Origin of the sequence: Thalassovita litoralis (assembly GCF_900182725.1) — a bacterium.
In the GTDB taxonomy this organism is placed as follows: Bacteria; Pseudomonadota; Alphaproteobacteria; order Rhodobacterales; family Rhodobacteraceae; genus Thalassobius; species Thalassobius litoralis.
The window spans coordinates 1-53,380 of sequence record NZ_FXTO01000016.1 but is presented as its reverse complement, the minus strand read 5'-3'; the positions used below and the strand labels follow the sequence as shown (position 1 = coordinate 53,380).

Genomic DNA, 53,380 nt, shown 5'->3' with positions numbered 1-53,380 from the left:
CCCGGTAATAGGCCATCAGCTTGCGGGCGTTCATCTTGATCATATCCAACAGGAATGGATTGCCCGCTGCTTCGGCCACGACACGGTGGAAATCCATGTTCAGTTGGTAATATCGGTCGGGTTCCGCATCGCCCAGTTCCGCCGCGTGCCGTTCACAGGCCTGAACTGCGGCTTCCAGTGTGGTGCGATGGGCCGGGGACAATCGTCGTGCGGCCAACCCGGCGGCCTGACCTTCCAGTTTGGCGTGAACCTCCAGAATCGCCAGAAACTCCTCTAGCGTGGGTTTGAATACCACGGCCCCCTTACGGGGAAGGCGCCGGATCAACCCGGCGGTTTCCAACTGGATCAGCGCCTCCCGCACCGGGGTGCGGGAAACATTGTGTGCGGTGCTTAGCCCGGTTTCTTCGATCATGTCGCCGGGGTTCAGATCGCCGGTTTCAATGGCGCCCAGAACGGCCTGAATGATGATGTCAGTCTGGCCCGCCATGCCTGTGTCAGCCCTTCCAATGCGCCATTTTGGCCCGTGCGGCCTGTGCCAGCATCACGACGTCAATGCCCACGGCCAGAAACTGTGCGCCCCAGTCCCGGTATTCAGCCGATACCGCGTCATTGCCCGACAGTATGCCTGCTGCCTTGTCCGAGGCTGCAATCCGGCCCAGACAATCGCGGATCACGGCCCGCACGTCCTCGTGGTTGCTGTTGCCGGGGTGGCCCAGATCGGCGGCCAGATCGGCGGGGCCGATGAACACGCCATCCACGCCGTCCAGCGTCAGGATTTCGTCCAGCGCCTCCACCCCTTTGCGGGTTTCCACCTGTACCAGCAGGCAGATTTGGTCATTCGCGGTTTGCACGTAATCCCCGATTTCAGAAAACCGCGATGCCCGCGCCAGCGCCGCGCCCGCGCCGCGAATGCCTGCAGGTGGGTAACGGCAGGCGCGTACCAGTTCACGGGCCTGATCTGCGGTTTCGACCATCGGAATCAGCAGGGTTTGCGCCCCGATGTCCAACGCCTGTTTGATCAGCCAGTCATTGCCCACGGGCAGGCGCACCACCGGATGCGAGTGTTTCCCATCCAGCACCTGCAATTGCTGCATGATGCTGCGGATGTCGTTTGGGGCGTGTTCGCCGTCGATCACCAACCAGTCAAACCCGGCGGTCGACAGGATTTCAGTGGCATAGGCATCGCCGAACCCCGCCCAGCAGCCATATTGCATATCGCCACGGGTCAGCGCTGCTTTGAATGTGTTTACGGGAGCGGGCATGTCAGGCGTCCTTCAGTTTAGCGGCGGTTTCAGTGATTACATCAAAGGCGGTGTTTATGTCATCCTCGGTACAGTCAAACTGCCCCGCCTGAAAGCGGATGACCAGTTTGCCCTGTGTCCGGGTCTGGGTCAGGTAAATCCGCCCATCGTCATTGATTGCGGTCAGCAGGTCCAGCGTGGCCTGATCGGCATCGCGCCCCGTTGGCACCCAGCGGAAGGTAAACAGCGACAGCACCGGGTCTGTCACGATTTCCATATCCGGCACGGTGCGCAGCTTTTCAGCCAGCGCTTGCGCCCATGTTACATGGTTGCGGATCATCTGGCGCAGCCCGTCCAGCCCATAAGCGCGGATCAGGAACCACAGTTTCAGCGCCCGGAACCGGCGGCCCAGCGGCACCGACCATTCGGAATAGTTGATGATTCCGTCCGCGCCGTGGGTTTTGAGGTATTCGGGCTGAATAGCCAAGGTTTGCGTCAATGCTTCGGGCGATTTCACGAAATGGGCGGACAGATCGAACTGCGTTCCCAGCCATTTATGCGGGTTGAACACGATTGAATCCGCCTGATCCACACCAGCCCACAGGCTGCGGTATTCCGGGCAGATCATGGCCGAACCGGCCCATGCAGCATCGACATGGGTATACAGGCCATATTTCCGTGCCACAGTGCATGTCGCGGCGATGTCATCACAGGCGCCGGTCCCGGTGCCGCCCACACAGGCCACGATCCCCGCAGGCAAATACCCCGCGTCCAGATCGGCCTGAATTTGTGTCTCCAGCGCGGCCACGTTCATGGACCGAAGCGGGCCTTGGGTGGGGATGCGTACCAGATTGGCCTGACCGATCCCCGCTACCCAGATCGCCCGATCCACCGATGTATGCACCTCGTCCGAGCAATAGACCCGCAGGGGTTTTTGCCCCGGCAGGCCGTGGGCATTACCATCCCAGTTCAGCGCCCGCTCGCGCATAACCAGCACCGCCGCCAGCGTCGCGGACGAAGCGGAATCCTGAATCACCCCGGCAAACCCGTCCGGCAGGCCCAAACCTTGCCGCAGCCAGTCCATCATCCGGGTTTCCATTTCCGTCGCGGCGGGCGAGGTCTGCCACAGCATACATTGCGGTGCCATCGCCGTAACCAGATTGTCCGCCAGCACCGCAGCGGGCGAGGCATTGGACGGGAAATAGGCAAAGAACCTAGGGTGCTGCCAATGGGTAATCCCCGGCACCACGATCCGCTCAAAATCGGCGATCACGTCCTCGATTGGTTGGGGCGCGTCGGGTGGGCTGGCGGGCAGGGCGGCCAGCACCTCGCCGGGTTTGGTCTGGGCGCGCACCGGACGATCCCGCAGGCCCGCATGATATTGAGCCGCCCAGTCGGCTGCCCATTTGCCCCATTTCGGAAAATCGCTCCAGCGCATGATGCTCCCCCTGTATAATTCAGTTAACATGTTAAATAACAAAAGGGGCAGCACCCCGGCAAGGATAAACCATCACCGGGGTACAAAAAGGTCAAGTCGGGGAATGACTGGCATCCCCCGGCTTTTCCGATCCACACAGAAGATGTGGCTTATCGCTTATACGGATCGTCCAGCGCGGCCAGTACCGTGCCAGCACAATCACCGAAGCCGATGGTGTAGCCATCGCCCTTGGCCGCACCATGCAGGGTCAGGGTGTCTCCGTCCTCAAGGAAGCTGCGGGTTTCGCCGGTGTCCAGTTCCAACGGTTCCTGACCGCCCCAGCTCAGTTCAAGCAACGAACCACGTTCGGATTTTTCCGCGCCCGAAATCGTCCCGGACCCCAACAAATCGCCCGCATTCATCGGGCAGCCGCTGGTGGTGTGATGCGCCAGTTGTTGCGCTGCGGAATAGTACATTTCCTTGTAATTGGTCTGTGCGATGGTTGTGGCCATCTTGCCCGCCGGGGCCAGTGTGACCGACAGATCAATATCATACAGCATCGGACCGCAATCGCGCAGATGCGGCAGCAGTTCCTTTTCCCGCGCCGGGGTATCGGTGCGGAAAGGTTCCAGCGCCGCCTTGGTCACGATCCAGGGGCTGATGGTGGTGGCGGTCGCCTTGGCCTGAAACGGCCCTAGCGGTTGATATTCCCACGCCTGAATGTCGCGTGCGGACCAGTCATTCAGCAGCACATAGCCAAAGATATTGTCGTCAGCTTCCTGCACGGTGATCGGCCCGTAAGACCCGGTCCCGACAATCGCACCCATTTCCAGTTCCAGATCGAAACGCTGACAGGGGGCAAAGCGCGGGGCGTCATCATTCGGGCCTTTCAACTGGCCCCACGGACGGCGCACGTCGGTGCCGCTGACCACCACGGAAGACGCCCGCCCGTTATAGCCGATGGGGATATGCAACCAGTTCGGCGGCAGTGCGTTTTCCGGGCCACGGAACATGGTGCCAACGTTAAAGGCGTGGTTCTTCCCGGCATAGAAGTCAGTATATTCCGCGATCAGGAACGGCATGTGCAGTTCGGCATCGGCCTGCGGCACCAACAGCGCCGTGGCGGCTGCCTGATCGGCGCTGCCTTCGGCCAGAATTTCGATCAGACGGGCGCGCAGGGCGGCCCACAGATCGGGGCCTTCTTCCATGACTTCGTTCCAGAACGGCACGTCAAACAGCGGCAGATCAGCCAGCGCGATCAGGCCGGTTTCTTCGGCGGCGCGACAGTCCAGAATCATATCGCCAATGGCCACCCCACAGCGCGGGTCCAGTTCGGCGGTTTCAAACACGCCATAGGGCAGGTTGTTCAGCGGAAACGGGCAGTCGGCGCTATTGGCCGAGGCCACCCAGCTTTTCATCAATGACATTGTCAGTCCTTTGGTTCGGTGCAGGTTTCCTGTCATCCTGCACCATTTTGTTCATCTTGCCAGAAATACTCCGGGGTGAAGTCAAAAGGGGCAGCACCCCTTACTTCTTGCCGGGGGTTCCGTCGAATTTCTTCTCCAGATCGGTCCAGCAGTCGATATAGTCATCCTGCAACGGGGCTTCATCGGCAGCAAAGCCGGTCAGGTGTTGCGGGAACCGTGTTTCGAACATGAAGGACATGGTATTGTCCAGCTTATCCGGCCCAAGATTGGCGTTCGACGCCCCCTCGAAGGCGTTTTTGTCCGGCCCGTGTGGTAGCATCATGTTGTGCAGCGACATCCCGCCGGGGATGAAACCCTGCGGTTTGGCGTCGTACTGGCCGTAAATATTGCCCATCAGTTCCGACATGATGTTCTTGTGATACCACGGCGGACGGAAGGTGTTTTCGGCCACCATCCAGCGTTCACGGAACAGCACGAAGTCAATATTCGCGGTCCCCGGCACGCCCGAGGGCGCGGTCAGCACGGTAAAGATGCTGGGGTCCGGGTGGTCGAACAGGATCGCGCCGACCGGGCAGTATGTGCGCAGGTCGTATTTATAGGGCGCGTAATTGCCGTGCCATGCCACCACGTCCAGCGGCGACTGGCCGATCTGGGTTTCATGGAACTGACCGCACCATTTCACGGTGACTTTCGATGGTGTTTCCTTGTCCTCGAACGCCGCGACAGGGGCTTTGAAATCGCGCGGATTGGCCATGCAGTTCGCACCAATCGGGCCACGGCCCGGCAGTTCAAACTTTTGCCCGTAGTTTTCACAAACAAAGCCACGGCACGGACCTTCCAGCACTTCGACCTTATAGACCAGACCGCGGGGGATAATCGCGATTTCCTTGGGTTCCAGATCAATGATGCCCAGTTCGGTAAAGAACCGCAGGTGGCCTTCTTGCGGCACCACCAGCAATTCGCTGTCCGCCGAGAAGAAATATTCATCCACCATGGACGCGGTCACAAGATAGACATGGCTGGCCATGCCGACCTGGGTATTCACATCGCCCGCTGTGGTCATGGTGCGCATCCCGGTCAGCCATGTCAGCTTGTCCTCGGTATGCGGCACCGGGTCCCAGCGATATTGGCCCAGACTGGTCACATCCGGGTCCACATTGGGGGCGGATTTCCAATACGGCAGGTCAATCTTGGTGTAGCGGTGCGAATGTTTCACGCTCGGGCGGATACGATAGCACCACGTCCGTTCCGGCGGGTTTGCGGTGAACGCCGTTCCCGAAAGCTGTTCACCATACAGGCCATATTCGCATTTCTGCGGGCTGTTCATGCCTTGGGGCAAGGCGCCCGGCAGCGCCTCGGTTTCAAAATCATTGCCAAAACCGGGCATATATCCCGGTGTGGTGCCGCCGGTGTTGGGCGCTTGTACAACGCCATCGGCAAGAATCTGATCTTTCATCGCGCGTCCTCCGTTAAATTAGTTGCGGGGTTAATGGTTGTTTTTGTAACCAACAAGGTAAGGAGACCCCGAAATGGAAAAAAATGATGACTTTCCCCTGCAACAATTCCTGCCGTACCTGCTGAATCAAGCTGCCGAAGAAAGCGGGCTGGAATTTCAGCGTGTTTACAAGAATCGCTATGGGATGCTGCGCACAGAATGGCGGGTTTTGTTTCACTTGGGCATGTACGGCCAAATGACCGCCAAGGAAATCGGCCAGCGGTCCAAGATGCACAAGACCAAGATCAGCCGCGCGGTGCAACGGCTGGCCGATCGCCGCTTCCTGACCCGCGATACAGATGACAAGGATCGCCGGGTTGAACATCTGGCCCTGACCACAGCAGGCGAGGCGGCCTATCGCGATTTGCGGCAGGTGGCAGAAAAATATGATGCAAAACTATCCGCCACCCTGAGCGACGAAGAAAACCGCATCTTGCGGCAAGCGTTGTGGAAACTGGCCCGAATGGGCTGAGGCATGGGCCGAGGCCGGGGTCAGAAATTAACCTCGATCCCCGGCAGGTTCAGCGATTTCATCAGGTCACGTAATTCCTGACGCGCGGCGACATTGGAAATGTTCAACTGTTTCACGCCGATGTCACGCAGGTCCAGCAGGGTCAGACCACGCGGGAACAATTCGCGGAAAATGACACGCTCATGGAAGCCGGGGACCACGCGGAATCCGATCCGTTTGGCCAGCGCCTCCAGCGCCTTTTCCATCTTTTCCTTGTTCACCATCTGCTGCGCCCCCAGACGGTTACGCAGGACAACCCAGTCAATCGGCTTCAGCCCGGCCTGCGCCCGTAACTGGCGGGCATTCCACACCATTTCCGAATAAACCGACGGTCCCATGATCTTGTTGCCGTCCGTATCCACATGGGCCAGCAGGTCGAAATCCACGAAACTGTCATTCAATGGCGTGATTAGCGTATCCGCCAGCGAATGCGCCACCTGACTAAGCCGCGTATGTGATCCGGGGCAATCAATCAGGATGAAATCGTTTTCCGGCTCGATCTCTGCAATGGCCTTGGACAGGCGGTGGTCATAGGGGTTTTCGCCCGGTTTCAGTTGCTCCTGATCAATCTGGGGCAGGTCGTGATAGCTGGGGCTGGGCAGGTCCAGTTCCGAGTTTTGCAGGAATTGCGCACGGTTATGCACATACCGGGCAAAGGTTTTCTGACGCAGATCCAAGTCCAGTACGGCCACGCGTTTCCCCATGCGGGCCAGCGCCGTGGCCACATGCATCGACACGGTGGATTTTCCCGCCCCGCCCTTTTCATTCCCGACGACGATAATATGCGCCATTGCACCCCTATCCCGCTATAACTTGCCTTGTTTCGGCTGCGCGGCCACAGGATATGGTGGCTGGTCCGATATTTCAAAGCATTGTTGCCTGTTTTGTCGCTTCATTGGCATCTGTTGCAGAAATATGGAAGGGCCAAGATACGCCGCGCGGGCAGCAAAATTCTTTCAAAGAATTTTGTCGGAAAACTTTGAAAGTTTTCGGCACCCGATCCATTGCGGACCAAAAAGAAAACCCCGCCAAAGGCGGGGCTTTCGGTAACATAAAACGCGGTTGGGATCAGAAGCCCAGACCGGCGTATTTGTTTTTGAACTTCGACACACGGCCGCCAGCGTCCAGCAGACGCGAGGTGCCGCCGGTCCATGCCGGGTGTACGGTGGGGTCGATGTCCAGTGACATGGTGTCGCCCTCGGCGCCCCAGGTGGAGCGCATGGTGATCATGGTGCCATCGGTCATTTTCACTTCGATGAAGTGATAGTCGGGGTGGATACCTTCTTTCATCGGTGAATTCCTTATGCCTCAGCTTTGGGCTTGTAGTTGGTGACTTCTGCGATACGGGCGGATTTACCGCGACGGGTCCGCAGGTAGTACAGTTTGGCGCGACGCACGCGGCCACGACGAACAACGGTGATGCTGTCGATGTTGGTCGAATACAGCGGGAACACACGTTCCACACCTTCGCCGAACGAAATCTTGCGAACGGTGAAAGACCCGGCAATGCCCGAACCGTTTTTACGGCTGATGCAAACGCCTTCGTAGTCCTGCACACGGCTACGCGACCCTTCGGTCACTTTGTAGCCAACGCGGATGGTGTCACCCGCTTTGAAATCGGGGATGGTTTTCCCCAAGGCGGCAATTTGCTCCGCCTCCAGTTGTGCGATCAGATCCATCGCTTTGCTCCTATCTGCTTGCGGTTTGGTCCGCAAAGGTTTGTCACGTCCTCATAGCTCTGTGCCTTCGACCGGGTCCGCCGCAGCGCCCGCCAGAGTTCAGGTCGTCTTTCCTTGGGGGCTTTGGCATCGGCGCGGATTTCGGGGCAGGGACGGGCAGAAGGAAGCCCGGTATCCCGAAGGCAAATAACCAAAGCGTCCGAGTCGGTTTCCCGCTCGGAACTTGGGGGTGTGTAAGAGAGATCGGCCAGCAAAGCAAGGCACAAAGGCGCGTTACTTGCCCTTTGTTTTCTCGTATTCCGCCCACATATCGGGGCGGCGGGCGCGGGTGATTTCCTCGGCCATGTGTTGCCGCCATTCGGCGACTTTGCCGTGGTGGCCGGACATCAGGACATCCGGGATCGCGCGACCCTGCCATTCAGCGGGGCGGGTGTATTGCGGATGTTCCAGCAACCCGTTGGAATGGCTTTCTTCTTCGATGCTTTCGGCATTGCCCAGAACCGAGGGCAGCAGCCGCACCGTGGCGTCAATCATCGCCTGCGCGGCGATTTCCCCGCCGGTCAGGACAAAATCGCCCAAGGACACTTCCTGAATGTCGTAATGATCCAGTACCCGCTGATCCACCCCCTCAAACCGGCCGCACAGCATGGTCACGCCGTCGCAGTCCGCCCAGGATCGCGCCAGCCGTTGATCGAACCGTCGCCCGCGCGGCGACAGATAAACCAGCGGGCAGTTCCCCCGCGTGTTGCGCTGCACATGGTCAATCGCATTCCCCAGCACATCGGGCCGCAGCACCATCCCCGCGCCGCCCCCGGCGGGGGTGTCGTCAACGTTCCGGTGCTTGCCCACGCCAAAGCGCCGTAAATCAGTGGTTTCCAACTGCCACTTACCCTCTTTCAGGGCTTTGCCAGTCAGGCTTTCGCCCAGCACCCCCGGAAAGGCCTGCGGGAATAGCGTGATGATCCGCGCGGTCCAGACGCCCGCAATCGGTGCATCTTCGGCCATCAGGTCCTGCGGTTGCAGGGTCAGGCGGATGGATTTGCGGCCATAAGACCGGGCCGGGGGCTGCGTAGGGGTATCGTTCATGGCGCGGGTCTTACCCGGTTCCCCCCGTCTCCGCCAAGCGTTGTTTTGCGATATGCGCTCGCAGAGCCGCAGTCAGCCCGTCAAATTCCATCGGAAAGCTGGCCTCGGCAGCTTCCAGATCGTGCAGCAGGGGGAAGCAGTCCGACTCGCAGTCTTCGGTTATCATCTGGTCCATCAGGGCGCGGACCTCTTGGCGCACGGCGGGGTGGGGGCTGACCAAGGCTCGTTCGGTCATGATCCCGGTCCCGCCCAGTTCGGATTGGACATGTCGCAACCGGGGAATGGCCAGCAGTCGCAGAAGCAGCATGTCCTGCCGCCCGGACACGCGCAATGGGTCATCTGGCGTCAGGTCCAGATCGTACAGCCAGTCAAAGGCATCGCTGTCCAGCGCATCGTATAATCCGGCTGCCAGCGTATCCAGATCGGGGCAGGGCTGGTTCCGCAGCAGGGCCAGCGTCTTCAGGATTTGTGGCGGGGGGTGTGGTGTGTCAATTTCTGGCAGCGAGGCCATATCCGTAATGGTGGCGGTCATCTGGTCCAGTAGGGCGTCCATTTCCGCCTGTTCCGGTGTCCAGCGATAGCGCCAGATCGCGAACCCCGCCGCCCCGGCGCAGATCAGCACCGGCCCCCAGATCGGCATTGGCAGTGACCCGGTTAACACGGCCAACCCCCGGCCCAGCCCCATCAGCATCCCCACCAGCGCGGCATTGATGATCAGTACGGCCAAAGCGGATGCAATCGCGGCCCCGGTTCGGCCCGGCATACGTCGGGTCAGCGTGGTTTGTGCGCCGAGCAGCGTCGCAAAGACCGGCAATACTGCCCACGGGGCCACGGCCCAGCCCGCCAGAACCGGGGCGCTGAACAGCGGAGCCGCGAAACTCAAAATGCCAGAGATTGAGTATCTTTCAAAAGCCATGCCCGCAGTCTACCGCGCCCCCCGAAAGCGGCGAAGTGACAAAGCCGGTCATGTGCTGCTGTCATCCGCCAGCATTGCATCCTTGATCCGGCGCAGTTCGGCCATCAGAGCCTGTGGTTGCAGGGGCGGGCGGATGGATTTTGTGCCGTGGGATCTGGGTGCTTTGGTCGTGAATGGGGTTTAGCGGGGTGTCGCCGCGTCCGCCAATATCATTTTGCCGCTTTGCGCCGGGTTTCCGCAGGGCGTTCGGCCATCGCCAGGTCATGTTTCGCCTGTTTCAGGGCATTGCCGCGCAGATGGCCCCGGTTCATGTCCAGAAAACAGGCGCTAAGCGTGTCTGACTGGCCCGGATTGTGGCGTGCGACAGGTTTTAGCCGTTGGCGCACATCGTCGGGCAAATCCAGCAGTTCGGCGATGGCTTGGCCGGGGCCAAGGGGATGATTGGCATAATCCTCTAACGCGGCGGTATGGATCGGCACAGGGGCGATGGCGGTGGCGATCTGCATGGCATCTGCGTGTAAATCCGGGGGTGGGGTGAATGCTGCGCGGAACGTTGCAAAATCCTGCGTCAGGCGGCTGGTACGCAGAACATGACGCCAGATGCTGCTCAAAAACGGCTGCGTCTGTCGTGTGGTGTACAGAAATTCAATCCGCACATCTGGCCCGAACCGGCGGCGGCATTCGCGGATGATTTCCCGCGCCAGCGGGATTGCCATAGGCGCGTATTGCCGGGGTGGGCGCAAGTGTGAGCCGCGAAACCCCAGCATCATTCCAGAAAAACTTTCGCGCGAAATCACGATTACCGGCGTATCCGGAACCGTTTGCAAAAATTCCCGGAACCCCCGCCGGAACAGCCAGCGGCGCCAGAATACCGATCGTTGCCCATACCAGCGCCCCAAATAGCGCGCTCGGCCAAGATCGGTTTTCAAATAAATGGCCGTATAGGGTTTTAGCAGCTTCGCGTTGCGTTCCAGAAAAGCCTGAATGCTGGTCGTGCCGGTTTTATGAAACCCGGCATGAACGATCACCCGCGTCATGCGTCAAACAGCCCCTCGGGTGGGTCGGCGATGATACGGCCCGCGGTCAGGTCCACCGTGGGGACGGCGGCTTTGGTGAAGGGCAACAGGACCGAGTCCCGCAATCCCGCCCCGTGGATTTCCAGCAAGTCACCTGCGCCGTGGTCATGCACCGCCTTTACCTGCCCCAGCAGGGTGCCGCCGGTGTCATAGACCGCCACCCCGATCAGATCGGCATAGTAAAATTCATCATCCGGCAGCGATGGCAGGCGGGACCGTGGCGCATACAGGTTGACGCCCTTTAGCGCGTCCGCGTCTTCCTTGGTGGTGACGCTGGACAGCCGTACTGACAGCCCGTTCTTGATCGGGCCAATGATCCCCACCTCGAAGCTGAGGCTGCCATCTTCGGTGACAAGCGGGTTATAGTCCTCGATCGCTTCGGGATCGGCGGTAAAGCTTTTCAGCCGCACCTCGCCCCGTACTCCGAAGGCTCCGGCGATGGTGCCTACACAGATCAGTTCGTCGGGATTGTCCATGTCGTCCTGCCTGATTGTCCGTTTCAGCCCGTGATAGCGCGTCCCTGCGGGGCGGGCAATTCATCCCGTGCGACAAAAGAAAAGGGGCGCTTCAAAGAGCGCCCCAATTCCGGCAGATGTGGCCCAAAGGCCGGACATCTTATTCTTCGGCAGCTGCTTCTGCGGCTTCGGCTGCTTTTGCAGCTTTGGCTTCGGCGCGGTCCACGGCTGCTTTGCCGGGGGTGCCTTTTTTCGGGTTGTTGCGCTCTTTCTTGGCGACAACACCGGCAGCTTCCAGGAAGCGGGCCACACGGTCGGTCGGCTGTGCGCCTTGGCCCAGCCAGTACTGCACGCGCTCCATGTCCAGTTTTACGCGCTCTTCGCTGTCTTTCGGCAGCAGCGGGTTGTAGGTGCCCAGCTTCTCGATGAAGCGGCCATCGCGTGCCATGCGGCTGTCAGCAGCCACAACGCGGTAGAACGGGCGTTTTTTCGAGCCGCCACGGGCCAGACGGATTTTCATTGCCATTGTTAAGGTCTCCTTTGATGGCGTTGACCGGGGCATTCCCGGTTATTTCTGGTATTCACGGAACCGGCAGATCAGGCCTGATGCTTCCGGTGGTGTTGGATCACTTCCTGAATGATGAATTGCAGAAAGCTTTTAGCGAATTCGGGGTCCAGATCGGCCTGTTGGGCCAGCTCTTCCAGACGGGCGATTTGTTTGGCTTCGCGGTCCGGGTCCGAGGGCGGCAGGTCATGGGTGGCCTTCAGCTTGCCCACGGCCTGCGTGTGCTTGAACCGTTCCCCCAGCGTATAGACAAGGATGGCGTCCAGACGGTCGATGCTTTCGCGGTGTTCTTTCAGCACCTCGGCGGCGCGGGTTACAGCGTCAGTCAATGGGCATCCCTTTCGGTTTGAACAGCGGATCGGCGTAGTTGGCGATTTCCATCTGAATCCCGTGGGCCAGCTGGGTGTTGCGCAACTGGTCGCGGGTGGGGTGGCGATAGACGAAATCGTTGCCATCCACGGTGGCGGCAGCGTCGTCGCGTTTCGCGCCCAGACGTTCGGCCAGACGGATCGAATCCAGATTTTTCGGGTCCACATAGGACACCGCAGTTTCCCAGCCCAGCGTGTCATACAGGTATTGGCGCGCGGCGTTGGTGGCCTCCAGCGCGTATCCCTTGCCTGCGGTTTCCGGCCAGATGATCCATGCCAGTTCTGGTTCCGGCCATTTCGCCGGTTTCCAGCCCCCGGCCATGCCCAGCGGTTTGTCCGTTTGCTTGTCGTGGATCATCCACATGCCATAGCCCCGGATCTGCCAATGGCCGATTTCAGCGGCATAGAGCATCCATGTTTCATAATCGTTCAGCGGCCCGCCCATGAAACGGGCGCGATAGCTGGTGAAGGTCGATTTGAAATTCGGGTAATCCTCCGGCTCGGGGCCGCGCAGGATCAGGCGCTGAGTTTCAAGAGTGGGGATGGCTGTCGCAGGCATCAGGCATATGCCTCCACCGAACCGTCAGATTCCAGATCCGTCGGGCTGGGGTGCCGGTACAGCAGATCCTCGCCCATATGGACGTTCTGATATTTGCGTTCAAACCATGCGCCCAGCCGTTCCGCCAGCGCAATCGAACGATCATTCCCCGGCACGATATTCGAGGTTAGCGTGCTGAACCCCAGCCCATCAGCCGCATAGGCCCATTCGCGGGCGCGCAAGGCGGCCTCATAGGCGATGCCCTTGCCCTCGAACCCGTCGAACACCACCCAGCCCAGTTCCGGTTCGGGCCAGCCATGTGGGTTCCAGATGCCCGCGATCCCGGCGGCGGCGTTGCTGGCCTTGTCCACGATGGTGAAATAGCCATAGCCGTGAAAATGCCAGTGACCCACGTTCAGCGCGAACCACCGCCATGCGTCGCTGCGATTGTCATAGGCGCCAAAGCCCTCGGCCCGGTCGCGGTCGCACAGGAAATCCATCAGCGGCGCGGCATCGTCATGCAGCGGGCCGCGCAGGATCAGGCGATCGGTTTCCAGAATAGGGGCGTTGGTCAGGGTCATGGATTACTTCTTCTTGCCGAAACCGCTCAGGCCGCCGGGCAGGCCCATGCCGCCGCCCAGACCACCCAGCCCGCCCAAACCGCCGGGCAGTTTGCCGCCCATCGCCTTGGCCGCTGCTTCCAGCGCCTTGGGGTCCATCTGCGACGGGTCCATTCCGGCCATTTCGGCAGGCGCTCCGCCCTTGCCCATCAGGCCCTTCATCGCCTGTTTCAGCATTCCGCCTTTGCCCATCTTGCCCATTTTCTTCATCATGTCGGCCATCTGGCGCTGCATTTTCAGCAGTTTGTTCAGTTCGCTGACTTCCATGCCCGCACCGGCGGCGATCCGCTTTTTGCGGCTGGCCTGCAAAAGCTGCGGGTTGGCGCGTTCCATTTTGGTCATCGACTGGATCAGCGCGATCTGGCGTTTCAGGATTTTGTCGTCGAACCCGGCTTCTTTGACCTGCGCGGCCATTTTGCCCATGCCGGGCATCATGCCCATGATGGATTCCATGCCGCCCATTTTCAGCATCTGTTCAAGCTGCATCTTCAGGTCGTTCATGTTGAACTGACCTTTTTTGAAGCGCTTCATCATCCGCTCGGCCTGTTCGGCCTCGATGGTTTCCTGTGCCCTTTCGACCAGCGCGACAATGTCGCCCATGCCCAGAATACGGCCCGCGACGCGCTCTGGCTCAAAGGTTTCCAGCGCGTCCATCTTTTCGCCAAGACCGACATATTTGATCGGCTTGCCAGTCACGGCCCGCATCGACAGCGCCGCACCGCCGCGCCCATCACCGTCCATCCGGGTCAGGACAACGCCGCTGATCCCGATCTTGGCATCGAATTCCTCGGCCACCTCGACGGCGACCTGACCTGTCAGACCATCAACCACCAGCAGGGTTTCGCGCGGGTTCACCGCATCGCGCACGTCCTGCACTTCTTTCATCAGGGTTTCGTCGATCTGCAACCGGCCAGCGGTGTCCAGCATATAGACGTCATAGCCGCCAAGAGAGGCTTGCGTTTTGGCCCGCTTGGCGATCTGCACCGCGCTTTCGCCGGCCACGATGGGCAGGGTATCCACACCGATTTGCTGACCCAGAACCTGCAACTGCTGCATGGCGGCCGGGCGGTAAATATCCAAAGACGCCAGCAGAACCCGCTTGCCATCGCGTTCTTTCAGGCGTTTGGCCAGCTTACCCGTGGTCGTGGTTTTACCGGACCCCTGCAAGCCGACCATCAGGATCGGCGCGGGGGGGCTGTCCACTTTCAGCGCACCGGGTTCGCCTTCGCCGCGCAGCACGTCCACCAGCGCATCGTGAACGATCTTCACGACCTGCTGGCCGGGAGTGATGGATTTGGTGACGGCCTGGCCGGTGGCCTGTTCCTGTACCTTTTTTACGAAATCGCGGGCCACGGGCAGCGAAACGTCCGCTTCCAGCAGCGCCACGCGCACTTCGCGCAGGGCGGTTTTCACGTCCTCGTCAGACAGTGCGCCCTGTTTCGTCAGGCGGTCAAAGACGCTGCCAAGGCGTTCGGATAGATTTTCAAACATTCCCGCGGCTCCTTTAACCCCGTTTCGATATGGCCTTACAGGTAAGCAAGACCGGCCCAAATGCCAATGTCCCCCGTGGGCGCAACGCGCTGACGGGGGGCGATCCCAGCCTAAGGCATGGGACCGGAAGACATGACGACTCCCGGATTGGTAGGGCGCGTTTAGTCCTGCCCGCGCCCCGAGTCAAGCTAAACCACCATAAAACAAAGGGGCGGCCCGGCTGGACCGCCCCCCGTTGCTGGCGCTGTTGGAAAACCGGAAAACTGTTTACGCGGCCAGCGAAGCAATGCCGTCATTCGCGGATTTCAGCGAAGAGTCGGCGTCAATTGCATAATGATCCGATGCCACCACCTGCATGTCGGTGATCCCGAAGAACCCCAGCATGTGCCGCAGGTAGCCCGAGGCAAAGTCAATGTCCGAACCCAAGCGGGTGCCGTTCGACGAATAGGCCACGATGGCACGGGTGTTTTTCACCAGCCCTTCGGGGCCAGCTTCGGTATAGCGGAAGGTTTCACCGGCGCGGGCCATCTGGTCCAGCCAGCTTTTCAATTGCGAGGGCAGCGAAAAGTTATAGATCGGCAGCCCGATCACCACCACATCGGCGGCTTTCAGTTCTGCAATCAAGGCATCGGACAGCGCGGCGATATCTGCCTGTTCCGGGGTGCGTTGATCTGCGGGGGTATTCACCGCCACCAGCCAATTGGCATCGGTCACAGGCAGCGGGTTCGCACCCAGATCGCGGGTGGTTACTTCGGCATCGGGATGGGCCGCCACCACGCGGGCCATGATGTCATCGGTCAGTTGGCGGGAAATCGAACCTTCGGTTTTGATGCTGGAATCGATACGCAGAATTTTGGTCATTGTTTGGGTCCACTTCGGGGTGTTGCTGTTTTCTGTCATCACAGATATCTCTTGCGTGGGCGAACGCAATCCGCCCAATTTCACAGTGAATGTTTGTCAGTGCACATATGTGGGGAATGGAATGGATAACTGGGACGAGATTCGCACGGCCTATCAGGTTGCGCGTATGGGAACCGTCAGCGGGGCCGCCGATGTGCTGGGCGTGCATCATGCCACGGTTATCCGCCACATCGACGCGCTGGAATCGCGGCTGGGGGTAAAACTGTTTCAGCGCCATGCGCGCGGCTATACCCCGACCGAAGCCGGGCAGGATTTGCTGCGGGTTGCGCAGGGGGCGGACGATCAGTTCAGCCAACTGGCCGGGCGGATCAAGGGCCGTGGGCAGGATGTTTCGGGCGAATTGGTGATTACATCGCTACCGGCGCTGGCGCCGCTGATGCTGCCGGTCTTGGCGGATTTTCGGCGCGACTATCCTGATGTGGTTGTCCGCTATCTGACTGGCGAACGCGTGTTCCGGCTGGAATACGGCGAGGCACATGTTGCCATCCGCGCGGGCAGCGCCCCGCAAGACCCCGATAACGTGGTGCAGCCGATGCTGCGTCAGCGCATCGGGCTGTATGCCGCCGCCAGCTATGTCGAACGCAAGGGCGTGCCGCAAGGCCCCGAGGAATACCCGCAGCACGAGTTTATCGGATCAGACAACCGTGATACTCGTGTTCCGTTTCATCGCTGGCTATGGGACGCGGTGCCGCCCGAAAACATTATTTTCCGCAGCACAGATTTGCGGGCCAATTCCCTTGCCGTGCTGGAAGGTATCGGCATCGGATTCCTGAATCGGTGGGAGGCTGAACAACATGACGGGTTGGTGGAAATATGCCCCCCGCATGACGATTGGGGGTCGCCGCTTTGGCTGGTGACACATATGGCGTTGCACCGCACCACCAAGGTTCAGGCGTTTCTGAATTTCCTCAAAGATCGCGCTAAGGGCTGGAACTGATATGAATCCGGCAATGCGGGGCCATGCGGCCATGTTGCTCTTTTCGGCGCTGGTGGCCGGATCGTTTTCGCTGGGCGTTCTGGCCGCGCCGCATATCGCACCCACGGCGTTGAATTCAGTGCGCTTTGCCATTGCCGGGGTGTTGGTCGGGGTTGCGGCCCTTGCAACCACCGGCATCCCGCGCAGCGCATTGCACGCCCCCTGGCGCTATTTTGCACTGGGCGGCATCTTTGCCATCTATTTCGTGCTGATGTTTGAAGGTCTGAAAACAGCGCAACCCGTTTCGGCGGCGGCGGTGTTTACCCTGACCCCGATCATGACCGCCATCGCGGGCTATGTGATGCTGCGCCAGATCACGACCCGCTGGATGGCGGCGGCGCTGGCCATTGGCGGGGCTGGGGCGGTCTGGGTGATTTTCCGCGCCGATCTGGGGGCGCTGCTGAATTTCCACATGGGCACGGGCGAGGTGATTTATTTCTGGGGATGCGTCGCCCATGCGATTTATACGCCGATGGTGCGCAAGCTGAACCGGGGTGAACCCGCCGTGGTCTTTACCTTTGGGATGCTGGTCGCGTGTTGGATTGTGATTACCCTGTGGGGGTGGAATGACATTCGCGCGACGGATTGGGCCAACCTGCCCGGTATTGTCTGGGTGACGATCCTGTATGTCGCTATCTTTGCCAGCGCCGTGACCTTCGTGTTGCTGCAATACGCATCGCTGCGCCTGCCTTCGGCCAAGGTGATGGCTTATACCTATCTGACGCCCAGTTGGGTGCTGGTCTGGGAATTTCTGATGGGCCACGGCACCCCGCCCGCGCTGGTGCTGATTGGCGTGGCGCTAAGCGTTGTGGCGCTGACGATGTTGCTGAAAGGTGACCGCTAAGGCGCGGTCAACCGCGTTCAGTCCTGTGTCGGGGCAATGTCCAGCTCGGATTGCAGAAACCGTTCAAAGGCGTCCAGATTCACCGCCTCGAACTGGCCGAAGCTTTGCATCCATATACTTGCCTCGCGCAGCGCGTCGGGTTCCAGCTTGCACCATTTGACCCGCCCGCGTTTGTCCTGACTGATCAGCCCGGCGTTCGCCAGAATGGTCAGGTGCTTTGAAATCGCCGCCAGCGACATCTCGAACGGTTCGGCCACATCCGTTACGGCCATGTCATCCTCCAGCAGCATGGACAGGATCGCCCGCCGGGTCGGGTCGGCCAGCGCGGCAAAAATCGTGTCCAGATCGACAGCAGGGGTCATGGGTCGGGATGCCTTTCCTTGTTCCGGCTTTCATAAAGATAAACCGACAGGTTGAATATGCAAAATCGCCATCGGTTGCGCTAACAACCCAAATGGCGTGCGCTCCACTTGATTTCATCTTGCAAAAAATACTCAAAATTCCAACGGCTTAGCGTGTGGTTTCCTTTTGGGAATGGGCGCTTGACTCAGGTCGCGCTGCACCGTAGCAAGTGCCCATTCGTCCCAAGGGGGTTTTGCGCGTGACCGATCCCGACCAGCAACGCGATATGGAGCGTCTGGAAGCCCGGATCGCAGCGGCAAAAGCTGCCCAGTCCCCGAAGCCCCGCGCGGACGAACACTATTCGATGGCCAATCAGGCATGGCGGATGGTGATTGAACTGGTTGCCGGTCTGGGGATCGGCTTTGGCATAGGATACGGGCTGGATGGCCTGTTCGGGACGATCCCGATCTTCCTTGTCATTTTCACATTGCTGGGCCTTGCGGCGGGGATACAGACGATGATCCGAACCGCGAAAGAGGTCCAAGAGACAAATCTGGCCGCAGAGGCCAAGAAGAACGAGAGGGTATGAACGTGGCGACTGAAGCGCATGGTGCCGAAAGCGGCGGTCTGGTTTTCCACCCGATGGACCAGTTCATTGTGAAGCCGCTGTTCGGCGGTGACACGATTGCATGGTACACCATCACCAACGTGACCCTGTGGATGGCGCTGGCCGTCGTCGCGATCATCGCCATGATGGTTCTGGGTACGTCGCGCCGCGCGATTGTTCCTTCGCGCAGCCAGTCGGTTGGCGAACTGGCCTATGGTTTCATCTATAAAATGGTCGAAGATGTCGCTGGCAAAGATGCCGTGAAATTCTTCCCCTATATCATGACCCTGTTCATGTTCATCGTCTTCGCCAACTTCCTTGGCCTGCTGCCGATGAGCTTCACCACCACATCGCATTTCGCTGTGACCGTGGTTCTGGCGCTGCTAGTGTTCCTGACGGTGACCATCACGGGCTTTGTGAAAAACGGCGCGGGTTTCCTTGGCCTGTTCTGGGTGTCGTCGGCTCCGCTGGCGCTGCGCCCGATCTTGGCCATCATCGAACTGATCTCGTACTTCGTCCGTCCCGTCAGCCACAGCATTCGTCTTGCTGGCAACGTGATGGCAGGCCACGCCGTGATCAAGGTTTTCGCGGGCTTCGCAGCCATTGCTGCCGTCAGCCCGGTTTCGGTGGTCGCGATCACCGCAATGTACGGTCTGGAGGTTCTGGTGGCCTTCATTCAGGCCTACGTGTTCACCATTCTGACCTGCGTGTACCTGAAGGATGCGCTGCATCCGTCGCACTAAGGTCCGACACTCAACCCTACTTATACTAACTTCCAATCGTAAGGAGATACATCATGGAAGGCGATCTGGCACACATCGGCGCAGGCCTGGCAGCAATCGGTTCGGGCGCAGCCGCTATCGGTGTGGGTAACGTTGCAGGTAACTACCTGGCAGGCGCACTGCGCAACCCGTCGGCAGCTGCTTCGCAGACTGCAACCCTGTTCATCGGCATCGCATTCGCAGAAGCTCTGGGGATCTTCTCGTTCCTCGTCGCTCTGCTGCTGATGTTCGCCGTCTAATCCTTACGGAACACATCCTTACGGCCGGGTGGGCGCAGTCGCGTCTGCCCGGTGTAACCGGAAGTTCCCAAGGAGGACGACATGGCGACTGAAACGCACGAAGCCGCAGGTCACGCCGCTGAGGCCGCTGCACCCGGCATGCCGCAGTTGGACTTTACGAACTGGGGCAACCAGATTTTCTGGCTTCTGGTCACGCTGGTCGTGATCTATTTCGTCCTGTCGCGCATCGCGCTGCCCCGCATTGCTGCGGTTCTGGCCGAGCGTCAGGGGACAATCACGAACGACATCGCCGCAGCCGAAGAGCTGAAGGCGAAGGCGGTCGAAGCTGAAGGCGCTTATAACAAGGCGCTGGCCGATGCCCGTGCAGAAGCGCAGCGCATCGTCGCCGAAACCAAGGCCGAAATTCAGGCCGATCTGGACGCCGCGACCGCTAAGGCCGACGCCGAGATCGCCGCGAAAGTGGCCGAAGGTGAAAAGGCCATTGCCGCAATCCGTGCGAATGCACTGGAAAGCGTCAAAGTCGTGGCCAAGGACACCACCGCTGAAATCGTCGCTGCCTTGGGTGGCGAAGCTGATGCGAACACTGTGGACGCGGCTGTTGCTGCCCGGATCAAGGGATAAGGGATATGCGTAAACTTGCTACTCTTCTGGCCCTGACCGCCGCAAGCCCGGCTTTTGCTGCCTCGGGTCCGTTCTTTTCGCTGCACAACACGAACTTCATCGTGACGCTGGCCTTCATCCTGTTCATTCTGGTGCTGATGTACTTCAAAGTACCCGGCATGTTGGGCAAGATGCTGGACAAGCGGGCCGAGGACATCAAGTCTGAACTGGACGAAGCCCGCACCCTGCGCGAAGAAGCACAGGCGTTGCTGGCCTCTTACGAGCGTAAGCACAAAGAGGTTCAGGATCAGGCCGACCGTATCGTAGCCCACGCCAAGGAAGAGGCCGCACTGGCCGCTGAGCAGGCAAAGGCCGATCTGCAAAAAAGCATCGCGCGCCGCGTGAAAGCTGCCGAGGAGCAGATCGCTTCGGCAGAGGCTTCCGCAGTCCGCGATGTTCGTGATCAGGCTATTGCTATCGCCATTGGCGCAGCAAATGACGTGATCGCGCAGCAGATGACTGCGGCGGAAGGCAACAAACTGATTGATGCTGCCATCGCCGAAGTGAACGCGAAGCTGCACTGATCTTTGGGATATTCCCGAACAAAAAACCCGCGCTTTGGCGCGGGTTTTTTCGTTTGACGGAACGGTTTATCGCGCCTTTTCGTGTTGGAATCGTTGCAGGGCTATTTTTTCGTTTTGTTCCGCCTTCTGCTGATCGGTCAGCGATGCTTTTACATAATCCAGATGCGCCTCGACCGCCGCGCGGGCGCCTGCGGGGTCGCGGGCTTGCAAGGCCACGTTGATCGCCCGGTGTTGATTCAGCAGGGTGTCCCGCGTGGTGCGTTGTTTGAACATGACCTGACGATTGTAAAACACGCCTTCGCGCAGCAGTTGGTACATGGAGCGCATCATATGCAGCATGATCACGTTATGGCTGGCTTCGATAATTGCCAGATGGAAATCCGCATCCAGTCGCGCCTCGTCCCCCGGATCGCGTTTTGAATGGGCGGTTTCCATCTTGTCGAAAATGGTTTGGATCACTTTCAGATCCGTGTCCGAGGCCAGCCGGGTCGCCCGTTCTGCGGCCAATCCTTCCATGTCGCGCCGGAACGAAATGTAATCGAACACCGCTTCGTCATGGGCGGCGAACAGTTTGACCAGCGCATCGGAAAAGGCCGATCCCAACACATCCGCCACATATATCCCGGCCCCGGCCTTGGATGTCAGCAAACCCTTGTTTTGTAGTTCCGCAATCGCCTCGCGCAGGGACGGGCGCGACACGCCCAGCCGGTCAGACAATTCCCGTTCAGACGGCAGCCGTTCACCGGGGCGCAGGATGCCACGCAGGATCAGCAATTCGATCTGCCGGGTGACGGCGGCAGACAGCTTTTCGGGTTGGACTTTCTGAAAGGGCATATTTCACGCTCGTTTTGGTCAAATCATATGACCACAGCCGCAAACTGACAAGCGCAGAGCTGCGCATAAAACCGAACGGAAAAGCGAAGGCACGCTTCTCCATGACCAGCGAAATAACGACAGGGGCTTGCGCGGCACCGGATGCTGGGGCATGTGCGGCAGGAGTTGGCAGAAAGGTGCGACAGATGGATTACAGCAAAATGGGCGGGGCGCGTCCGGGATCGAATAAGCCGCGCCATAAGGAACACAACGAACCGGGGACGACAAAAACGCCCTATGGCAAGAAGCCGGTGAAGGCCGATCTGCTGGAACGGATGAAGCAAGCCGCTGAAAAGAAGGCCAAGTAACCCGTCCGCGTCTACAGGGTTTTGGCCATGAACAGGCTGGCGGGGTGTAAACCATACGCCCCAAAGGGACCGCATTCGCGATAGCCCAGCTTGTGATACAGCTTGACGGCGGCAACCAGCTTGTCCCCGGTTTCCAGCTTTACCGATGGCAAACCCAAGGCGGTTGCGTGTGTTTCCAGTGCCGACATCAAGGCGTGGGCTGCGCCGGTTCCCCGTGCGTTTGGTGTGACGAACAGGCGCTTCACCTCGCCATATGTGCCGCAATCCACCAGTGCGACACAGCCCAGCGGGGTTGTCCCGCTTCGTGCCACCCAAAAGGTGATGTTCGGCGCATCCAGTTCCCGTGCGGTGAAGGTGAAACATTCGTCCGCGCTGTAAACCGCCCGCAGCGCCTGCTCTGATCCGGCTATCAGGTCATGGGCATCCTGTGTTTGCGGGCTTTCTGCGGTAATGGTCAGCGGCATTGGTACGGGTCCGGTTGGTGGCTTTTGTCTTTGTGGGCTGTGCCCGTGCCGGGGTCAAGCCGCGCTGATCGGCGGATTTTTGCAATATCTTGTGGATAAGTTATTGCTTTCTGCCATATCCGGGGGCTTCGCGTTGACACGGGGGGCCAAGGCGTCACAGGATCAGGGCCAGCTTGGAATCACGGGATCAGACCGCCTTTGTATTTCACGAAACTCAGACTGTCCGGCTTCAAAAGCTTCGTGGACCCGACGGACCTTTTGATCAAAGAAGGGCTGACCGGGGTCGTGGGGCCGAATGGCTGTGGCAAGTCGAACCTGCTGGAGGCGCTGCGCTGGGTGATGGGTGAAAACCGTCCCACCGCTATGCGCGGTGGCGGGATGGAGGACGTGATTTTTGCCGGTGCTGCAACCCGTTCGGCCCGCAATTATGCCGAGGTGTCGCTGGTCATCGACAATTCCGACCGCCTGGCCCCGGCTGGGTTCAACGATGACGATCAGCTTGAAATCGTGCGGCGGATCACTCGTGACGTTGGCAGTGCCTATAAGGTCAACGCCAAGGACGTGCGGGCGCGTGACGTGCAGATGTTGTTCGCCGATGCCTCGACCGGGGCGCATTCCCCGGCGCTGGTGCGGCAGGGGCAGATTTCCGAACTGATCAACGCCAAGCCGAAAAACCGCCGCCGCATTCTGGAAGAAGCCGCCGGGATTTCCGGCCTGTACCAACGGCGGCACGAGGCCGAACTGAAGCTGAAAGGTGCCGAGCAAAATCTGGCGCGGGTCGATGATGTGGTCGAACAATTGGCCGGACAGTTGGCGCAGTTGGAGCGGCAGGCCCGGCAGGCCGCGCGGTATCGGGCGATTGGCGAAGAACTGCGCCGCGCCGAAGGGATGTTGCTGTACCGCCGCTGGCGCGAGGCTGACGAGGCGCGATTGGTGGCTGAGGCGGAACTGCGTGAACGGGTTACGGCTGCGGCGACTGCGGAAACCACCGCCCGCAAGGCCGAGGCGCTGCGGGTCGAACTGGACGATGCCCTGCCGCCGCTGCGCGAGGAAGAAGCGATTGCCGCTGCCGTATTGCAGCGGCTTCAGGTGCAGCGCGATGCCCTGACGGATCAGGAAGCCCGCGCCGTGCAGGCGATTGAAACGCTGCGCAACCGGATCGTGCAACTGGCCCGCGATATTGAACGCGAGGCGGGGCTGAACCGTGACGCGGGCGAAATGATCGAGCGGCTGGAATGGGAAGCGCGAGAGCTGCTCAAGGCGGGCGAAGGCCATGCCGAGAAGCTGGAAGCCGCAGCAGATGCTTCGCACGAGGCGGCAGCGGTGTTGCAGGACCGCGAGGCGGATTTGTCCGAACGCACCGAAGATGTGGCGCGTTTGGCGGCCCGTCACCAATCTGCCCACCGGATGCTGGAAGACAGCCGCAAAACCCTGTCCCGCGCCGAAGGGGAAGCGGTGAAAGCCCGCGATGCCGTGGCCGCCGCGCAAGAGGCGCTGGACGCTGCGGCGATTGAATTTGAAGCCGCGCAAGAGCAAGAGGCGATTGCGGTGGAAACCGCCGCCCATGCCGAAGAAACCCTGATCGAGGCCGAGGCAGCGCGGGCCGACACCCAAGCCCGCGAAGCCGATGTCCGGGCCGAGCGGTCCGAGGCCGAGGGCGAATTGAACGCCCTGCGGGCCGAGGTGACGGCGCTGGCCAAGCTGTTGCAGCGCGACACCGCCGAAGGCGGACAGATCATGGACCGCTTGCAGGTGGAGCAGGGCTTTGAAAAAGCCCTTGGCGCGGCGCTGGCCGATGATTTGCGCGCCCCCGAGGTGGACGAAGACGGGCCTTCAGGCTGGGCGGTTCTGCCGGATTATGACGAAACCCAGCCGCTGCCGGGCGGTGTAACGGCACTGTCGGCGCATGTGTCGGTGCCGGACGTGCTGGCGCGGCGGATGGCACAGATCGGTCTGGTCGAGGCCGAAGATGCCTTGCGGTTGCAACCGCTGCTGAAACCCGGTCAGCGGTTGGTCAGTCTGGAAGGCGACCTGTGGCGTTGGGATGGCTATCGGGCGTGGGCCGAAGATGCGCCATCGGCAGCCGCGCTGCGGTTGCAGCAGTTGAACCGCTTGGAAGAACTGAAGCAGCAGATGGAACAGGCCACTGCCCGCGCCGATGCTGCGCGGCAGGCGCATGATGCGCTGGCGGATCGGCTGACTCATCTGACCCATGCAGATCAGGCCGCGCGGCAGGCGCGGCGCGATGCGGATCGTCTGGTGAACGAAGCCAATCGCAAGCTAAGCCGGGCCGAGGCGGATCGGAACCTGTCGCAATCAAAGCTAGAGGCGTTGGGCCTGTCGGTGTCGCGCCACGAAGAAGACGCGATGGAAGCGCGGGCGCGGGTGTCCGAGGCGCAGCGGGGCGTGGACGATCTGGACGATCTGGACGCTGCACGCGCGTCGGTCGAAGATGTGAAAATGACGGTCGAGGCCGCGCGGATCATGATGATGTCGCGCCGATCTGCCCATGATGAATTGCGCCGCGAGGGCGAAGCCCGCCTGCGCCGGTCGCAGGAAGTGACTAAGGAACTAAGCGGTTGGCGGCACCGGCTGGAAACGGCCTCGACCCGCAGCACCGAACTGGAAGAGCGTAAGGCCGCATCTGAAGACGAGTTGATGGAGGCCAGCGCCGTCCCCGAAGAAATCGCGATTCAGCGCGAAGAATTGGGCGAGGCGATTGAAAAAGCCGAAGAGCGCCGCCGGGTCGCTGCGGATAAGCTGGCCGAGGCGGAAACCGCAGGGCGTGCCGCGGAACAGGCGGAACGCGATGCCGAACGGCAGGCCAGCGAAGCCCGCGAAGCACGGGCGCGATCCGAAGCGCGGGCCGATGCTGCGCGGGAAACCGTGGCAGTGGCGGTCGAGCGGATTTCAGAAGAACAAGAGGTCAGCCCGGCGCAACTGCTGGAAACGCTGGGTGCGGACCCCGAGTCGATGCCTGCCTCGGACGCGATTGAGGCGGATGTGAACCGGCTGAAACGCCAGCGCGACGCATTGGGCGCAGTGAACCTGCGGGCCGAAGAGGACGCGCAAGAGGTGCGGGCCGAACATGGCACGCTGCTGACTGAAAAGGCGGATCTGGAGGAGGCGATCAAGGCGCTGCGTCAGGGTATCGCCAGCCTGAACCGGGAAGGGCGCGAAAGGCTGCTGACCGCGTTTGAACAGGTGAACGGCAATTTCAGCACCTTGTTCCGGCACCTGTTCGGCGGGGGCGAGGCCAATCTGGTTTTGGTGGAATCCGATGACCCGCTGGAGGCCGGTCTGGAAATCATGTGCCAGCCGCCGGGCAAGAAACTGTCCACCCTGTCGCTGCTGTCGGGTGGAGAACAGACCTTGACCGCGATGGCGCTGATCTTTGCGGTGTTCCTTGCCAATCCCGCCCCGATCTGTGTGCTGGACGAGGTAGATGCGCCGCTGGACGATGCCAACGTGACGCGGTTCTGCGATTTGCTGGATGAAATGTGCCGCCGCACCGATACGCGGTTCCTGATCATCACGCACCATGCCGTGACAATGGCCCGTATGGATCGCCTGTTCGGCGTGACCATGCAGGAACAAGGCGTCAGTCAGTTGGTATCTGTCGATCTGAAAAAGGCAGAACAGTTGGTGGCGTGACGGCAGGGCCGCTTGTCACCGCTACGCGGCAACATCGCCCCGCCCGCCGTCCCGCAATCAGAGTTTCACCAAATGATCCGTTTGGCGCAAAACGCCATCCTGCACGATCTTGCACAGCAATCCGCGCAGCCGTAGGTGAACGTTTTCGCGTTCGGTGATCCAGTCCTTTGCGGCATTGCCATAGCGGGCTTTCCATTTCACGCAGGCGTCATTGAAGACGTCTGATACCTCTAGCACGGCGGTGCCTGCTTGCAGGCGGCTGCCGATGGGCAGATTGCCGTAGGAACAATCCAGATCAGCCACGATGGGATCGCCGGGGTGGGGTTGGGCGTCACGGTCCAGCCAGACCGCATCCAGAACACGGGTCGGCAGGATGGAAACCTGAATGCGCGGATCGGGCGACCCATCCGGCAATTTCATCCACGGGGCGCTCAGCCAGCGGTCGCCGGGGATGCCCTGATCAACGGTCAGGGGCAGTTCCGTCAGAAATTCGCGTTGGCCAAAGCCGGGGCGGCGACAGAGCGATGCAATCGGTGCATTATCTGTGGGGGCGGCACGAACGTGATCCAGTGCGGTGCGCAGTTGGGCGGTGGTGGCTTGCATCAGAGTTTCCCCAGTAGTTCAGTGGTGGGCCATGCGTCGGCGGGCAGGCCCAGATGTTTCTGTTCGATCTGGACGGCCTTGCGGGTGTTGGCCCCCAATATCCCGTCCACCTTGCCGACATGATGGCCGCGCGCTTCCAGTTTGCGCTGAAGCTGTTTCATTTGCGCCCCGGACAGGCCCGGATCGGGATTGCCCGCATCAAAGACCGGCGCGCCCATCAGGCGCGTGGCGAAATACCCGGCGGTCAACACATAGGTAAAGCTTTGGTTCCATTCAAAATAGACATGGAAATTCGGATAGGCTAGAAAAGCCGGGCCTTTGTGCCCCTGTGGCAGGATCACGGAACCGGGTAGATTGGCGGCCCATTGCCCCGTGCGGGGGTGGATGCCCATTGCTTCCCATTGTGACAGGGGCAGGGTGGTGTCGATGCCGGTTTTAGACCAATCCATGTTGGCGGGAACGGTGATTTCCTGCAACCACGGTTGTCCAGCCTTCCAGCCCAGATGTTTCAGCATCTTTGCGCCCGACAGCAGCGCATCGGGGGCCGAGCTTTTCAGGCGGACATGCCCATCCCCATCGCCATCAACGCCATTGTCCAGAATATCCTGTGGCAGCATTTGCACCATGCCGATTTCCCCGGCCCACGCGCCGGTGGTGGTGGCCGGGTCAAAATCGCCGTGTTTGTACAATTCCAGCGCGGCGAAAACCTGTGGGCGGAACAGGTGGGGGCGGCGGCAGTCATGGGCCAGTGTGACCAGCGCGTTCAGGGTGTTGAAATCCCCCTGAAACGCGCCGTAATCGGTTTCAAAGGCCCAAAAGGCCAGTAGCACGCCCCGCGATACGCCATAGTCACGTTCGACACGGTTAAAAACGGCATCGTATTTTTTGGCGTTGGACAGGCCGCGTTTCATCCGGTCGTTGGAAATCAGGCGGCGGGCAAAGGTGGTGAAATCCAGTTGAAACACACCTTGGGCGCGGTCGGCTTTTAGCACGGCGCCATCTTGGCGGGTGCCGGAAAAGAAGCGTTTGACGGTGGCTGCATCATGCCCCTTGGCGCGGGCTTCGTCGGCCAAACCCTGTACAAACCCCGAAAAACTGCCGCCGCACGTCGGCGCGGCCAACGCTGTCGTGGCTGAAAAAAGCAGGGCGGCAAGAGGCAGGCAAAGTTTCATGAAATCCTCGGGGGTTTTGAAATGGTTTGGGCAAAGCCTAACAGGAAGCAAAGGCGGTGCGAAGATCAGAAACCCATCTTCAGAGCAGACACCCTAAAAGCCCCAGAACCAACCCACCCGCCAGCGCAAGCGCCCATGCCCGCCAGAGTGCAGAAACAGCGGCGTCGATCTGGTGCGGGCCGGGATGATGGTTGCCCAGCGGATGCACCCAAGGATGGTCCTGCATTTGCCCGTTATAGGAACGCGGGCCGGACAGTGCCACGTTCAGGGCGCGGGCCATTGCGGCCTCGGGCCAGCCTGCATTCGGGGAACGGTGCTGGCGTGCCTCGGCCCGGATGGCGGGCCAGTCGCGCAGGACGTGATGGGGCAGGGCGATCAGCAGGGCAGTCAGGCGGGCCGGGATCAGGTTCAGCAGGTCATCCAATCGGGCGGCGGCCCAGCCGAATTCTGCGTGGCGCGGGGTGCGGTGGCCAATCATGCTGTCGGCTGTATTGGTGATTTTATACAGCAGCAGCCCCGGAAGTCCGCCGATCAGAAACCAGAAGGCCGGGGCAATCACCCCGTCTGACAGGTTTTCCGCAGCGGATTCAATAGCGGCGCGGGTTACGGCAGGGCCATCCATTTCTGCGGTATCGCGCCCGACGATCATCGCAACGGCGCGGCGGCCATCACCAACGGACAGGCGCAGCGCATCGCCGACGGCCTGCACATGCTGAACCAAGGAGCGTTGGGCCAAAAGGATTGCAGCGATCAGGATTTCAATGACAGGACCAAGGAAGGACAAAGCCTCTCCCAGAAGGAGTGCGCCAGCCGCCAGAGCTGTCATCACCCCGACACCACGCAGCAGGCGAAAGGGGCCAGTGTTAAACCGATCATCGCACCACGCAATTGCGCGTCCCATCAAGATGGCTGGATGCGGTAGACGATCCCACAGCCATTTGGGTTCCCCCAAAGCGGCGTCCAGTAACATGGCAAAGAAAAGGGTCATAGCGCGGCCTCCAGTCTGGGCCAGTGCTGTGGGGCGGGCAGGCCCAGCCGCAGCAGGTGGTGGGAATAGGGAAATATGCGGGTCCAGATATGGTGGCGGGCCAGTCGGTCCTGCCATTGGGCGGCATTGTCGACATGGTACAGCCGAAACAGCGGTGTGCCGCCATGCAGCGCGGCCCCCGCGTCGGTCATCAGGCGGTCCAGCCTGTCTGCGTCGGTCGTCAGGCGCAGGCGGGTGGTGTTTGCCCATTCGGTATCTTGCAGGGCTTGGGTGCCAATGTGCAGGGCCGGGCCGGATACTGGCCACGGCCCCATCATTTGCGCCAGCCTGTTGATGTCATCGGGGTGGCCAATGGCAAATCCCAGCCGCAACCCGGCCAGCCCCCAGAATTTTCCGAAACTTTTCAGAATGATCAGACCGGGGCGGGGCGTTTGGGCAATCATCGACCGATCCGGCGCGATGTCGCAAAAGCTTTCGTCCACTACGGTCAGCGGGGTGGTTAGCATATTGGGGCTGTGCCAGTCGCCTGTGGGATTGTTGGGATGCACCAAAACGCGGGCGTCCGGGGTATCGGTTGCCTGTTGCCACCCGGCTGCCCGAAAGGCGGCCCAATGTTCGTTATATGTGGGCTGGGGGATATCTACCTTGCCCGCAGGGCGCAGCGCGGGAATGCGTGCAATCAGGCCTGATGCGCCGGGGGCCGCCAATACCGTAGCATCGTCCGGGATGTGCCAGAACCGGCGGGCGGCCTGGATCAGCGCGTCTTGTGCCGTTGCATCAGGCAGGGCGGTCCAGCAGTCCGGGGGCAGGGGGCTGATAGGATAGGGAACCGGATTGATGCCGGTTGACAGGTCAATCCAATCCGCCCGGTCGCCCCCGTATTGCGCAGCGGCTGCATCAAGCCCACCACCGTGATCCCGTTTGTCGTTTTGCACCGTTTCGGTTCCCAGTTTGCCGCTTTTGCGGGATTGTTGAACGGATTTCCGCTCAAAGTACAAGCCCCCGCTGAGGCGTTAACCTTTTGTTAGGGAATATGGCTAATTTCTGAATAAGTGCGGTGGGGGGCATCCGGCGCATGAATCGGAGAATAATATGGATGTGTTGATCGTCGAACCCGACCCCGATCTGGGTGGGGTCTGGGCCAATTGCCTGCAACGGCAGGGGGCCAAGGTGACGCTGACCCATACTCAGGATCAGGCGTTGGCTTTTCTGCACGCTCATCCGGTTCAGGTGATCGTGTTAAATCTGGTGCTGGGACAGGGCAGTGCCTTTGCCATTGCGGATTATGCCAACTATCGCCATCCGAATGCGCGCGTGATGTTCGTGACGAATACCAGCTTTTTCTCTGACGGGTCGATTTTCCAGCTTGTTTCTAACACCTGCGCATTCCTGCCCACGAACGTCCCGCCCGAGGATCTGGCGGCAATGGTGGAACATTACGGATCGCGCGCCTAAGTAGGGTCAGCCGCGCCCGTGCGGGGCAGTATAGTCGATTTGCGGATTGATCGGGATAATCCGGTGCGGGTTAATCGTGCTGTGGCTAAAATGATAGTGGCGCACGATATGGTCCAGATGTACCGTTTCCGATACGCCGGGCCATTGATACAATTCCCGCGTATAGGCCCAAAGATTGGGGTAATCCACGATCCGGCGGCGGTTGCATTTGAAATGCAGATGATAGACCGGATCGAAGCGGATCAAGGTTGGGAACAGTCGCCAATCGGCCTCGGTGATCGTATCGCCCAACAGATAGCGGTTTCTGGTCAGATGGGATTCCAGCCAGTCCAGCGTATCAAACAGGGGATGCACAGCCGCATCATAGGCGGCTTGGGTGGTGGCAAAGCCGGATTTGTAAACGCCATTGTTCACGGTGTCGTATATGCGGGCATTCAACCTGTCGATCTGTGGGCGCAGTTCGGCGGGGTAGAAATCCTGCATATCCCCCGTCAGCCCGTTAAAGGCGCTGTTAAACATGCGGATGATTTCGGCGCTTTCGTTAGATACGATGGTGTTGCGTCGCGTGTCCCACAAAACCGGCACCGTGACCCGGCCTGAAATATCCGGTTGGGCGCGAGTGTACAGATCGCGTAGAAACGGCAAGCGGTGCAGTGTGTCCCCGGTTGCGCCCGGAAAATCTGTATCGAAGGTCCAGCCATCCTCAAGCATGTCGGGATGGACGACGGAAACCGCTATGTGATCCCGAAGCCCCTTCAGCGCCCGGAAAATCAGGGTGCGATGCGCCCAAGGGCAGGCGTATGAGACATAGAGGTGATACCGACCGCTTTCAGCGACAAAGCCGTCTTTGCCAGTGGGGCCGGGGCGTCCGTCTGGGGTGACCCAGTTTCGGAAACTGGTATTCGAGCGAACAAATGCGCCGCCGGTTTTCGTGGTGTCATATCCACCAACCTGCCATTTTCCGTGTTCCAGATAACCCATGATCGTCCTCCTGCTGCGCTTGTGTAGCGAAGCGGGCGGCGTGGGGAAACCGCTGCCGCCGCGCAGGGCCAGTGCATCGCTGCACATGCAGCCGATTCTGTGTCTTTAGAAGGGGTTGGCCGATGCGAGGCCGGGGGCGATGCGATCACAAGCCTTGTGGATAAGGCGCTGCCACATGCTGCGTTGCGTCATAAAAGCATAACTTGACGTGAGGCATTCCCGCGTCATGCTAAAAGCAGGAAACGCGAACCGGAGAAGGGAGCCGGGACCATGACAACCTATGTGTCAAAGGAATTGCAGGCCGGATTGGATGCTGTGCGGACGGTGAATTTGAAACGGTCCAGCCGGATGATGGTCGAGGCAAACGGCAAAGCATTTCGGGTGCTACGTTTCTGGGATACGGGATTCGCGCTGGATATGGCGGACGCCCCCAATTTGCGCGGCTTTGTCGATCTGTATGAGCGGGGCTTTCATCTGTATCAATGTCTTATCGTCGCCTCGGCCGAGGAGGGTGGACAGATGATTTACGAATTCAAGCGATTGACCGCAGTCCATACAAAAGCGCCGCTGGATTTTGTCATGGATCACCCGGATGTTTCTGGGCTGCTGGAAGAGCGTTTCCTGTAAGCTGTTCCAGATATAGAGACGATAAAAGCGCCCCGATCAGGGCGCTATTGTTTTTTCTGCATCATGTGGCGTTTATTGCAAATCGGCAAAGGCCGCCTGCATCCGATCCACTGCCTGTTCCACCACCGTGCGCGGGGTCGCCAGATTGAAGCGCAGGAAATTGTCGCCACCCGATCCAAAGGTCGGCCCGTGGTTCACGGCGATTTTTGCGCCTTTTTCAACGCGGTCAGTGAATTCTTCGCGGCTCATGCCAGTTCCGGCGAAATCGACCCATGCCAGATAAGTTGCCTCTAGCGGCATGGATTTCAGTCCGGGGATAGCATTGATCCCGGCGTCGAAAATCTGGCGGTTCCCATCCAGATAGGTGACAAGGTCATCCACCCAAGCCGCGCCTTCGGGGGAATAGGCCGCTTCGGCCATATGCAGCCCGAACGAATTGGGCGACAGGCCCAGCCCCATCATCCGCGCCCCGAATTTCTGGCGCAGTTCAGGGTTGGGTATGATCACATTGCCGGAATGGCTGCCTGCAATGTTAAAGGTCTTTGTGGTTGCCGTCATCATGATCAGCCGATCCTCGATCCCGTTGATCAGCGCCATCGGGGTATGCTGTGCGCCGGGGAATACCAGATCGTGATGAATTTCATCCGAGACAAGGATCAGGTCGTGGCGTTTGGCAAAGGCGGCCACGCCGTCCAGTTCTGCACGCGTCCAGACACGCCCGCCGGGGTTATGCGGCGAACACAGAATCATCATTTTTTCGGACCCGTCCAGTTGCGCATCCCACGCGTCGAAATCCATTTCGTAGCGACCGTCGTTATTGATCAGATCGCACTCCACCACGCGGCGGTTGTTGGCGCGGATCACCTTGGCAAAGGCATGGTAGACCGGCGTCATCAAAACCACCCCGTTGCCGGGTTGGGTGAAGGTGTCGACACACATCGCGGTGCCATTCACCAGCCCATGAGTGGTAAAGATTGCCTCGGGGTCGAGGGTCCAGCCATGCCGGTTCTGCATCCACCAGCAAATCGCGGCGCGATAGCTGCTATCGTCACCGTAATAGCCGTAAATGCCATGTTCGTGCATTTTCCCAATCGCATCCTGAACGCATTGCGGCGCACGGAAATCCATATCGGCAACCCACATCGCGATGCCTTCGCTTGCAGGGACGCCATACAGATTTTCCATCATGTCCCATTTCACGGAATGGCTGCCAGTGCGGTTGATGATTTCGTCAAACTTCATTGGGATCTCCTTAGGGTCGGCTTGTGGGCAGCCTATGCGGATTGTTGTGGGGTGGACAAGCAAGACTTGTGATGGGAGTATTTTTCACATATTTTATCAATACGGAAGATAATTCCGTATATTAATTATAATATGGGAAATTTATCTGATTTATGTCGATAAATCGGGATAATGTGACTTTTAGCGTATTGCCCTTGTGGAGAGTGCAAAATTTTGGCCCATTGCGCGGGCTGTGACCATATCCTAAATCCTCGAATATGATACGTCCGATCCTGATCCATCCCGATCCCCGCCTGAAAAAGGTCTGTGCTGCTGTGCCAGACCTGTCTGATGATTTGCGTACATTGGCTGACGACATGTTGGAAACCATGTATGACGCGCCGGGCGTTGGTTTGGCGGCGCCGCAAATCGGTGTGCTGGATCGCCTGATCGTGCTGGATTGCGTGAAAGAACAGGGCGAAACCCCGCGACCGTTGATCATGTTCAACCCCGAGGTGGTCGCTGCGTCGGATCAGACCAGCGTTTATGAAGAAGGCTGCCTGTCCATCCCCGAGCAATACGCCGAAGTGACCCGCCCAGCCGAAGTGACCGTGAAATGGATCGACCGGAACGGTAAAGAGCAGCAAGAAGATTTTGCAGGTCTGTGGGCGACATGTGTTCAGCACGAAATCGACCATTTGAACGGCAAGCTGTTCATTGATTATCTGAAACCGCTGAAGCGCCAGATGATCACCCGCAAAATGCAGAAATTGAAACGCGAACGGGCGCGGACATGAGCATTCTGCCAATCCTGAAATGGCCCGATCCCCGTTTGTCGCAGGTCTGTGCCCCAGTCGGGGACGAGGATGTTTCGGATTTGGCGGCGGCGATGTTGGAAACCATGTATGATGCGCCGGGGCGCGGGCTGGCAGCCCCGCAGGTTGGCGTCATGAAGCGCATGTTTGTGATGGACTGCGGCTGGAAAGAGGGCAACCCAACGCCCGAGGTTTGTATAAACCCGGAAATCATATCCCTGTCCGCGGAAACTGCGACAGGAGAAGAAGGCTGCCTGTCGATCCCGAATGCGCCGGTTGAGGTTGAGCGCCCGGTATCTGTGCTGCTGCGTTGGCGGGGTTTGGATGGCGCAATGATCCGGCGCGAATTGACCGGGTTCGAGGCGCGTTGCGCCTTGCATGAATATGACCATCTGGACGGGTGTGTGATCTTTGACCGGATCGGGGATAGCGATCGCGCCCGTATCGAAGGCGCTTATCTGGAGGCGCAGAAATGACCGTTCGGAAATGTATCCCCTGGCCGGACAAGCGGCTGCGTACCGTGGCCGATCCGGTTGAGATGATTACCGATGAAACAAGGGCAATCTGGGCCGATATGATCGACACGATGGAAGCCATGCCCGGTGTCGGGCTGGCTGCGGTGCAGATCGGCGTCATGCAGCGCCTGGCCGTTGTGGATGCGTCCGAAGCGCGCGGGCAGGCGGTGCGCATGGCGAATCCCGAAGTGCTGCATTCCAGCGTTCAGTTCCGTCCCCATGACGAGGCCAGCCCGAACCTGCCCGGCGTCCACGCCCGGATCGAACGGCCCCGCGCGGTGACGGTCCGATTTCTGAACGAGGCAGGAGAGGTTGAAGAGCGGGATTTTGTTGGGCTGTGGGCGACCAGCGTTCAGCATCAGATCGACCATCTGAATGGCAAGATGTATTTTGATCATCTGTCGAAGATGAAGCGCGACATGCTGATCCGTAAGGCGCGGAAATTCCGGTAAGGCGGGGATTGCAAAATTCGTACAAAGAATTTTGACCGGAAAATTTGAAATTTTCCGGGCCTCCGGCGGGAGTATTGGCAATCAGAAAGAAGCCGGTGGGGATCATTTGTGACTGCGTTGCCAAGGGGGACTGCCTTGGGCCTGTAAGGGGTCGCGCGTTAGCTATTACCGTCGCGGAAATCCAGACCCATTTCGGAATAACGTTCAGCTTCTTCCTGCCAGTTTTCGCGGACTTTTACCTGAAGGAACAAGTGGATACGGCGGCCAAGGAAGTCTTCCAGTTCTTGCCGCGCGGCTTGGCTGACTGCTTTGATCGTTTCGCCACGCTTGCCCAGAACGATGCCTTTGTGGCCATCCCGGCTGACATAGACGACCTGATCAATCCGGGCCGACCCATCCTTGCGCTCTTCCCATTTCTCGGTTTCGACGGTCAACTGATAGGGCAATTCCTGATGCAGGCGCAGGGTCAGCTTTTCGCGGGTGATTTCGGCGGCGATCATGCGCAGGGGCAAATCGGCGATCTGGTCTTCGGGATAGAGCCACGGACCTTCGGGCATTTCGCCTGCCAGCCATTCGCGCAGATCATCCACGCCATAGCCGCGTTCCGCCGAAATCATAAAGGTTTTGGCAAAGGTGAACCGTTCGTTCAGGGATTGTGACAGCGCCAGCAGAACCTCGGCCTTGACCCGGTCGATTTTGTTGATGGCCAGCGCGATGGTGCGGCCCTGACCCAGATCGCCCAACCCGTCCAGAATGCGTTCTACCCCTTCGGTGATCCCGCGATGGGCTTCGACCAGCAGGACGATCACATCGGCATCTGCGGCCCCGCCCCATGCGGCGGCAACCATTGCCCGGTCCAGACGGCGGCGCGGGGTGAACAGGCCGGGAGTGTCCACGAACACCAATTGCGCGTCGCCTTCCAGCGCGACGCCGCGAATGCGGGCGCGGGTGGTTTGCACCTTATGCGTTACGATCGAAACCTTCGCCCCGACCATGCGATTGGTCAATGTGGATTTACCGGCATTCGGTTCGCCAATCAGGGCAACAAAGCCCGCGCGCGTGGTCATAGGTGTCTCTCCATGCATCAAGCTCTGGCTCTTAGCGGAAAACGGAACGGACCGCTAGCCCGCCTTGCGTTGTTGGCGCAACAACGAATATAGGCCGCTTCCGACGATCACAGCGCCGCCGATCAGCGTCAACTGGTCCGGGCGTTCCGCGAAGATCACAACTGCAAGGATAAGGGCGAAAACCAGTCTTGTGTAGCGGAATGGTGCCACGAACCCGATTTCACCGCAGCGCATCGCCTGCGTCAGGGCGCCGTAAGCGACAACGCCCACAATCGCGGCCCCCGCCAGCCGCAGCACCACCGGCACGGGCGGTATTTGCAACGTATCCCCTGACACCAGCGCCAGAACGATCCCCGCGCTTGTCACCACGCCAAATCCCAGCGTGCCAAGCTGCGCCATCGACATCGTGGCGGGGCTGGCGCGGGTTGCCAGATCACGCCCGGCGAATCCGATCATCCCCAGCACGGCAAAGATCGACGCGGGTTCAAAACTGCCCGGTGCCGGGCGCAGGATCAGCAAGACACCCCCAAACCCGACCGCCATCGCCAGCCAGCGCCGCCAGCCCACGGTTTCACCAAAGACGAACACCGCCCCAAGCGCCACAACCAGCGGCGTTGCCTGTAAAATGGCCGAGGTGCTGGCCAGCGGCGTCAGCGCCAGGGCCAGCGCGTAAAACAAACGCCCGCCCAATTCAAAACCTGTGCGGATCAGCAGCGGTTTGCTGAGCATCGCCGGATGCAATATCCGTTCGCGGCGCGACAGGGACAATCCCGCGAACAGCACCGTTCCGATGCCCCCGAACAGGATCAGCGACAGGCCAGCCGGGAATATCTGACTGGCGGATTTATACAGCACATCTTCGATAGCAAAGGCCGCCATCGCCAGCACCATAAAGGCGGCTCCACGTCCATTTCCGGTCGCGTGCAACGCGGTCAACCGTTGTCAGCCGACAGGCGGTCCAGCAACGTCTTGGCGGCGGCCTGTTCTGCCTGTCGTTTGGATCCGGCCTGTGCCTGCGCCGTTTCACCCGTTTGCAAGGTGACAGCGATGGTGAAAACCGGGGCGTGATCGGGGCCACTGCGGGCCTGTTCGGTATAGGTTGGCGGTTGTTGTCCCCGTGCCTGCGCCCATTCTTGCAGGCTGGTTTTTGCATCGCGGGCATCGGTATCCACCTTGTCGATCCGTTTGCCCCAATGGGTCAGGATCAGTCTCCGCGCCGCATCAAGGCCACCGTCCAGATAGACTGCGGCAATCACGGCCTCCATCGCGTCACCCAAAAGCGCCTCTTTGCGCCGCCCGCCAGACAGCATTTCAGACCGCCCCAGTTTCAGCACCTCGCCCAAGCCGATTTGCCGCGCGACATCGGCGCAGGTTTCCTTGCGCACCAGCGCGTTAAACCGCGGGGCCAGTTGTCCTTCGGATGCGCCTTTGTCTTTTGACAGCAGCGCCTCGGCCATCACCAGCCCCAGAACACGGTCGCCCATAAACTCAAGCCGCTGGTTATCCTGCCGCGATGGCGAGGACACCGAAGAATGCGTCACCGCGCGCAGCAGCAGTTCGGGCCGGGTGAACTGATGCCCAATCCGGCCCTCGAAGGCCTTCAGATCCGCTGAAATTTTCACTCGATCCCCTTGAAGAAACGATCAGACCGCCACGTCCAGAAAGCAAACAGCGACCGCCCCGCCGAGGAGAACATGATCCGGTCTGCCCGACCGATCAGGTTTTCAAACGGCACATAGCCCACGCCGCCCACGGTTTGCGGTACGCGGCTGTCGGTCGAATTGTCGCGGTTATCCCCCATGAAGAAATAATGCCCAGCCGGAACGGTATAGACCGGCGTATGATCCGATTGCTGATTGCCGATATTCAGCACATCATGGCTGACGCCATTGGGCAGCGTTTCTGTCTGGCGCGATTTTTTGCAAATGCCACCCGTGCCGACGGGGCCATTTTCACAGCGCGGGCGCAGCCCTTGCGGCCCCTGTGGTTCGGCCAATTCCTCGAACACGCCTGCATCTGCCACCTGAACGGGTTTGTTGTTGATATACAGCAGCCCTTGTTTCACCTGCACCGTATCGCCGGGCAGCCCGATCAGGCGTTTGACGTAATCCATGCCAGACACCGGATGGCGGAAGACGATCACATCACCGCGTTCGGGGTCGGACGCCATGATCCGGGTATTATCACCGTCGATAAACCCGCAAATATCCTTGGCGTCGATCACGAAACCGCCCAGACGCACCGTGGGACAAGAGGCATAGGAATACCCATAGGCCATCTTGTTCACAAACAGGAAGTCCCCGATCAGAAGCGTGTCTTTCATCGACCCGGACGGAATCCAGAACGGTTGGAAAAACAGGGTGCGGAACACGCCTGCAATCAGCAGGGCATAGACCACGGTCTTGATGGTTTCGACCAGACCGCTGTCTTTTTTGTCCTTCTTGGCCATCGGCAATTCTCCTGCAATCCGTTGTCCGCTACATGCGGGGCCGCGTCGTGGGTGTCAAGGCAATGGGCGGGCTTCGATCACCACGAAGGCCTGCGCCCAAGGGTGATCGTCAGTCAAAGTAACGTGAATGATCGCTTCGTGTCCCGGCGGCGTCATCTGATCCAGCCGTTCCCGCGCCCAGCCAGTAACCTCCATCACGGGCTGGCCGGTGCGCAGATTGCTGACGGCCATGTCCTTCCACGAAATCCCCATCCGCAGCCCGGTTCCCAAGGCTTTGGAACATGCCTCTTTTGCGGCCCAGCGCTTGGCATAGGTTCCGGCCACGTCCTTGCGGCGTTCTGCTTTACGCTGTTCCGTTTCGGTAAAGACGCGGTTGCGAAACCGATCCCCGAACCGATCCAGCGTTCCGGCGATACGGTCGATATTCGCCAGATCGGTGCCAATACCCAGGATCATTCGGCCCCCCGCACTGGCGGCAGATACAGGCAATCCCGCTCTACCGCAGTGGTCAGCCAAACACCGTTTTCCAGAACCCAGAACGGTTGCCCTTCGTCATAGGCGGCCCGTGCGTACACTGTGAAAACCACCTGTTTGCCGTTCCCGTCGCTTGCCTTGCGGGCCGACGCGGGATTGGTAAACAAACGGACATGCGATTGCGCCCCCGGCAACAACCCTTCGATCAGGGCTGTGGTCGTCAGGGTGGCGCTGGTCCCATAATACAGCGTATCGGGCGGCGGGGCCGCCTTTAGGCTTGGGTCAACGACTGTCACGCCCGCGCCTCGTCCATCAGGCGGCGCATTTCATGGATGGTCGGGGTCAGGCCGCGGAAAATCGCCTCGCCAATGATAAAATGGCCGATGTTCAGTTCCATCACTTCGGGGAAGGCGGCGATGGGTTGCACCGTGTCATAGGTCAGCCCGTGACCAGCATGGACTTCCAGCCCCAGCGAATTGGCATAGGCCGACATGTCCCGCAATGACACCAGTTCAGCATCGCGTGCTTCAAACCGACCTTCGGCGTGGGCGTCGCAATAGGCGCCGGTGTGCAGTTCGATCACCTGCGCACCAATCCGCGCGGCGGCGTCGATTTGTTTCTGGTCCGCCGCGATAAAGATCGACACCCGGCACCCTGCTTCGCGCAAGGGGGCAATGAAATGCGCCAGCTTGTTTTCTTCGCGGGCGACTTCTAGTCCACCTTCGGTTGTGCGCTCTTCGCGTTTTTCGGGAACGATACACACCGCATGGGGTTTATGCCGCAGCGCGATTTGCTGCATTTCCTGCGTGGCCGCCATTTCAAAATTCAATGGGATCGACAGCACGTCCATCAGACCATCAATATCCGCGTCCGAAATATGGCGGCGGTCTTCGCGCAGATGCGCGGTAATGCCATCGGCCCCGGCCTCTTGTGCCAGTTTGGCCGCACGCAACGGATCGGGATAAGCCCCGCCCCGCGCATTCCGAACCGTCGCCACATGGTCGATATTCACACCAAGGCGCAGTTTGTTCAAAGGCTTCATCGCCTTCTCCTTCGATTTGAATCCGTGACCCCGTAATGCGGACCCTAGTCCGCTTTGGGGGCTTCGTCAGCCTGCCTGTGCTTTTTTTTCTTCAGCGAGGCAATCTTTGCTTTCAGCGCGCCTTTGCGGCGGTGCTGATAGGCCCGGATCAGGGGGACGCTGATGTAATATGCAACCAGTCCCGTCACAATCCCCGGAAGTATCCCGCCGATCATGTAGGGAAAGAACACCTCGTCATAGAACACCTGCAATTCGTGCCATTCCACAGGCTTGCCCGTGAACACAGAAAGCAGGTTATCTTTCAGGTTTTCGCCAGCGTCCAGAAACTTGCCCGCCAGTGATCGGTGAACCTCGTGATCGTCGCCGCCATGCCGACCCAGCAGGAAATACCCGGTTTTCATGCTGATAACGCCGATCGGCACATAGGTCAGCGGATTGCCAAAGAACGTCCCAAGCAGTGCCGCAATGATATTCCCGCGCAGGATAAAGGCGATTGTTCCCGCCACGACAAAGTGCATCCCGTAGAACGGCGTAAAGGTCGTGAAAACCCCGGCAAAAATGCCCCGCGCAATTTTTTCAGGCGAATCCGGCAGGCGGTGCAGGCGGTGTTTGACGTATTTTGCAGCGCGTCCCCATCCCCCGCGAGGCCAGAAGAATTCTAGCACGATCTTCCAGACCGGCCTTCTGTCCCGACGTTTGAACACCAAGGGAAAGGTTCCTTCCTGCTTACCCTGCCTGCATACCTGACCGCGAAGGATCGCGATGGCGCTGAACGGCGGCGACATCGCTTTCCGCTTCCAGTGCAGACATCAGCGAATGCAGATGTTCCGCATCCCGCAGTTCGATATCCACCAGTAGCCGGTAAAAATCCGGTTTACGATCAACAAAATGTAGGTCCGAGATATTGGCCTTCTGTTCGCCGATCAATGTGCAAATCCGCCCCAGTACCCCGGCATCGTTGCCAATGGTCAAATCCAGCGTGGCGGTATGCACCGCCGGGTGTTTGCCAGCGTGCCAATGCAGGTCCATCCAGCGTTCCGGCTGATCTTCGTATTCGGCCAGTGCTTCGCAGTCGATGGCGTGAACCACCACGCCCTTGCCGCGATAGGTGATGCCAACGATCCGTTCCCCCGGCAGGGGTTGGCAGCATTTGGCCAGATCAAACCGCTGATCGGGGGACAGGCCCACAACGGCGCGGTGCGGCTCTACCTCATCCCCCTCGCGGGAGCTGAGTTCGGGGTAAACCGCGTGAATGACCTCGGATGCCGTCAGTTCCGCGCTGCCCAAACGGGCCAGAACCTCGTCTCGTTCATCGATTCGCAGGTGCCGGGCGGCAGTATCCAGTGCCTTATCGGTGGCCTTTTTGCCCACATGCTCAAAGGCCGAGCGCGCCAGTTCCCGCCCCAGTTTGATGAACCGCTCCCGATCCACAGCCCGCAACGCCCGGCGAATGGCGGATTTCGCCTTGCCCGTCGTTGCGATTTCCAGCCATGTCGCCTGTGGCGTCTGGCCTTCGGCGGTGATGATCTCAACGGACTGACCGTTTTTGACCCGCGTCCACAGCGGGACACGCATCCCGTCCACCTTGGCCCCCACACAGGCATTCCCGATCCGGGTGTGAATGGCATAGGCAAAATCAATCGGTGTCGCGCCCTTGGGCAGCTTCACCACCTCGCCCTTGGGGGTGAAGCAGAACACCTTGTCCGAGTACATTTCCAGCTTCACAGCTTCCATGAACGCGTCGTGGTCTTCTTCGCCGCCCATTTGTTCGGTCAGGTTGGTCAGCCATTTTGCCGGATCGACGGCAAAGGGGTTCTTGCTGCGCACGCCGTCCCGATAGGACCAATGCGCCGCCACCCCGGTTTCGGCCACGTCATGCATTTGGCGGGTGCGAATCTGTACCTCGACCCGCTTGCCATCGCGCCCGGAAACCGTGGTATGGATCGACCGATAGCCGTTCGATTTGGGTTGGCTGATGTAATCCTTGAACCGCCCCGGCACGGCCCGCCAGCGCTGGTGGATCACCCCCAGCGCACGGTAGCAATCTATTTCCGAGTTGGTGATGACGCGGAAGCCGTAGATGTCGGAAAGGCGGGAAAATCCCATGTCCTTTTCTTCCATCTTGCGCCAGATCGAATAGGGTTTTTTCGCGCGTCCAAAGACTTGCGCTTCGATCCCCGCCTCTTCCAGTTCTTGCCGCATGTCGCCGGTGATGCGGTGGATCACATCCCCGGTTTCTTTTTGCAGCATCACAAAACGGCGCATGATGCTGGCCCGACCTTCGGGATTCAGCACCTTGAAGGACAAGTCCTCCAGTTCTTCGCGCATCCATTGCATCCCCATCCGGCCTGCCAGCGGGGCGAAGATTTCCATCGTTTCGCGGGCTTTCTGAATCTGCTTGTCCGGGCGCATTGCTTTGATGGTGCGCATGTTGTGCAGACGATCCGCCAGCTTGACCAAGATCACCCGCAGATCCTTGGACATCGCCATGAACAGCTTGCGGAAGTTTTCGGCCTGCTTGGTTTCGGAGCTGGAGAGCTGAAGATTGGTAAGCTTGGTCACACCATCAACCAGATCGGCCACATCTTTGCCGAACCGCTTTTCCAGTTCGGGGTAGGACGCTTTCGTATCTTCGATTGTGTCGTGCAGCAGGGCTGTGATGATGGTTGCATCGTCCAGCCGCTGTTCCGTCAAGATTGCGGCAACGGCAACCGGATGGGTGAAATACGGTTCACCGGAATGGCGAAACTGCCCTTCGTGCATCAGGCGGCCAAAGTCATAGGCCGCCCGGATCAGGTCTTCGTTTGTCTTTGGGTTATAATTGCGGACAAGGGCGATCAGATCTTCAACCGCGATCATAATAATCCGCTTCCCGTGACTGATGCCGAGCCGTTAGCTCTGCCCTTGTGCTTCCATAAGCTGACGCAGCAGCATTTCTTCGGACATATCGTCCTCGGCGGGTTTGTCCGCCGCTTCGCCGCCACCCATCAGAAGCGCCATGTTGTCATCTTCGGGCATGTCGACTTCGATCTGGGTCTGATTGCTTTCGATCAGACGTTCGCGCAATTCATCCGCCGATTGGGTTTCTTCTGCGATTTCACGCAGGGCCACCACCGGGTTCTTGTCATTGTCGCGGTCCACCGTGATCTGGGCACCAGCGGACACTTCGCGCGCACGATGTGCGGCAAGCATTACCAGTTCGAACCGGTTCGGAACCTTGTCTACGCAGTCTTCAACGGTCACGCGGGCCATATGAGCACTCCAATCATCGAGGCGGGTTGTCTGAAAGGCGCTTTCTATTGTGAAATATGGGGATTGACAAGCCAATTATCAAATTGCTTCGACCTCTTGCAAACTCTCTTTCGGCAAGCTCTCGCACATTTGAGCAACGGTACGTCCCAGAACAGGATGAAACCAGTCCGGCGCGACGTCCCGCATCGGCACCAGAACAAAGGCGCGGTCCTGCATACGGGGGTGGGGCAAAATCAACTGATCCGGGGCGTCTTGCATCTGGCGCGACAGGGGCAGGTTGCGCCAGTGATCAAAGGTGTCCCGATCCGGCAAAACCCTTTGTCCATAGGCGATCAGGTCAATATCGACGGTCCGCGCCGCCCAACGCGTCTGACGTTCGCGGCCCAGTTCGGCCTCGACCCGGTGCAGGCATTCCAAAAGCTCTGCTGGGGGCAGGGCGGTTGCCGCGGTGACGACAGCATTGACGTAATCCGGTCCTGCCCCCGCCGGGAAGCACGGGGTTTTGTAGAACCTGCTTTGGCGCAGAATGCGCAGGCCTGCTTTGGTCAATAGCTCTAGCGCGTGTCGCAGCAGATCGCCCGGACCTTGGGCGCCAAAGCTTTGATTCGATCCCAGCGCCAGCACGATCTCTTGATCAATTGTCATTCGCGCCCTATCCTTTCGAGTGAACTAACCCACTTGCGCACTGTTTCCGATAAACTTAATTCTTATTCAGAGCTCTGCTGCTCCCTATTACACTCACACACTCACGGACAGGCAGGTCTCGCAATCGGAAGGGATTTTTTGATGTTCTACAAAGACGAGCGGCTGGCGCTGTTCATCGACGGATCGAATTTATATGCTGCGGCCAAAGCTTTGGGGTTTGATATCGACTACAAGCTGCTGCGTCAGGAATTCATGCGTCGCGGCAAACTGTTGCGGGCCTTTTACTACACAGCTTTATTAGAAAACGACGAATATTCACCTATCCGTCCTCTTGTGGACTGGCTGCATTACAACGGTTTCACGATGGTCACGAAACCGGCCAAGGAATACACCGACAGCCAAGGCCGTCGCAAAGTCAAAGGCAACATGGATATCGAATTGACCGTGGATGCTATGGAACTGGCCCCGCGCGTTGATCATATCGTGCTGTTTTCGGGCGATGGCGACTTCCGCCCGCTGGTCGAAAGCCTGCAACGTCAGGGCGTTCGGGTGTCGGTCGTGTCCACGATCCGCAGTCAGCCGCCGATGATTGCCGATGAACTGCGCCGTCAGGCCGATAATTTCATCGAGTTGGACGAGCTGAAAGAGGTGATCGGTCGTCCCCCGCGCGAAATCACGCCGGAACGCGAAGGTGTCTATTCTTCGCATTGATGACATGCAAAAAAACCGGGGCGATGCGTCCCGGTTTTTTATTTGTATAATGGCTTATCCCCCGGCGTCCTGATTGATGCCGTTATGAATTTCGATCACTTTGGCGGGCCATGTGCTTTTGATATAGGCCAAGACCGAGACGATTTGCTCATCGGTCAGAACGTCATTAAATCCCGTCATATGTGACTGATAGCCATTGCCCACCAGCTTCTCGATCCCAAGCTTCGTGATCTGGAAAAGCTGCGCATCGGGATGGTGCCATGTATGCCCGGACGGATCATGTGGCGGTGCGGGTAAATACCCTTCGGCATCGCGTTCGCGCCAGTTTTCCTGCCCTTCAAGGTTTGCGCCATGACAGGACGCGCAGTTGTCCGCATATACAGTCTGCCCGGCAGCAACCGATACCGCATCACGATAGGGCAGAAACCCAGCCTCATCCGCCCATCCGGGCGCAGCAACCAAGGTCAGCGCAAAGCAAAACCGTTTCATTTTTGACCTTCCCTTTTCCATCAAGATCAACACAGCTACAGTCCCGCAACAATACACCTCTGCGTGAGGCTCTGGGCTGGACCCCGCGCACCCTTCGGCTTACCTCTGGCCAGAAGCAGGAGACCCCGAATGACAAAACCGCCGCTTACCGTTTACCTTGCCGCCCCCCGTGGATTTTGCGCAGGCGTGGACCGCGCCATCAAGATCGTTGAAATGGCAATCCAGAAATGGGGCGCGCCCGTCTATGTTCGGCATGAAATCGTGCATAACAAATTCGTGGTCGACGGGCTGCGTGATCTGGGCGCGGTCTTCGTGGAAGAACTGGAAGATTGCCCTGACGATCGCCCGGTCATTTTTTCCGCCCACGGGGTTCCCAAATCTGTCCCGGCCGAGGCGACACGGCGCGATATGATCTTTGTCGATGCTACCTGTCCCTTGGTATCCAAGGTTCATATCGAAGCTGAACGTCATTCGGATAATGGGCTTCAGATCGTTATGATCGGTCACGCTGGACACCCCGAAACCATCGGCACGATGGGCCAGTTGCCCGAAGGCGAGGTGCTGCTGGTGGAAACCGTCGCCGATGTGGCCGTGGTTCAGGTGCGTGACCCGGATAATCTGGCGTTTGTTACCCAAACCACCCTGTCCATTGACGATACCAAGGACATCGTCGCCGCCCTTCAGGCCCGCTTTCCGGCCATTCAGGGACCGCACAAGGAAGACATCTGTTATGCCACCACCAACCGACAAGAGGCGGTAAAGGCGATGGCGGGCAAGATTGACGCGATGCTGGTGGTCGGTGCGCCAAACTCCTCGAACTCGCGCCGTCTGGTCGAGGTCGCGTCGCGCCACGGCTGTGCCTATGCGCAACTGGTGCAGCGGGCCACGGATATTGATTGGCGTGCGCTGGACGGGATCGGCGCAATCGGGATCACCGCCGGGGCTTCGGCCCCCGAATTGTTGGTGGACGAGGTCATCAACGCCCTGCGCGACCGATATGCCGTAACCATTTCCGAGGTCGAAACCGCCAAGGAAAACGTGGAATTCAAAGTGCCGCGCGTGCTTCGTACTCCCGGTCAGGCCAGCGCATGACACAGATTCCCCGTGCGCCGCTATTCCTGGGCGTTGCGGGGGTGATCCCCTTTTTATGGAGCGCCCTGACAACCCTGTCCGATCCATTGGCCGTCTGGAGTGTGCGCACCCTGTCTGCCCGGTTCACAGGGCCGTATGTGGGGATATTCTTTGGCGCGGTGATGCTAGCTTTACCTCTGGGATCCTGTGGGGCTTTGCCGCCCGCGCCCGTGATGGCAAGGCCTCATTGGGGTATGTGTTGGCGGTGCTTCCTGCGGTGTGGGCATTTGCCATGACAGGGGGCGGGGCGCGTAGTGCGGCGCTGAACCTGTCTATCGGTTTTCTGGCCAGTCTGGTGCTGGATGCGCTGTTCACTCGTTACCGTTTGACCCCAGATTGGTGGATGTCCTTGCGACTGCCGCTGACGCTTGCCACTGTTACCTGTCTTCTGATCACGGCGGCCTTATGACGATCGACCCTGAAACCATTCGCATTTACGACGCACAGGCAGATGAATATGCCCGTGTCACCGCCAGCGATCAGCCCGACCCGTTTTTGCAATCCTTCATGGATGCTGTGCCCGCAGGGGGGCAAGTGCTGGACCTGGGATGTGGGCCGGGGAATTTCGCCAGGCATATGGTCCGGGCTGGCCTGCATGTTACGGCGGTCGATGCTTCTGCCGAAATGGTGGCCCGCGCGGGACAAATTGATGGGGTCACAGCCAGGCAGGCCACGTTCGATGATCTGACGGATACCGCCATTTATCATGGGGTCTGGGCCAACTTCAGCCTGCTTCATGCCCCACGGGCAGCGATGCCCCGACATCTGGCCGCCATCCACCATGCCCTGAAACCAAAGGGGCGGTTTCATTTGGCATTGAAAACCGGCATGGGCGAAAAACGTGATCGGCTGGGGCGGTTTTATACCTACTACACCCCCGAAGAAGTGTCGTCCCTGCTGGCTGCGGCGGGTTTTACCGTCACGAAAATAACGCCGGGACGCGACAAGGGACTGGACGGGGCCGAGTCTGATTGGATAAGCGTAGCCTCCCATGCCTGATTTATACGCATATACCGACGGAGCTTGCTCCGGCAATCCCGGCCCCGGCGGCTGGGGCGTCCTGCTGCGCGCGATGGACGGCGATGCCGTGGTGAAAGAACGTGAATTATCTGGCGGAGAGGCGGACACCACCAACAACCGGATGGAACTGTTGGCCGCCATCAATGCGCTGGAAACGCTGGCTAAGCCCTCGGTTATTACTGTGGTGACGGACAGCGCCTATGTGAAAAATGGCGTCACCGGCTGGATTTTCGGCTGGAAGAAAAATGGCTGGAAAACGTCAAACAAGAAGCCCGTTAAAAACGTTGAACTGTGGCGACGTCTGGACGAGGCGCAGCGCCGCCATAATGTGACGTGGGAATGGGTCAAAGGCCACGCCGGGCACCCGGAAAACGAACGCGCGGATGAGCTGGCCCGCGCAGGCATGACCCCGTTTAAGCCCACGAAAGCCGGACAATGACGGCGCTGGCCTTGCTGGATTATGCCTCGGTCGCGGTGTTTGCGCTGACTGGCGCATTGGCGGCGTCCCGTGCGCAGCTTGATCTGGTGGGCTTCGCCTTTATCGCCAGTCTGACCGCCGTGGGTGGTGGTACGCTGCGCGACGTCCTGTTGAACCGTGACGCCGTATTCTGGATTGCCCAGCCTGCCTATATCGGTGTGACGGCCAGTGCCGCGCTGCTGGTTTTCTTCACCGCGCATCTGTTGGAAAGCCGCTATCGCGCTTTGCTGTGGCTCGACAGTCTGGCGTTGGCTGTGGCGGTGCCCGCCGGGGTCAGTCTGGCCCTTAGCCTGAACCAACCTGCCCCTATCGTTCTGATCATGGGCATTATCACCGGCACGTTCGGCGGCCTGATGCGTGATGTTGTGTGTAACGAGGTGCCGCTGGTCCTGAAACAGGGCGAACTGTATGTCACCGCCGCTTTTGCCGGGTCCGCCGCGGCCCTGATTGCTCAGGCACTGGATCATTCCGCGCTGGTCGCCCTGACTGCCTGCGCCTTGACCACATGGGCGCTGCGGGCGGGGTCTTTGGCGTTCGGTTGGCGTTTGCCAGTCTACAAAAGCCGTCCGCCACGGCAATAGCCGACACTGGATCAGAAGCACCGGCCCAGCGGCTCTTTCTTGGAAAAAATATCCGATCGCAACGCCCGCCACGGGCGCAACGATCTGCTATTTTTTCACATAGGTCTGCCAAAGCCAGATCAGAAGCAAAGACCCCAGAACCGCCCCGACCAGCCCGGCAAAAGCGCCCATCATGCTGAGCAGAAACCGCAGCACAAAGCCCCCGATCAGCGCCCCGGCCATACCAATCACGACTGTTGTGATAATATCGGCCTCCACCCGCATCAGCCGCGTTGCCAGAAATCCTGCTGCCGCGCCTATGATCACCAGCCAGATAATGCCCATCGCATCCTCCTATTTACGGAACCGGGTCGGGACGATGATCAGCGCCCCGACGGCTGAAATGATGGCATCCACCCCCGGCGCGCCAAAGCGCAAGCTGAACATGACCCGCAAAAAATAGAACAGAAAAGCGCCGCCCACGCAGATGATGATCGACGGGATATAGCCATTGCGCGTGAAACCCGTCCGCTCCGAGGCATAGCCGACGATCCCGGCAATTACGACCGTTCCGATCAGGGTGGGAAACATCGCCCCCTCCGGTTTACAGGCGGGTTCCCTTGGGCAAGGGCATCCCGCGCAGGAATTCATTGGCATCCTGCGCCCCCTTTCCAGCCCGTTGCAAGCGCAAAATCTGAACCGCGCCGGTTCCGCAGGCCACGGTCAGCATATCATCCAGAACCTCGCCCGGTGCGCCTGTCCCGTGAACCAACCGCGAGGCCAACAGTTTCAGCCGCCCGCCATCAATATCGACCCAAGCCCCCGGAAACGGCGACAAACCCCGGATTTTACGATCCACCTCTTCAGCCGGGGCCGACCAATCCACGGCCGCTTCGACCTTGTCGATCTTATGGGCATAGGTCACGCCCGCCTCCGGCTGCGTTTCTGGTGTCAAAGCCTCTAGTTGGGTTAAAGCCTCGACAATCAGGGTGGACCCCATCTTGGACAGGCGGTCATGCAATTGCGCTGTTGTCTCCTCGGCTCCGATGGGCGTTGCCCGGCGCAGCAATACGGGGCCAGTGTCCAGCCCGGCCTCCATCTGCATGATACAAACCCCGGTTTCTGCATCCCCGGCCATGATCGCGCGATGAATAGGCGCCGCACCGCGCCAGCGCGGCAGCAAAGACGCATGAATGTTCAGGCAACCATGTTTCGGGGCGTCCAGCACCGCCTGCGGCAGGATCAACCCATAGGCTACGACAACCGCAACATCTGCCGCCAGCCCGGAAAACGCCGCTTGCTCCTCTGCCCCTTTCAGGGAAACAGGGTGGCGCACCTCCAGCCCCAGATCCAAAGCCCGCGCATGAACCGGGGTGGGGCGATCCTTTTTCCCGCGCCCTGCGGGGCGGGGGGGCTGGCAATAAACCGCTGCAATCTCATGTCCGGCTTTCACCAGCGCATCCAGCACTGGCACGGAAAACTCGGGTGTCCCCATGAAAACGATCCGCATATTTTGCCCCTTCATTTTGTCCCCGAATATCCCCGGCATAGCTGTTGGACGATATGGGGAAAGCCCTGTGTCAGCCCGTATCTACAGGCCGGGTAATTCAATTACCACTGCGGCGTGATCACTGGCGTGAGGGCGGTGATGTCCGACCTGCGGCAGATGCGGGCCGGGGTTGCGGTGGGTTTCCAGCCCCATGCCCTGTCGTAAAATCCCAGGGCACGCATCAGGGAACCGTCGGGCAAATGCAGGGCTGGCCAGCAGCGCATCAGGGTGGCCATAGCTGTGATCATGTGGATTGTGCCACGACCAGCGATCCTGATGGGGCAGGCGGGTCAGCAGATCGGTGGCGATGGTTTCCAGTTCAGACAGCACACGAGGGCGAGATGGGCTGCGGATCGGTTCGTTCAGATCACCAAGGATCAACCATAGCGCCCGTGGGTCTGTCTGGTCGCGCTGAACGATGTGGCGCAGGGCCAGTGCCTCGGCCCGCCGGATGGTCCATGTGCGGTCGGTTTCCGGGTAGGGGGCTTTCAGATGGCAGATATAAAGCGTCAGTGCGCCGACCGTGACGCGCAATACATCGCGTCGAAAGACGGGTTGGTCCGAGGGCATATCGGGCAGGCGCAGACCCAAAGAGGCAGGCGTGTCCTGCGCATGGCTGAGCGGGTTCAGTAACGGCAGGCGCGACATCACCGCAACGTCCAGCCCGCGCCCATCATTGCCGGGCAGGCACAGACGGTAGGGATAGCGTGTCCCGATAGGAAGCAGATAGTGATCGTGGAAATAATCCAGCGTGGGTTGATCGAATACCTCTTGCAGGGCGAACACATCGGCATCTGCATCGCGGATCACGCGCGCGCTGAGCCGACGATCCAGCGAATCCAGCGCACGGGCCTCTGGCCCCTGATCTTCGGGAACATCTGCGTCGCGCGCGCCATCCAAATGGGGGCCGCGCAGGCGCAGGTTTTGCAGGTTGAAGGTGGCGATCTTCATGGTTCGCCCCCTTTTACGTTTTGCCTCAGATAGCTGACGAATGACCGGCTTTCGACAGATCGTAAGCGTCGAAAGCACGGGCGATCATCCGCGTCAAAGGCCGGGCGTGGGGCGGAATAAACAGCCCGTCCGGGGTTTGTTCGACCATCCCGGCGAATTCTGTCTTTGCCACGTCATACATGGTGTTCAGCGCAGATTGCGACAGGCCGTAGTTGTCTTTTAGCTCGTCGTCGTAGGTGCGGAAATCACACATCAGCATTTCTATGATGCGACCGCGCAGTTTATCCTCGGGCGAAAACTTGTGCCCCCGTGCCGTGGAAAAGCGCCCCTCGCGGATTGCGCCGGTGTGAACCCCGGTCGAGGGGGCATTTTGCGCATAGCCCTGCGGGAACCGCGAAATCGAGGATGCGCCGATACCAACCAGAACCTCGGACATGTCGTCGGTATAGCCTTGGAAATTCCGGCGCAGTTTGCCGGTTTTCTGCGCAATGGTCAGGCCGTCGGATTGGGTGGCGAAATGGTCAATCCCGATTTCTGCGTAGTTATCCCAGACGAACAGGCGGCGTGCCGTTTCAAACAGGTCCAGCCGTTCCTGCGGAGTGGGCAATGCGTCTGACGGGATCAACTGCTGACGTTTGGCCATCCACGGCACATGGGCATAGCCATATAGGGCCACACGATCAGGATTCAGCGACAAAAGTTTTTGCACGCTTTCGGTGATTCGTTCCTTGGACTGGTGTGGCAACCCATACAGGATATCTGCGTTCAGGCTGTAGACACCGTGGGATCGGATGGCTTCGATGGCGTCGCGCGTGACGTCGTAGCCTTGTATTCGGCCAATGGTTTTCTGAATCTCGTCGTCGAAATCCTGCACCCCGATCGAGGCGCGATTCATCCCCGCAGCGGCCAGCGCGGCCAGACGGGAATCGTCAATTTCATTCGGGTCGATTTCAACCGAAAATTCATAACCTTCCGCAAAAGGTGCCACATCCATGATGGCCCCGGTCAGATCCGTCATCATATCGGCGGTCAGCAGCGTGGGCGTGCCGCCGCCCCAATGCAGCCGATTCAGGCGCACACCTTCGGGCAAATCGCGTTTCAGAAGGTGCAGTTCGGCCTTCAGGGTTTCCAAATAAGCGCGGACAGGGGATTCGCTTTGGGTGCCTTGTGTGCGACAGGCGCAAAACCAGCACAGGCGGCGACAAAAAGGCACATGCACATAGAGCGAAATATCGGACCCCGGCGGTATCTCCTTGATCCAGTTAGAGAAATCGCCCGGAGCGACATCGTTCGAGAAGTGAGGCGCCGTTGGGTAACTCGTGTAACGAGGTACCTTCGCGTCAAACAGCCCCAGTTTTGCAAGTTGCGTTTTCGTTTCCATAGGCCTAGCCTTTAGGGGAAACAGGACGGGTCATCCTTGACCCAGATCAAGCGCGCGACGGACCGACATGCTGAAGGAAGAGACAGTCTCTCACAATCATAATTGTGAGGAATGCCCCATTCGCCACAGGGCTGTTTGTGCCCGGTGCGAAACCGATGAATTAGAGCGGCTGGAAGAGATCAAGTATTACCGCAGCTTTGAAGCTGGCCAAACGGTGATCTGGTCCGGCGACAAAATGGATTTTGTCGGCTCGGTCGTGTCTGGCATCGCCACGCTGACCCAAACGATGGAGGATGGGCGCACCCAGATGGTCGGCCTGCTGCTGCCATCGGATTTCGTGGGGCGTCCGGGGCGCGAAGGGTCGGCCTATGATGTGGTGGCGACAACCGATCTGGTGATGTGCTGTTTCCGCAAGAAACCATTTGAACAGATGATGGAGCGCACCCCGCATATCGCGCAGCGGTTGCTGGAAATGACGCTGGATGAACTGGATGCGGCCCGCGAATGGATGCTGGTGCTGGGCCGGAAAACCGCCCGCGAAAAAATCGCATCCTTGCTGTCGATCATCGCACGGCGGGACGCCTCTCTGAACCTGCGCCCGACGCAGGGGGCGCTGGTGTTCGACCTGCCCCTGACGCGCGAGGCGATGGCGGATTATCTGGGCCTGACGCTGGAAACGGTCAGCCGCCAGATTTCCGCGCTGAAACGCGATGGGGTGATTCATCTGGAAGGCAAGCGCCACGTCACTGTGCCGGATTTCACCCGCCTGATGGAAGAAGCAGGCGACGACGCAGACGGCGGGATGCTGGCTTGATTACCGGCCCAAGGTCGGGGCTAGTTGGATTGCTTGCCCGATCTTGCTGCTACCGCGTATCCCCCCAGCTCTGCGTTCTGCGTGGTAAAGCGCCTAAAAAAGCGCCTAAAGCGGACAGTCTGCGCAGGGTAGTTCAAGGTCCGCAGTGCGGACATTGCCGTCATTCGTTGCTTACCAAAGAAGGACTGCTTATCCGGGGGAGCGACCTTAACCGGCTCAGGGCGGCCCTGAACGATACCTTCACGGGCTTTCGCCACGATTGTCTCATAGAGGGCGTTAACCTCCGCCGCCCGGACCTTGGCTTCCTTGGCATCCCCGGTTTTGAGGGACTGTTTCAGCGCCTGACCCAGCACAGGTTGCAGGACCTTGGGATAGTTGCGGCGATACAGCCACGTTTGTTGTTTGAGATACGCGTAAGCAATACGCATGACTCCTCCTTTTGGGGCGGTTGCCCCAGTT

Annotated in this window: 67 protein-coding genes (1 of these 67 cut by a window edge); 22 read left to right on the top strand and 45 right to left on the bottom strand. The window is 59.6% G+C overall.

The window, feature by feature from the left end:
- From FN828_RS12680 to hmgA, 5 genes are all read right to left on the bottom strand, one after another.
- Positions 1-487, bottom strand: partial view of a GntR family transcriptional regulator gene (locus tag FN828_RS12680; RefSeq protein ID WP_142493850.1) — the 5' portion only. 164 nt of this gene lie to the left of the window's left edge; 487 of the gene's 651 nt are visible here — the first part of the coding sequence; the start codon lies at positions 485-487; its stop codon lies off the left edge, out of view.
- 7 nt (positions 488-494) lie between these two features.
- Positions 495-1,262 carry an aldolase/citrate lyase family protein gene (locus FN828_RS12675; RefSeq protein WP_142493849.1) on the bottom strand — a complete coding sequence of 256 codons (768 nt, stop codon included), beginning with the start codon at positions 1,260-1,262 and terminating at the stop codon, positions 495-497.
- A 1-nt stretch (position 1,263) separates the two neighbouring features.
- Entirely contained in the window at positions 1,264-2,679 is a 1,416-nt protein-coding gene (locus FN828_RS12670) for a pyridoxal phosphate-dependent decarboxylase family protein (protein WP_142493848.1), read from the bottom strand.
- A 149-nt stretch (positions 2,680-2,828) separates the two neighbouring features.
- Positions 2,829-4,085 carry a fumarylacetoacetase gene (gene fahA, locus FN828_RS12665; protein WP_142493847.1) on the bottom strand — a complete coding sequence of 419 codons (1,257 nt, stop codon included), beginning with the start codon at positions 4,083-4,085 and terminating at the stop codon, positions 2,829-2,831.
- 100 nt (positions 4,086-4,185) lie between these two features.
- Positions 4,186-5,541 (bottom strand): homogentisate 1,2-dioxygenase, encoded by a 1,356-nt coding sequence (gene hmgA / locus FN828_RS12660; RefSeq protein WP_142493846.1) that lies wholly within the window; start codon positions 5,539-5,541, stop codon positions 4,186-4,188.
- Positions 5,542-5,614: 73 nt separating this feature from the next.
- Here hmgA and FN828_RS12655 point away from each other — a divergent pair, with 73 nt between their 5' ends.
- The gene (locus FN828_RS12655; protein WP_142493845.1) at positions 5,615-6,052 is read left to right on the top strand and encodes a MarR family winged helix-turn-helix transcriptional regulator; all 438 of its coding nucleotides are present in this window, start codon (positions 5,615-5,617) and stop codon (positions 6,050-6,052) included.
- A gap of 20 nt (positions 6,053-6,072) precedes the next feature.
- On the opposite strand, the gene FN828_RS12650 is transcribed toward FN828_RS12655, so the two are convergent.
- From FN828_RS12650 to FN828_RS12590, 13 genes are all read right to left on the bottom strand, one after another.
- A complete protein-coding gene (locus tag FN828_RS12650; RefSeq protein WP_142493844.1) occupies positions 6,073-6,882 on the bottom strand; it encodes a division plane positioning ATPase MipZ in 810 nt (269 codons plus the stop codon).
- 277 nt (positions 6,883-7,159) lie between these two features.
- Positions 7,160-7,381 carry a 50S ribosomal protein L31 gene (rpmE, locus tag FN828_RS12645; RefSeq protein WP_142493843.1) on the bottom strand — a complete coding sequence of 74 codons (222 nt, stop codon included), beginning with the start codon at positions 7,379-7,381 and terminating at the stop codon, positions 7,160-7,162.
- Between the two features lie 11 nt (positions 7,382-7,392).
- On the bottom strand, positions 7,393-7,770 hold the full coding sequence (gene rplS / locus FN828_RS12640; protein ID WP_142493842.1) for a 50S ribosomal protein L19: 378 nt from the start codon (positions 7,768-7,770) through the stop codon (positions 7,393-7,395).
- A gap of 273 nt (positions 7,771-8,043) precedes the next feature.
- Positions 8,044-8,856 carry a tRNA (guanosine(37)-N1)-methyltransferase TrmD gene (trmD, locus tag FN828_RS12635; protein ID WP_142493841.1) on the bottom strand — a complete coding sequence of 271 codons (813 nt, stop codon included), beginning with the start codon at positions 8,854-8,856 and terminating at the stop codon, positions 8,044-8,046.
- A 10-nt stretch (positions 8,857-8,866) separates the two neighbouring features.
- Positions 8,867-9,772, bottom strand: a complete 906-nt coding sequence (locus FN828_RS12630; protein ID WP_142493840.1) for a hypothetical protein — start codon at positions 9,770-9,772, stop codon at positions 8,867-8,869.
- A gap of 209 nt (positions 9,773-9,981) precedes the next feature.
- Positions 9,982-10,809, bottom strand: coding sequence for a hypothetical protein (locus FN828_RS12625; protein ID WP_142493839.1), 828 nt, complete (start codon positions 10,807-10,809; stop codon positions 9,982-9,984).
- Entirely contained in the window at positions 10,806-11,324 is a 519-nt protein-coding gene (rimM, locus tag FN828_RS12620) for a ribosome maturation factor RimM (RefSeq protein ID WP_142493838.1), read from the bottom strand. The genes FN828_RS12625 and rimM overlap by 4 nt, the downstream gene beginning before the upstream one ends.
- 139 nt (positions 11,325-11,463) lie before the next feature.
- Positions 11,464-11,829, bottom strand: a complete 366-nt coding sequence (gene rpsP, locus FN828_RS12615; protein WP_142493837.1) for a 30S ribosomal protein S16 — start codon at positions 11,827-11,829, stop codon at positions 11,464-11,466.
- Between the two features lie 71 nt (positions 11,830-11,900).
- Complete coding sequence (locus tag FN828_RS12610; RefSeq protein ID WP_235891478.1) at positions 11,901-12,197, bottom strand: chorismate mutase; 297 nt, start codon at positions 12,195-12,197, stop codon at positions 11,901-11,903.
- Complete coding sequence (locus FN828_RS20875; RefSeq protein ID WP_142493835.1) at positions 12,190-12,795, bottom strand: GNAT family N-acetyltransferase; 606 nt, start codon at positions 12,793-12,795, stop codon at positions 12,190-12,192. Before FN828_RS20875 ends, FN828_RS12610 begins: the two co-directional genes overlap by 8 nt.
- Entirely contained in the window at positions 12,795-13,355 is a 561-nt protein-coding gene (locus tag FN828_RS12600) for a GNAT family N-acetyltransferase (RefSeq protein WP_142493834.1), read from the bottom strand. Before FN828_RS12600 ends, FN828_RS20875 begins: the two co-directional genes overlap by 1 nt.
- A 3-nt stretch (positions 13,356-13,358) precedes the next feature.
- Positions 13,359-14,885: a signal recognition particle protein gene (gene ffh, locus FN828_RS12595; protein ID WP_142493833.1), complete on the bottom strand. Its 1,527-nt coding sequence runs from the start codon at positions 14,883-14,885 to the stop codon at positions 13,359-13,361.
- A 267-nt stretch (positions 14,886-15,152) separates the two neighbouring features.
- Entirely contained in the window at positions 15,153-15,746 is a 594-nt protein-coding gene (locus tag FN828_RS12590) for an FMN-dependent NADH-azoreductase (protein ID WP_142493832.1), read from the bottom strand.
- Between the two features lie 121 nt (positions 15,747-15,867).
- Here FN828_RS12590 and FN828_RS12585 point away from each other — a divergent pair, with 121 nt between their 5' ends.
- Positions 15,868-16,743: a LysR family transcriptional regulator gene (locus FN828_RS12585; RefSeq protein WP_142493831.1), complete on the top strand. Its 876-nt coding sequence runs from the start codon at positions 15,868-15,870 to the stop codon at positions 16,741-16,743.
- Between the two features lies 1 nt (position 16,744).
- Positions 16,745-17,626: a DMT family transporter gene (locus FN828_RS12580; RefSeq protein WP_142493830.1), complete on the top strand. Its 882-nt coding sequence runs from the start codon at positions 16,745-16,747 to the stop codon at positions 17,624-17,626.
- Between the two features lie 17 nt (positions 17,627-17,643).
- Here the strand turns inward: FN828_RS12580 and FN828_RS12575 are convergent, their stop codons facing one another.
- Positions 17,644-17,988 carry an ArsR/SmtB family transcription factor gene (locus FN828_RS12575; protein WP_142493829.1) on the bottom strand — a complete coding sequence of 115 codons (345 nt, stop codon included), beginning with the start codon at positions 17,986-17,988 and terminating at the stop codon, positions 17,644-17,646.
- A 239-nt stretch (positions 17,989-18,227) separates the two neighbouring features.
- Here FN828_RS12575 and FN828_RS12570 point away from each other — a divergent pair, with 239 nt between their 5' ends.
- From FN828_RS12570 to FN828_RS12550, 5 genes are all read left to right on the top strand, one after another.
- Positions 18,228-18,557, top strand: coding sequence for an AtpZ/AtpI family protein (locus FN828_RS12570; protein WP_142493828.1), 330 nt, complete (start codon positions 18,228-18,230; stop codon positions 18,555-18,557).
- Positions 18,554-19,318 carry a F0F1 ATP synthase subunit A gene (locus FN828_RS12565; protein WP_142493827.1) on the top strand — a complete coding sequence of 255 codons (765 nt, stop codon included), beginning with the start codon at positions 18,554-18,556 and terminating at the stop codon, positions 19,316-19,318. The genes FN828_RS12570 and FN828_RS12565 overlap by 4 nt, the downstream gene beginning before the upstream one ends.
- A gap of 53 nt (positions 19,319-19,371) precedes the next feature.
- A complete protein-coding gene (locus FN828_RS12560) occupies positions 19,372-19,596 on the top strand; it encodes a F0F1 ATP synthase subunit C (protein ID WP_136340256.1) in 225 nt (74 codons plus the stop codon).
- 81 nt (positions 19,597-19,677) lie between these two features.
- Positions 19,678-20,217, top strand: coding sequence for a F0F1 ATP synthase subunit B' (locus tag FN828_RS12555; RefSeq protein ID WP_142493826.1), 540 nt, complete (start codon positions 19,678-19,680; stop codon positions 20,215-20,217).
- Positions 20,218-20,222: 5 nt separating this feature from the next.
- Positions 20,223-20,780: a F0F1 ATP synthase subunit B gene (locus FN828_RS12550; RefSeq protein WP_142493825.1), complete on the top strand. Its 558-nt coding sequence runs from the start codon at positions 20,223-20,225 to the stop codon at positions 20,778-20,780.
- 66 nt (positions 20,781-20,846) lie between these two features.
- On the opposite strand, the gene FN828_RS12545 is transcribed toward FN828_RS12550, so the two are convergent.
- Positions 20,847-21,614, bottom strand: a complete 768-nt coding sequence (locus FN828_RS12545) for a FadR/GntR family transcriptional regulator (protein WP_142493824.1) — start codon at positions 21,612-21,614, stop codon at positions 20,847-20,849.
- 185 nt (positions 21,615-21,799) lie between these two features.
- Between FN828_RS12545 and FN828_RS20540 the strand changes: the two genes are divergently transcribed.
- Entirely contained in the window at positions 21,800-21,961 is a 162-nt protein-coding gene (locus FN828_RS20540) for a hypothetical protein (RefSeq protein ID WP_185959013.1), read from the top strand.
- A gap of 11 nt (positions 21,962-21,972) precedes the next feature.
- Here FN828_RS20540 and FN828_RS12540 read toward each other — a convergent pair whose 3' ends face one another.
- Positions 21,973-22,425 (bottom strand): GNAT family N-acetyltransferase, encoded by a 453-nt coding sequence (locus FN828_RS12540; RefSeq protein ID WP_142493823.1) that lies wholly within the window; start codon positions 22,423-22,425, stop codon positions 21,973-21,975.
- Between the two features lie 198 nt (positions 22,426-22,623).
- Here FN828_RS12540 and smc point away from each other — a divergent pair, with 198 nt between their 5' ends.
- Entirely contained in the window at positions 22,624-26,079 is a 3,456-nt protein-coding gene (gene smc / locus FN828_RS12535; RefSeq protein ID WP_142493822.1) for a chromosome segregation protein SMC, read from the top strand.
- A 57-nt stretch (positions 26,080-26,136) separates the two neighbouring features.
- Here smc and FN828_RS12530 read toward each other — a convergent pair whose 3' ends face one another.
- The 4 genes from FN828_RS12530 to cobD form a co-directional block, all read right to left on the bottom strand.
- Positions 26,137-26,682, bottom strand: a complete 546-nt coding sequence (locus FN828_RS12530) for an MOSC domain-containing protein (RefSeq protein ID WP_142493821.1) — start codon at positions 26,680-26,682, stop codon at positions 26,137-26,139.
- Entirely contained in the window at positions 26,682-27,854 is a 1,173-nt protein-coding gene (locus FN828_RS12525; protein WP_142493820.1) for a lytic murein transglycosylase, read from the bottom strand. Before FN828_RS12525 ends, FN828_RS12530 begins: the two co-directional genes overlap by 1 nt.
- A gap of 79 nt (positions 27,855-27,933) precedes the next feature.
- Positions 27,934-28,842, bottom strand: coding sequence for an adenosylcobinamide-phosphate synthase CbiB (cbiB, locus tag FN828_RS12520; RefSeq protein ID WP_142493819.1), 909 nt, complete (start codon positions 28,840-28,842; stop codon positions 27,934-27,936).
- Positions 28,839-29,777, bottom strand: coding sequence for a threonine-phosphate decarboxylase CobD (gene cobD, locus FN828_RS12515; RefSeq protein ID WP_142493818.1), 939 nt, complete (start codon positions 29,775-29,777; stop codon positions 28,839-28,841). Before cobD ends, cbiB begins: the two co-directional genes overlap by 4 nt.
- 157 nt (positions 29,778-29,934) lie before the next feature.
- On the opposite strand from cobD, the gene FN828_RS12510 reads away from it, so the two are divergent.
- Positions 29,935-30,297, top strand: a complete 363-nt coding sequence (locus tag FN828_RS12510; protein WP_142493817.1) for a DNA-binding transcriptional response regulator — start codon at positions 29,935-29,937, stop codon at positions 30,295-30,297.
- A gap of 6 nt (positions 30,298-30,303) precedes the next feature.
- On the opposite strand, the gene FN828_RS12505 is transcribed toward FN828_RS12510, so the two are convergent.
- The gene (locus FN828_RS12505) at positions 30,304-31,278 is read right to left on the bottom strand and encodes a glutathione S-transferase family protein (RefSeq protein ID WP_142493816.1); all 975 of its coding nucleotides are present in this window, start codon (positions 31,276-31,278) and stop codon (positions 30,304-30,306) included.
- 270 nt (positions 31,279-31,548) lie between these two features.
- On the opposite strand from FN828_RS12505, the gene FN828_RS12500 reads away from it, so the two are divergent.
- A complete protein-coding gene (locus FN828_RS12500; RefSeq protein WP_142493815.1) occupies positions 31,549-31,905 on the top strand; it encodes a hypothetical protein in 357 nt (118 codons plus the stop codon).
- Positions 31,906-31,977: 72 nt separating this feature from the next.
- Here the strand turns inward: FN828_RS12500 and FN828_RS12495 are convergent, their stop codons facing one another.
- Positions 31,978-33,147, bottom strand: coding sequence for a MalY/PatB family protein (locus FN828_RS12495; protein ID WP_142493814.1), 1,170 nt, complete (start codon positions 33,145-33,147; stop codon positions 31,978-31,980).
- A gap of 257 nt (positions 33,148-33,404) precedes the next feature.
- Between FN828_RS12495 and def (FN828_RS12490) the strand changes: the two genes are divergently transcribed.
- From def (FN828_RS12490) to def (FN828_RS12480), 3 genes are read left to right on the top strand one after another with little or no spacing between them, the layout of a single operon-like run.
- The gene (gene def / locus FN828_RS12490; protein ID WP_142493813.1) at positions 33,405-33,923 is read left to right on the top strand and encodes a peptide deformylase; all 519 of its coding nucleotides are present in this window, start codon (positions 33,405-33,407) and stop codon (positions 33,921-33,923) included.
- Positions 33,920-34,417, top strand: a complete 498-nt coding sequence (def, locus tag FN828_RS12485) for a peptide deformylase (RefSeq protein WP_142493812.1) — start codon at positions 33,920-33,922, stop codon at positions 34,415-34,417. Before def (FN828_RS12490) ends, def (FN828_RS12485) begins: the two co-directional genes overlap by 4 nt.
- Positions 34,414-34,908: a peptide deformylase gene (gene def / locus FN828_RS12480; protein ID WP_142493811.1), complete on the top strand. Its 495-nt coding sequence runs from the start codon at positions 34,414-34,416 to the stop codon at positions 34,906-34,908. The genes def (FN828_RS12485) and def (FN828_RS12480) overlap by 4 nt, the downstream gene beginning before the upstream one ends.
- Before the next feature lie 158 nt (positions 34,909-35,066).
- On the opposite strand, the gene era is transcribed toward def (FN828_RS12480), so the two are convergent.
- From era to folK, 11 genes are all read right to left on the bottom strand, one after another.
- A complete protein-coding gene (gene era, locus FN828_RS12475; RefSeq protein ID WP_142493810.1) occupies positions 35,067-35,975 on the bottom strand; it encodes a GTPase Era in 909 nt (302 codons plus the stop codon).
- Between the two features lie 54 nt (positions 35,976-36,029).
- Positions 36,030-36,902: a DMT family transporter gene (locus FN828_RS12470; protein WP_268987211.1), complete on the bottom strand. Its 873-nt coding sequence runs from the start codon at positions 36,900-36,902 to the stop codon at positions 36,030-36,032.
- Positions 36,903-36,907: 5 nt separating this feature from the next.
- Positions 36,908-37,597, bottom strand: a complete 690-nt coding sequence (gene rnc / locus FN828_RS12465) for a ribonuclease III (RefSeq protein WP_142493808.1) — start codon at positions 37,595-37,597, stop codon at positions 36,908-36,910.
- Positions 37,594-38,424, bottom strand: a complete 831-nt coding sequence (gene lepB, locus FN828_RS12460) for a signal peptidase I (protein ID WP_142493807.1) — start codon at positions 38,422-38,424, stop codon at positions 37,594-37,596. The genes rnc and lepB overlap by 4 nt, the downstream gene beginning before the upstream one ends.
- A 54-nt stretch (positions 38,425-38,478) precedes the next feature.
- A complete protein-coding gene (gene acpS, locus FN828_RS12455) occupies positions 38,479-38,880 on the bottom strand; it encodes a holo-ACP synthase (RefSeq protein WP_142493806.1) in 402 nt (133 codons plus the stop codon).
- The gene (locus tag FN828_RS12450) at positions 38,877-39,194 is read right to left on the bottom strand and encodes an RNA 2'-phosphotransferase (protein WP_142493805.1); all 318 of its coding nucleotides are present in this window, start codon (positions 39,192-39,194) and stop codon (positions 38,877-38,879) included. The genes acpS and FN828_RS12450 overlap by 4 nt, the downstream gene beginning before the upstream one ends.
- Positions 39,191-39,940 carry a pyridoxine 5'-phosphate synthase gene (locus FN828_RS12445; protein WP_142493804.1) on the bottom strand — a complete coding sequence of 250 codons (750 nt, stop codon included), beginning with the start codon at positions 39,938-39,940 and terminating at the stop codon, positions 39,191-39,193. Before FN828_RS12445 ends, FN828_RS12450 begins: the two co-directional genes overlap by 4 nt.
- Before the next feature lie 44 nt (positions 39,941-39,984).
- On the bottom strand, positions 39,985-40,647 hold the full coding sequence (locus tag FN828_RS12440) for a DUF2062 domain-containing protein (RefSeq protein ID WP_142493803.1): 663 nt from the start codon (positions 40,645-40,647) through the stop codon (positions 39,985-39,987).
- Between the two features lie 19 nt (positions 40,648-40,666).
- Positions 40,667-42,799, bottom strand: coding sequence for a RelA/SpoT family protein (locus FN828_RS12435; protein WP_142493802.1), 2,133 nt, complete (start codon positions 42,797-42,799; stop codon positions 40,667-40,669).
- Between the two features lie 33 nt (positions 42,800-42,832).
- On the bottom strand, positions 42,833-43,192 hold the full coding sequence (gene rpoZ / locus FN828_RS12430; protein WP_142493801.1) for a DNA-directed RNA polymerase subunit omega: 360 nt from the start codon (positions 43,190-43,192) through the stop codon (positions 42,833-42,835).
- Between the two features lie 78 nt (positions 43,193-43,270).
- The gene (gene folK / locus FN828_RS12425) at positions 43,271-43,837 is read right to left on the bottom strand and encodes a 2-amino-4-hydroxy-6-hydroxymethyldihydropteridine diphosphokinase (RefSeq protein WP_142493800.1); all 567 of its coding nucleotides are present in this window, start codon (positions 43,835-43,837) and stop codon (positions 43,271-43,273) included.
- Between the two features lie 141 nt (positions 43,838-43,978).
- On the opposite strand from folK, the gene FN828_RS12420 reads away from it, so the two are divergent.
- Positions 43,979-44,548: a LabA-like NYN domain-containing protein gene (locus tag FN828_RS12420; protein ID WP_142493799.1), complete on the top strand. Its 570-nt coding sequence runs from the start codon at positions 43,979-43,981 to the stop codon at positions 44,546-44,548.
- 54 nt (positions 44,549-44,602) lie between these two features.
- On the opposite strand, the gene FN828_RS12415 is transcribed toward FN828_RS12420, so the two are convergent.
- The gene (locus FN828_RS12415; RefSeq protein ID WP_142493798.1) at positions 44,603-45,037 is read right to left on the bottom strand and encodes a c-type cytochrome; all 435 of its coding nucleotides are present in this window, start codon (positions 45,035-45,037) and stop codon (positions 44,603-44,605) included.
- Positions 45,038-45,166: 129 nt separating this feature from the next.
- Here FN828_RS12415 and ispH point away from each other — a divergent pair, with 129 nt between their 5' ends.
- From ispH to FN828_RS12390, 5 genes are read left to right on the top strand one after another with little or no spacing between them, the layout of a single operon-like run.
- The gene (ispH, locus tag FN828_RS12410; RefSeq protein WP_142493797.1) at positions 45,167-46,129 is read left to right on the top strand and encodes a 4-hydroxy-3-methylbut-2-enyl diphosphate reductase; all 963 of its coding nucleotides are present in this window, start codon (positions 45,167-45,169) and stop codon (positions 46,127-46,129) included.
- 55 nt (positions 46,130-46,184) lie between these two features.
- Positions 46,185-46,577, top strand: coding sequence for a DUF3429 domain-containing protein (locus tag FN828_RS12405; RefSeq protein WP_328592212.1), 393 nt, complete (start codon positions 46,185-46,187; stop codon positions 46,575-46,577).
- Positions 46,574-47,167 (top strand): class I SAM-dependent DNA methyltransferase, encoded by a 594-nt coding sequence (locus FN828_RS12400; RefSeq protein WP_142493796.1) that lies wholly within the window; start codon positions 46,574-46,576, stop codon positions 47,165-47,167. Before FN828_RS12405 ends, FN828_RS12400 begins: the two co-directional genes overlap by 4 nt.
- Positions 47,160-47,627 carry a ribonuclease HI gene (rnhA, locus tag FN828_RS12395; protein ID WP_142493795.1) on the top strand — a complete coding sequence of 156 codons (468 nt, stop codon included), beginning with the start codon at positions 47,160-47,162 and terminating at the stop codon, positions 47,625-47,627. Before FN828_RS12400 ends, rnhA begins: the two co-directional genes overlap by 8 nt.
- Positions 47,624-48,247, top strand: a complete 624-nt coding sequence (locus FN828_RS12390) for a trimeric intracellular cation channel family protein (RefSeq protein ID WP_142493794.1) — start codon at positions 47,624-47,626, stop codon at positions 48,245-48,247. Before rnhA ends, FN828_RS12390 begins: the two co-directional genes overlap by 4 nt.
- 87 nt (positions 48,248-48,334) lie before the next feature.
- Here FN828_RS12390 and FN828_RS12385 read toward each other — a convergent pair whose 3' ends face one another.
- From FN828_RS12385 to hemN, 5 genes are all read right to left on the bottom strand, one after another.
- Positions 48,335-48,571 carry a GlsB/YeaQ/YmgE family stress response membrane protein gene (locus FN828_RS12385; RefSeq protein ID WP_142493793.1) on the bottom strand — a complete coding sequence of 79 codons (237 nt, stop codon included), beginning with the start codon at positions 48,569-48,571 and terminating at the stop codon, positions 48,335-48,337.
- Between the two features lie 9 nt (positions 48,572-48,580).
- A complete protein-coding gene (locus tag FN828_RS12380; RefSeq protein WP_142493792.1) occupies positions 48,581-48,817 on the bottom strand; it encodes a hypothetical protein in 237 nt (78 codons plus the stop codon).
- Positions 48,818-48,830: 13 nt separating this feature from the next.
- Complete coding sequence (gene fmt, locus FN828_RS12375; protein WP_142493791.1) at positions 48,831-49,736, bottom strand: methionyl-tRNA formyltransferase; 906 nt, start codon at positions 49,734-49,736, stop codon at positions 48,831-48,833.
- A gap of 81 nt (positions 49,737-49,817) precedes the next feature.
- The gene (locus FN828_RS12370) at positions 49,818-50,726 is read right to left on the bottom strand and encodes an endonuclease/exonuclease/phosphatase family protein (protein ID WP_142493790.1); all 909 of its coding nucleotides are present in this window, start codon (positions 50,724-50,726) and stop codon (positions 49,818-49,820) included.
- A 25-nt stretch (positions 50,727-50,751) separates the two neighbouring features.
- Entirely contained in the window at positions 50,752-52,107 is a 1,356-nt protein-coding gene (hemN, locus tag FN828_RS12365; RefSeq protein ID WP_142493789.1) for an oxygen-independent coproporphyrinogen III oxidase, read from the bottom strand.
- Positions 52,108-52,174: 67 nt separating this feature from the next.
- On the opposite strand from hemN, the gene fnrL reads away from it, so the two are divergent.
- On the top strand, positions 52,175-52,921 hold the full coding sequence (gene fnrL, locus FN828_RS12360) for a transcriptional regulator FnrL (RefSeq protein WP_142493788.1): 747 nt from the start codon (positions 52,175-52,177) through the stop codon (positions 52,919-52,921).
- Between the two features lie 20 nt (positions 52,922-52,941).
- On the opposite strand, the gene FN828_RS20535 is transcribed toward fnrL, so the two are convergent.
- Positions 52,942-53,380: DUF6538 domain-containing protein (locus FN828_RS20535; protein WP_328592211.1), on the bottom strand; the 439-nt coding region annotated here is incomplete at its 5' end.

Coding starts and splice junctions, on each gene's coding strand:
- fahA (WP_142493847.1), bottom strand. CDS start 4,085: ATGTCATTGATGAAAAGCTGGGTGGCCTCGGCCAATAGCGCCGACTGC.
- def (WP_142493812.1), top strand. CDS start 33,920: ATGAGCATTCTGCCAATCCTGAAATGGCCCGATCCCCGTTTGTCGCAG.
- FN828_RS12560 (WP_136340256.1), top strand. CDS start 19,372: ATGGAAGGCGATCTGGCACACATCGGCGCAGGCCTGGCAGCAATCGGT.
- FN828_RS12415 (WP_142493798.1), bottom strand. CDS start 45,037: ATGAAACGGTTTTGCTTTGCGCTGACCTTGGTTGCTGCGCCCGGATGG.
- FN828_RS20875 (WP_142493835.1), bottom strand. CDS start 12,795: ATGCCTGCGACAGCCATCCCCACTCTTGAAACTCAGCGCCTGATCCTG.
- acpS (WP_142493806.1), bottom strand. CDS start 38,880: ATGATCCTGGGTATTGGCACCGATCTGGCGAATATCGACCGTATCGCC.
- FN828_RS12435 (WP_142493802.1), bottom strand. CDS start 42,799: ATGATCGCGGTTGAAGATCTGATCGCCCTTGTCCGCAATTATAACCCA.
- def (WP_142493811.1), top strand. CDS start 34,414: ATGACCGTTCGGAAATGTATCCCCTGGCCGGACAAGCGGCTGCGTACC.
- FN828_RS12385 (WP_142493793.1), bottom strand. CDS start 48,571: ATGGGCATTATCTGGCTGGTGATCATAGGCGCGGCAGCAGGATTTCTG.
- FN828_RS12675 (WP_142493849.1), bottom strand. CDS start 1,262: ATGCCCGCTCCCGTAAACACATTCAAAGCAGCGCTGACCCGTGGCGAT.
- lepB (WP_142493807.1), bottom strand. CDS start 38,424: ATGGCCAAGAAGGACAAAAAAGACAGCGGTCTGGTCGAAACCATCAAG.
- FN828_RS12650 (WP_142493844.1), bottom strand. CDS start 6,882: ATGGCGCATATTATCGTCGTCGGGAATGAAAAGGGCGGGGCGGGAAAA.
- FN828_RS12405 (WP_328592212.1), top strand. CDS start 46,185: ATGGAGCGCCCTGACAACCCTGTCCGATCCATTGGCCGTCTGGAGTGT.
- FN828_RS12420 (WP_142493799.1), top strand. CDS start 43,979: ATGTTCTACAAAGACGAGCGGCTGGCGCTGTTCATCGACGGATCGAAT.
- FN828_RS20540 (WP_185959013.1), top strand. CDS start 21,800: ATGGATTACAGCAAAATGGGCGGGGCGCGTCCGGGATCGAATAAGCCG.
- rnhA (WP_142493795.1), top strand. CDS start 47,160: ATGCCTGATTTATACGCATATACCGACGGAGCTTGCTCCGGCAATCCC.
- FN828_RS12625 (WP_142493839.1), bottom strand. CDS start 10,809: ATGACGCGGGTGATCGTTCATGCCGGGTTTCATAAAACCGGCACGACC.
- FN828_RS12585 (WP_142493831.1), top strand. CDS start 15,868: ATGGATAACTGGGACGAGATTCGCACGGCCTATCAGGTTGCGCGTATG.
- trmD (WP_142493841.1), bottom strand. CDS start 8,856: ATGAACGATACCCCTACGCAGCCCCCGGCCCGGTCTTATGGCCGCAAA.
- FN828_RS12575 (WP_142493829.1), bottom strand. CDS start 17,988: ATGACCCCTGCTGTCGATCTGGACACGATTTTTGCCGCGCTGGCCGAC.
- FN828_RS12545 (WP_142493824.1), bottom strand. CDS start 21,614: ATGCCCTTTCAGAAAGTCCAACCCGAAAAGCTGTCTGCCGCCGTCACC.
- FN828_RS12540 (WP_142493823.1), bottom strand. CDS start 22,425: ATGCCGCTGACCATTACCGCAGAAAGCCCGCAAACACAGGATGCCCAT.
- FN828_RS12525 (WP_142493820.1), bottom strand. CDS start 27,854: ATGAAACTTTGCCTGCCTCTTGCCGCCCTGCTTTTTTCAGCCACGACA.
- hmgA (WP_142493846.1), bottom strand. CDS start 5,541: ATGAAAGATCAGATTCTTGCCGATGGCGTTGTACAAGCGCCCAACACC.
- FN828_RS12565 (WP_142493827.1), top strand. CDS start 18,554: ATGAACGTGGCGACTGAAGCGCATGGTGCCGAAAGCGGCGGTCTGGTT.
- FN828_RS12630 (WP_142493840.1), bottom strand. CDS start 9,772: ATGGCTTTTGAAAGATACTCAATCTCTGGCATTTTGAGTTTCGCGGCT.
- def (WP_142493813.1), top strand. CDS start 33,405: ATGATACGTCCGATCCTGATCCATCCCGATCCCCGCCTGAAAAAGGTC.
- rpsP (WP_142493837.1), bottom strand. CDS start 11,829: ATGGCAATGAAAATCCGTCTGGCCCGTGGCGGCTCGAAAAAACGCCCG.
- FN828_RS12495 (WP_142493814.1), bottom strand. CDS start 33,147: ATGAAGTTTGACGAAATCATCAACCGCACTGGCAGCCATTCCGTGAAA.
- cbiB (WP_142493819.1), bottom strand. CDS start 28,842: ATGACCCTTTTCTTTGCCATGTTACTGGACGCCGCTTTGGGGGAACCC.
- FN828_RS12530 (WP_142493821.1), bottom strand. CDS start 26,682: ATGCAAGCCACCACCGCCCAACTGCGCACCGCACTGGATCACGTTCGT.
- fnrL (WP_142493788.1), top strand. CDS start 52,175: ATGCTGAAGGAAGAGACAGTCTCTCACAATCATAATTGTGAGGAATGC.
- FN828_RS12600 (WP_142493834.1), bottom strand. CDS start 13,355: ATGACCCTGACCAACGCCCCTATTCTGGAAACCGATCGCCTGATCCTG.
- folK (WP_142493800.1), bottom strand. CDS start 43,837: ATGACAATTGATCAAGAGATCGTGCTGGCGCTGGGATCGAATCAAAGC.
- ispH (WP_142493797.1), top strand. CDS start 45,167: ATGACAAAACCGCCGCTTACCGTTTACCTTGCCGCCCCCCGTGGATTT.
- FN828_RS12580 (WP_142493830.1), top strand. CDS start 16,745: ATGAATCCGGCAATGCGGGGCCATGCGGCCATGTTGCTCTTTTCGGCG.
- FN828_RS12505 (WP_142493816.1), bottom strand. CDS start 31,278: ATGGGTTATCTGGAACACGGAAAATGGCAGGTTGGTGGATATGACACC.
- FN828_RS12500 (WP_142493815.1), top strand. CDS start 31,549: ATGACAACCTATGTGTCAAAGGAATTGCAGGCCGGATTGGATGCTGTG.
- FN828_RS12670 (WP_142493848.1), bottom strand. CDS start 2,679: ATGCGCTGGAGCGATTTTCCGAAATGGGGCAAATGGGCAGCCGACTGG.
- FN828_RS12445 (WP_142493804.1), bottom strand. CDS start 39,940: ATGAAGCCTTTGAACAAACTGCGCCTTGGTGTGAATATCGACCATGTG.
- FN828_RS12510 (WP_142493817.1), top strand. CDS start 29,935: ATGGATGTGTTGATCGTCGAACCCGACCCCGATCTGGGTGGGGTCTGG.
- era (WP_142493810.1), bottom strand. CDS start 35,975: ATGACCACGCGCGCGGGCTTTGTTGCCCTGATTGGCGAACCGAATGCC.
- rplS (WP_142493842.1), bottom strand. CDS start 7,770: ATGGATCTGATCGCACAACTGGAGGCGGAGCAAATTGCCGCCTTGGGG.
- FN828_RS12550 (WP_142493825.1), top strand. CDS start 20,223: ATGCGTAAACTTGCTACTCTTCTGGCCCTGACCGCCGCAAGCCCGGCT.
- rpoZ (WP_142493801.1), bottom strand. CDS start 43,192: ATGGCCCGCGTGACCGTTGAAGACTGCGTAGACAAGGTTCCGAACCGG.
- ffh (WP_142493833.1), bottom strand. CDS start 14,885: ATGTTTGAAAATCTATCCGAACGCCTTGGCAGCGTCTTTGACCGCCTG.
- FN828_RS12370 (WP_142493790.1), bottom strand. CDS start 50,726: ATGAAGATCGCCACCTTCAACCTGCAAAACCTGCGCCTGCGCGGCCCC.
- rpmE (WP_142493843.1), bottom strand. CDS start 7,381: ATGAAAGAAGGTATCCACCCCGACTATCACTTCATCGAAGTGAAAATG.
- FN828_RS12390 (WP_142493794.1), top strand. CDS start 47,624: ATGACGGCGCTGGCCTTGCTGGATTATGCCTCGGTCGCGGTGTTTGCG.
- FN828_RS12590 (WP_142493832.1), bottom strand. CDS start 15,746: ATGACCAAAATTCTGCGTATCGATTCCAGCATCAAAACCGAAGGTTCG.
- FN828_RS12400 (WP_142493796.1), top strand. CDS start 46,574: ATGACGATCGACCCTGAAACCATTCGCATTTACGACGCACAGGCAGAT.
- FN828_RS12655 (WP_142493845.1), top strand. CDS start 5,615: ATGGAAAAAAATGATGACTTTCCCCTGCAACAATTCCTGCCGTACCTG.
- rimM (WP_142493838.1), bottom strand. CDS start 11,324: ATGGACAATCCCGACGAACTGATCTGTGTAGGCACCATCGCCGGAGCC.
- FN828_RS12380 (WP_142493792.1), bottom strand. CDS start 48,817: ATGTTTCCCACCCTGATCGGAACGGTCGTAATTGCCGGGATCGTCGGC.
- FN828_RS12555 (WP_142493826.1), top strand. CDS start 19,678: ATGGCGACTGAAACGCACGAAGCCGCAGGTCACGCCGCTGAGGCCGCT.
- hemN (WP_142493789.1), bottom strand. CDS start 52,107: ATGGAAACGAAAACGCAACTTGCAAAACTGGGGCTGTTTGACGCGAAG.
- fmt (WP_142493791.1), bottom strand. CDS start 49,736: ATGCGGATCGTTTTCATGGGGACACCCGAGTTTTCCGTGCCAGTGCTG.